The 57,671-nt window shown below is 44.6% G+C and carries 49 protein-coding genes, 1 tRNA gene and 2 pseudogenes (2 of these 52 cut by a window edge); 24 read left to right on the top strand and 28 right to left on the bottom strand.

The genetic code is table 11. From position 1 onward, the window contains the following. Window positions 1-1,947 carry the 3' portion of a S9 family peptidase gene (locus H6F41_RS02400; RefSeq protein ID WP_242022877.1) on the top strand. The gene continues 39 nt to the left of window position 1, outside the view, so the window shows 1,947 of its 1,986 coding nt (coding positions 40-1,986); the start codon falls outside the window, past its left edge; its stop codon occupies window positions 1,945-1,947. Between the two features lie 51 nt (window positions 1,948-1,998). Here the strand turns inward: H6F41_RS02400 and psbO are convergent, their stop codons facing one another. Next, window positions 1,999-2,838, bottom strand: coding sequence for a photosystem II manganese-stabilizing polypeptide (psbO, locus tag H6F41_RS02395; protein ID WP_190401872.1), 840 nt, complete (start codon window positions 2,836-2,838; stop codon window positions 1,999-2,001). 238 nt (window positions 2,839-3,076) lie between these two features. On the opposite strand from psbO, the gene H6F41_RS02390 reads away from it, so the two are divergent. Next, window positions 3,077-3,409 (top strand): hypothetical protein, encoded by a 333-nt coding sequence (locus tag H6F41_RS02390; RefSeq protein WP_190401871.1) that lies wholly within the window; start codon window positions 3,077-3,079, stop codon window positions 3,407-3,409. 223 nt (window positions 3,410-3,632) lie between these two features. Here H6F41_RS02390 and petG read toward each other — a convergent pair whose 3' ends face one another. From petG to H6F41_RS02370, 4 genes are all read right to left on the bottom strand, one after another. Continuing rightward, a complete protein-coding gene (gene petG, locus H6F41_RS02385) occupies window positions 3,633-3,731 on the bottom strand; it encodes a cytochrome b6-f complex subunit V (protein WP_071590170.1) in 99 nt (32 codons plus the stop codon). A gap of 158 nt (window positions 3,732-3,889) precedes the next feature. Beyond that, complete coding sequence (locus H6F41_RS02380; protein WP_190401870.1) at window positions 3,890-5,230, bottom strand: SGNH/GDSL hydrolase family protein; 1,341 nt, start codon at window positions 5,228-5,230, stop codon at window positions 3,890-3,892. 128 nt (window positions 5,231-5,358) lie between these two features. Then, window positions 5,359-5,742 (bottom strand): lactoylglutathione lyase, encoded by a 384-nt coding sequence (gene gloA, locus H6F41_RS02375; RefSeq protein WP_190401869.1) that lies wholly within the window; start codon window positions 5,740-5,742, stop codon window positions 5,359-5,361. A gap of 115 nt (window positions 5,743-5,857) precedes the next feature. Beyond that, on the bottom strand, window positions 5,858-6,307 hold the full coding sequence (locus tag H6F41_RS02370; protein ID WP_190401868.1) for a DUF3531 family protein: 450 nt from the start codon (window positions 6,305-6,307) through the stop codon (window positions 5,858-5,860). A gap of 242 nt (window positions 6,308-6,549) precedes the next feature. Here H6F41_RS02370 and H6F41_RS02365 point away from each other — a divergent pair, with 242 nt between their 5' ends. The 5 genes from H6F41_RS02365 to H6F41_RS02345 all read left to right on the top strand — a co-directional run bounded on the left by H6F41_RS02365 (window position 6,550) and on the right by H6F41_RS02345 (window position 10,575). Further along, entirely contained in the window at window positions 6,550-8,061 is a 1,512-nt protein-coding gene (locus H6F41_RS02365; protein ID WP_199288628.1) for an LCP family protein, read from the top strand. Window positions 8,062-8,133: 72 nt separating this feature from the next. Further along, a complete protein-coding gene (locus tag H6F41_RS02360; protein ID WP_190401867.1) occupies window positions 8,134-8,997 on the top strand; it encodes an alpha/beta hydrolase in 864 nt (287 codons plus the stop codon). Window positions 8,998-9,053: 56 nt separating this feature from the next. Further along, on the top strand, window positions 9,054-9,455 hold the full coding sequence (gene ruvX / locus H6F41_RS02355; protein WP_190401866.1) for a Holliday junction resolvase RuvX: 402 nt from the start codon (window positions 9,054-9,056) through the stop codon (window positions 9,453-9,455). Between the two features lie 153 nt (window positions 9,456-9,608). Continuing rightward, on the top strand, window positions 9,609-10,058 hold the full coding sequence (locus H6F41_RS02350; protein ID WP_190401865.1) for a photosystem I reaction center subunit II PsaD: 450 nt from the start codon (window positions 9,609-9,611) through the stop codon (window positions 10,056-10,058). A gap of 370 nt (window positions 10,059-10,428) precedes the next feature. Beyond that, on the top strand, window positions 10,429-10,575 hold the full coding sequence (locus H6F41_RS02345) for a chlorophyll a/b-binding protein (RefSeq protein ID WP_190401864.1): 147 nt from the start codon (window positions 10,429-10,431) through the stop codon (window positions 10,573-10,575). Window positions 10,576-10,653: 78 nt separating this feature from the next. On the opposite strand, the gene trpC is transcribed toward H6F41_RS02345, so the two are convergent. Continuing rightward, a complete protein-coding gene (gene trpC, locus H6F41_RS02340) occupies window positions 10,654-11,523 on the bottom strand; it encodes an indole-3-glycerol phosphate synthase TrpC (protein ID WP_190401863.1) in 870 nt (289 codons plus the stop codon). Between the two features lie 247 nt (window positions 11,524-11,770). Between trpC and H6F41_RS02335 the strand changes: the two genes are divergently transcribed. Then, entirely contained in the window at window positions 11,771-13,507 is a 1,737-nt protein-coding gene (locus H6F41_RS02335; protein WP_190401862.1) for a hypothetical protein, read from the top strand. Between the two features lie 167 nt (window positions 13,508-13,674). After that, window positions 13,675-14,139: a DUF29 domain-containing protein gene (locus H6F41_RS02330; RefSeq protein ID WP_190401861.1), complete on the top strand. Its 465-nt coding sequence runs from the start codon at window positions 13,675-13,677 to the stop codon at window positions 14,137-14,139. 277 nt (window positions 14,140-14,416) lie between these two features. Here the strand turns inward: H6F41_RS02330 and H6F41_RS19310 are convergent. The 3 genes and pseudogenes from H6F41_RS19310 to H6F41_RS02315 form a co-directional block, all read right to left on the bottom strand. Then, window positions 14,417-14,619 (bottom strand): annotated as a pseudogene (locus tag H6F41_RS19310) (DUF2442 domain-containing protein); the annotation flags it as partial. A gap of 108 nt (window positions 14,620-14,727) precedes the next feature. Further along, the gene (locus tag H6F41_RS02320; protein ID WP_190401860.1) at window positions 14,728-15,492 is read right to left on the bottom strand and encodes a PspA/IM30 family protein; all 765 of its coding nucleotides are present in this window, start codon (window positions 15,490-15,492) and stop codon (window positions 14,728-14,730) included. A 104-nt stretch (window positions 15,493-15,596) separates the two neighbouring features. Continuing rightward, window positions 15,597-15,670: transfer RNA gene (locus tag H6F41_RS02315), tRNA-Met, on the bottom strand. Window positions 15,671-15,890: 220 nt separating this feature from the next. Here H6F41_RS02315 and H6F41_RS02310 point away from each other — a divergent pair. Further along, window positions 15,891-18,101: a phosphoketolase family protein gene (locus tag H6F41_RS02310; protein WP_190401859.1), complete on the top strand. Its 2,211-nt coding sequence runs from the start codon at window positions 15,891-15,893 to the stop codon at window positions 18,099-18,101. Between the two features lie 102 nt (window positions 18,102-18,203). Here the strand turns inward: H6F41_RS02310 and infB are convergent, their stop codons facing one another. Then, on the bottom strand, window positions 18,204-21,593 hold the full coding sequence (infB, locus tag H6F41_RS02305) for a translation initiation factor IF-2 (RefSeq protein ID WP_190401858.1): 3,390 nt from the start codon (window positions 21,591-21,593) through the stop codon (window positions 18,204-18,206). A 466-nt stretch (window positions 21,594-22,059) separates the two neighbouring features. On the opposite strand from infB, the gene lepA reads away from it, so the two are divergent. Beyond that, entirely contained in the window at window positions 22,060-23,871 is a 1,812-nt protein-coding gene (gene lepA, locus H6F41_RS02300) for a translation elongation factor 4 (protein ID WP_190401857.1), read from the top strand. Between the two features lie 76 nt (window positions 23,872-23,947). Here lepA and dprA read toward each other — a convergent pair whose 3' ends face one another. Together dprA and H6F41_RS02290 are read right to left on the bottom strand one after the other, a co-directional pair. After that, window positions 23,948-25,039: a DNA-processing protein DprA gene (gene dprA / locus H6F41_RS02295; protein ID WP_190401856.1), complete on the bottom strand. Its 1,092-nt coding sequence runs from the start codon at window positions 25,037-25,039 to the stop codon at window positions 23,948-23,950. Between the two features lie 21 nt (window positions 25,040-25,060). Beyond that, window positions 25,061-26,311 carry a SufS family cysteine desulfurase gene (locus H6F41_RS02290; protein ID WP_190401855.1) on the bottom strand — a complete coding sequence of 417 codons (1,251 nt, stop codon included), beginning with the start codon at window positions 26,309-26,311 and terminating at the stop codon, window positions 25,061-25,063. Window positions 26,312-26,527: 216 nt separating this feature from the next. On the opposite strand from H6F41_RS02290, the gene H6F41_RS02285 reads away from it, so the two are divergent. The 5 genes from H6F41_RS02285 to obgE all read left to right on the top strand — a co-directional run bounded on the left by H6F41_RS02285 (window position 26,528) and on the right by obgE (window position 30,836). Next, the gene (locus tag H6F41_RS02285; protein WP_190401854.1) at window positions 26,528-26,956 is read left to right on the top strand and encodes a BlaI/MecI/CopY family transcriptional regulator; all 429 of its coding nucleotides are present in this window, start codon (window positions 26,528-26,530) and stop codon (window positions 26,954-26,956) included. Further along, entirely contained in the window at window positions 26,862-27,824 is a 963-nt protein-coding gene (locus tag H6F41_RS02280; RefSeq protein ID WP_242022890.1) for a M56 family metallopeptidase, read from the top strand. The genes H6F41_RS02285 and H6F41_RS02280 overlap by 95 nt, the downstream gene beginning before the upstream one ends. Window positions 27,825-27,916: 92 nt before the next feature. Beyond that, a complete protein-coding gene (locus H6F41_RS02275; protein ID WP_190401853.1) occupies window positions 27,917-29,116 on the top strand; it encodes an ATP phosphoribosyltransferase regulatory subunit in 1,200 nt (399 codons plus the stop codon). Between the two features lie 91 nt (window positions 29,117-29,207). Next, entirely contained in the window at window positions 29,208-29,651 is a 444-nt protein-coding gene (locus H6F41_RS02270; RefSeq protein WP_190401852.1) for an SH3 domain-containing protein, read from the top strand. 189 nt (window positions 29,652-29,840) lie between these two features. After that, window positions 29,841-30,836, top strand: coding sequence for a GTPase ObgE (obgE, locus tag H6F41_RS02265; protein ID WP_190401851.1), 996 nt, complete (start codon window positions 29,841-29,843; stop codon window positions 30,834-30,836). Window positions 30,837-30,880: 44 nt separating this feature from the next. Here the strand turns inward: obgE and H6F41_RS02260 are convergent, their stop codons facing one another. From H6F41_RS02260 to H6F41_RS02250, 3 genes are all read right to left on the bottom strand, one after another. Further along, window positions 30,881-31,207, bottom strand: coding sequence for a DUF4359 domain-containing protein (locus H6F41_RS02260; protein WP_190401850.1), 327 nt, complete (start codon window positions 31,205-31,207; stop codon window positions 30,881-30,883). Window positions 31,208-31,279: 72 nt separating this feature from the next. Beyond that, complete coding sequence (locus H6F41_RS02255; protein ID WP_242022875.1) at window positions 31,280-32,107, bottom strand: 3'(2'),5'-bisphosphate nucleotidase CysQ family protein; 828 nt, start codon at window positions 32,105-32,107, stop codon at window positions 31,280-31,282. Between the two features lie 106 nt (window positions 32,108-32,213). After that, a complete protein-coding gene (locus H6F41_RS02250) occupies window positions 32,214-32,381 on the bottom strand; it encodes a metallothionein (protein WP_190401848.1) in 168 nt (55 codons plus the stop codon). A gap of 95 nt (window positions 32,382-32,476) precedes the next feature. On the opposite strand from H6F41_RS02250, the gene H6F41_RS02245 reads away from it, so the two are divergent. Beyond that, window positions 32,477-32,863, top strand: coding sequence for an ArsR/SmtB family transcription factor (locus tag H6F41_RS02245; protein ID WP_190401847.1), 387 nt, complete (start codon window positions 32,477-32,479; stop codon window positions 32,861-32,863). A 58-nt stretch (window positions 32,864-32,921) separates the two neighbouring features. On the opposite strand, the gene H6F41_RS02240 is transcribed toward H6F41_RS02245, so the two are convergent. Next, window positions 32,922-34,922, bottom strand: a complete 2,001-nt coding sequence (locus H6F41_RS02240; protein WP_190401846.1) for a GAF domain-containing protein — start codon at window positions 34,920-34,922, stop codon at window positions 32,922-32,924. A gap of 371 nt (window positions 34,923-35,293) precedes the next feature. Here H6F41_RS02240 and H6F41_RS02235 point away from each other — a divergent pair. Further along, window positions 35,294-35,764 (top strand): annotated as a pseudogene (locus H6F41_RS02235) (hypothetical protein); the annotation flags it as partial. 231 nt (window positions 35,765-35,995) lie between these two features. Here the strand turns inward: H6F41_RS02235 and H6F41_RS02230 are convergent. The 5 genes from H6F41_RS02230 to H6F41_RS18870 all read right to left on the bottom strand — a co-directional run bounded on the left by H6F41_RS02230 (window position 35,996) and on the right by H6F41_RS18870 (window position 41,450). After that, the gene (locus H6F41_RS02230) at window positions 35,996-37,183 is read right to left on the bottom strand and encodes an LptF/LptG family permease (protein ID WP_190401844.1); all 1,188 of its coding nucleotides are present in this window, start codon (window positions 37,181-37,183) and stop codon (window positions 35,996-35,998) included. 128 nt (window positions 37,184-37,311) lie between these two features. Continuing rightward, complete coding sequence (gene lptB / locus H6F41_RS02225; protein ID WP_190401843.1) at window positions 37,312-38,040, bottom strand: LPS export ABC transporter ATP-binding protein; 729 nt, start codon at window positions 38,038-38,040, stop codon at window positions 37,312-37,314. A gap of 87 nt (window positions 38,041-38,127) precedes the next feature. Further along, window positions 38,128-38,664, bottom strand: a complete 537-nt coding sequence (locus H6F41_RS02220) for an LptA/OstA family protein (protein WP_190401842.1) — start codon at window positions 38,662-38,664, stop codon at window positions 38,128-38,130. After that, complete coding sequence (locus H6F41_RS02215) at window positions 38,661-40,235, bottom strand: bifunctional pantoate--beta-alanine ligase/(d)CMP kinase (protein ID WP_190401841.1); 1,575 nt, start codon at window positions 40,233-40,235, stop codon at window positions 38,661-38,663. Before H6F41_RS02215 ends, H6F41_RS02220 begins: the two co-directional genes overlap by 4 nt. 99 nt (window positions 40,236-40,334) lie before the next feature. Next, on the bottom strand, window positions 40,335-41,450 hold the full coding sequence (locus H6F41_RS18870; protein ID WP_190401840.1) for a septal ring lytic transglycosylase RlpA family protein: 1,116 nt from the start codon (window positions 41,448-41,450) through the stop codon (window positions 40,335-40,337). 990 nt (window positions 41,451-42,440) lie between these two features. Between H6F41_RS18870 and H6F41_RS02205 the strand changes: the two genes are divergently transcribed. Beyond that, window positions 42,441-43,427 (top strand): hypothetical protein, encoded by a 987-nt coding sequence (locus H6F41_RS02205; protein ID WP_190401839.1) that lies wholly within the window; start codon window positions 42,441-42,443, stop codon window positions 43,425-43,427. 20 nt (window positions 43,428-43,447) lie between these two features. On the opposite strand, the gene H6F41_RS02200 is transcribed toward H6F41_RS02205, so the two are convergent. Then, window positions 43,448-45,736, bottom strand: a complete 2,289-nt coding sequence (locus tag H6F41_RS02200; RefSeq protein WP_190401838.1) for a PAS domain S-box protein — start codon at window positions 45,734-45,736, stop codon at window positions 43,448-43,450. A gap of 132 nt (window positions 45,737-45,868) precedes the next feature. Between H6F41_RS02200 and H6F41_RS02195 the strand changes: the two genes are divergently transcribed. Next, window positions 45,869-47,194, top strand: a complete 1,326-nt coding sequence (locus H6F41_RS02195; RefSeq protein WP_190401837.1) for an FAD-dependent oxidoreductase — start codon at window positions 45,869-45,871, stop codon at window positions 47,192-47,194. Between the two features lie 36 nt (window positions 47,195-47,230). On the opposite strand, the gene H6F41_RS02190 is transcribed toward H6F41_RS02195, so the two are convergent. The 3 genes from H6F41_RS02190 to H6F41_RS02180 form a co-directional block, all read right to left on the bottom strand. After that, the gene (locus H6F41_RS02190; RefSeq protein WP_190401836.1) at window positions 47,231-48,400 is read right to left on the bottom strand and encodes an Era-like GTP-binding protein; all 1,170 of its coding nucleotides are present in this window, start codon (window positions 48,398-48,400) and stop codon (window positions 47,231-47,233) included. A 7-nt stretch (window positions 48,401-48,407) separates the two neighbouring features. Continuing rightward, complete coding sequence (locus H6F41_RS02185) at window positions 48,408-48,989, bottom strand: Uma2 family endonuclease (RefSeq protein WP_190401835.1); 582 nt, start codon at window positions 48,987-48,989, stop codon at window positions 48,408-48,410. A gap of 94 nt (window positions 48,990-49,083) precedes the next feature. Next, complete coding sequence (locus H6F41_RS02180) at window positions 49,084-50,685, bottom strand: photosystem II high light acclimation radical SAM protein (protein ID WP_190401834.1); 1,602 nt, start codon at window positions 50,683-50,685, stop codon at window positions 49,084-49,086. A 244-nt stretch (window positions 50,686-50,929) separates the two neighbouring features. On the opposite strand from H6F41_RS02180, the gene H6F41_RS02175 reads away from it, so the two are divergent. The 3 genes from H6F41_RS02175 to H6F41_RS02165 all read left to right on the top strand — a co-directional run bounded on the left by H6F41_RS02175 (window position 50,930) and on the right by H6F41_RS02165 (window position 53,916). After that, entirely contained in the window at window positions 50,930-51,913 is a 984-nt protein-coding gene (locus H6F41_RS02175; protein ID WP_190401833.1) for a methyltransferase domain-containing protein, read from the top strand. Between the two features lie 188 nt (window positions 51,914-52,101). Beyond that, window positions 52,102-52,467 carry a DUF1830 domain-containing protein gene (locus tag H6F41_RS02170; protein WP_199288627.1) on the top strand — a complete coding sequence of 122 codons (366 nt, stop codon included), beginning with the start codon at window positions 52,102-52,104 and terminating at the stop codon, window positions 52,465-52,467. 3 nt (window positions 52,468-52,470) lie between these two features. Then, window positions 52,471-53,916, top strand: a complete 1,446-nt coding sequence (locus H6F41_RS02165) for an MBOAT family O-acyltransferase (RefSeq protein ID WP_190401832.1) — start codon at window positions 52,471-52,473, stop codon at window positions 53,914-53,916. 31 nt (window positions 53,917-53,947) lie between these two features. Here H6F41_RS02165 and H6F41_RS02160 read toward each other — a convergent pair whose 3' ends face one another. Together H6F41_RS02160 and H6F41_RS02155 are read right to left on the bottom strand one after the other, a co-directional pair. Beyond that, window positions 53,948-54,271, bottom strand: a complete 324-nt coding sequence (locus H6F41_RS02160; RefSeq protein ID WP_322095862.1) for a hypothetical protein — start codon at window positions 54,269-54,271, stop codon at window positions 53,948-53,950. Next, a complete protein-coding gene (locus H6F41_RS02155; RefSeq protein WP_190401831.1) occupies window positions 54,246-54,593 on the bottom strand; it encodes a hypothetical protein in 348 nt (115 codons plus the stop codon). Before H6F41_RS02155 ends, H6F41_RS02160 begins: the two co-directional genes overlap by 26 nt. A gap of 186 nt (window positions 54,594-54,779) precedes the next feature. Here H6F41_RS02155 and H6F41_RS02150 point away from each other — a divergent pair, with 186 nt between their 5' ends. After that, the gene (locus H6F41_RS02150) at window positions 54,780-57,251 is read left to right on the top strand and encodes a response regulator (RefSeq protein WP_190401830.1); all 2,472 of its coding nucleotides are present in this window, start codon (window positions 54,780-54,782) and stop codon (window positions 57,249-57,251) included. Window positions 57,252-57,296: 45 nt separating this feature from the next. On the opposite strand, the gene clpX is transcribed toward H6F41_RS02150, so the two are convergent. Then, window positions 57,297-57,671, bottom strand: partial view of an ATP-dependent protease ATP-binding subunit ClpX gene (gene clpX / locus H6F41_RS02145; protein WP_190401829.1) — the final stretch only. It continues 963 nt past the right edge of the window; 375 of the gene's 1,338 nt are visible here — the last part of the coding sequence; the start codon falls outside the window, past its right edge — the gene reads right to left on this strand; it ends in the stop codon at window positions 57,297-57,299.

Genomic DNA, 57,671 nt, shown 5'->3' with positions numbered 1-57,671 from the left:
ACGAGCCTAACTATATCAACTGCCCCTGCCATGGCTCAGTACACAGGGTTAGGTCGCAATAGTGTGTCACCTGAAATACTCCAACGCTATGCCCCACCCGCATTACCCCCCGAAGTTACTCGCCCCATCGAATCAATTTTAGATGTGCGCTCCCCGGGGATGGGTATGGTGACACCCGATGGCAAACGCATGTTTTTTACTTGGAGCATTACAGGCACATCACAAGTGTGGCGACTCGATGGCGCGAAAAAATTTCCCGTCCAAATTACAGGCGGACAAGATGCCACCACGATTGCAGGTATGACTCCCGATGGTAAGCATCTCTTGCTATCTCGCGATCGCCAAGGTGAAGAAGCCCCGGGACTATATTTCCAATCTAGCAATGGCGGCAAATTAGAAGTAATTCAACACTTAGCAGGGGTTCGTACAACGCTGCAATATGTGGGCAATGACTCCCGCACAATTTATTTCAGTGCCAATGATATTAAGCCCGACTCAGTAGTGATCTATCGCTACGACCTCCAAACCAAACAGAAAGTGCAAATATCTGGGGGTGATGGCATATGGTGGATCGCTGATGTATATGTCAATCCCCAAACAGGCAACCGTGAAAAGTTTCTGTTTGGTAAAGCCACAGGCAGTCAATCGCGAGAATATTATGAATATGATGTCAAGACTAGACAGACTACGCCCATGCTCGGACAGGGTGAGCAAGAAGACTATAGCGTTCAATATGGTGTCAGTGCTGACGAATATTTAGTCTTAACACCCAAATTTAGCGAATTTCGTCGTCTTTATCGCTATAAAGACCAAAAATTTACGCCTATCACCCCAGAGTTGCAAGCAGATGTATCAGACTTCAGTATTGATGAGCAACGCCAGCGAATTTTGTACTCAATTAATGATGGCGGCTACACCAAGCTAATTGTGATCGCGGCTAATAATTTCGAGACAATTCAATTACCTGAATTTACAAATGCTGATCATGTATATGCAGGCACGACTACCCGTAATGGACGCTACACCACCATCGGCGTAGAAACTGCTACTGCCCCTAGACTGAGCTATGTTTACGATTGGCAAACCCAAAAGTTGACTCAGTGGGTAGTACCTAGCGCTCCTGAAATTGACACTAGTAAATTTGTGGCGGCAAAGTTAGAAAGCTATCCCACCCGCGATGGTAACGCGAAAATACCCATGTTTGTCTACCGATCGCCACAATGCGAAAATACCCCTCAAAAGCCCCTAGAAAAACCTTGTCCAGTGGTTGTGAATTTCCATGGGGGGCCAGAAGGACAAAGCATTCCTGGCTTTAATCGTTACGCACAGCTATTTGTAAATGCAGGATTTGTATTTGTTGATCCGAATGTGCGCGGTAGTGAAGGCTATGGCAAGACATGGCTCAATGCGGATAATGGTCGCGATCGCTTGAATGTAGTCACCGATATTGAAGATGCCTCCATCTATATCCGTGAAAATTGGCAAATTAATGGCATTATCCCAAAAGTTGGCGTTGTGGGTGGTAGTTATGGTGGCTATGCGGCACTGATGGGGATGTCTAAATTTGCGGGAAGTTATGACGCAGGCGTATCGATTGTGGGTATCAGTAATTTACTCACATTTTTAGAAAATACTGCCCCCTATCGCCGCATTTTACGAATTAGTGAATATGGTGATCCTGTTAAGGATCGTCAAGCTTTGATTGATTTATCTCCTGTCACCTATAGCGATCGCATTAAAGCGCCATTACTAATTATCCAAGGAGCTAACGATCCGCGTGTCCCTGTCGGTGAAGCTCTCCAAATTCAACAAATTCTAGAACAGAAAAAAATCCCTTCACAACTAGTAATCTTCCCCGATGAAGGTCACGGCTCCAGCAAGCGCAGTAACCAAGTTCTAGAAATTGGCTACACCTTGGACTTCTTCAAAAAACACCTGCAAGACTAAAAATTCTCACAAAAAAAGGGTTCCTAAAAGGAACCCTTTTTTTTAACAAAATTAAGAGTTAACCTTGCCGTAAAATACGCCGCGAATTAGCACTTCCTTGGGTTCAACACCACCAAGGTCATTGTCAGAGGTTTGCTCGGTCTCAAAAGTACCAGCAATTTCGCCAGTATCAGCATTGAGTTTGGCAATTTGCAAGGACATCGTACCTTTAGATGTAGAGTCATCCTTAACGCTGCGATTATCAAACTCATTGCGCTTTGCAGGGAGAGCTTCGGCAGAGTCATAACCGATCGCCAGACCACGACCCTTAGGATCGATAAAACCAGAACCGCGATAGGTTGGTACATCAGTAGAACCAATAAAGTCAACTGATGTGGTGATGCCATTCACTCCAGGAGCTGTTTTAGCGTTGTAACCCTTGATGGTGAACAAAATTGCGACTAGTTCGCCACCAGGCATTTTAACGGTGATGGGTTGATAGTCAAGGCCATCAGTTTCAACCAAGCTGAGACTGCCATCGCTATTACCAGTTACAGTTGCTTTAACAAAGTCAAGGCTAGAGGTTGAGCGAGTCACCAACTTGCTGGCAACAAACTCAGGCTTTTTACGCTTGTTGCTAGACTCTTCCTTAACGAAAAATGAAGTTGGCTCTAGGCAAAGCTCGGAAATTTGTGCAGTTTCGCCAGCACCTATGGGAATAAAATTGCGTCCGCCGCGAGAAGAGCCAAGAATATCAGGACATTTATTGGCTAGACCCGTATTTCTGATTTGGTCATAGGTCAGACCTTGAGTACCTGCGATCGCAGTGCTAGCAAATACGCCGCTTGCGACTAACATACATAAACTGATACACAATGTAAAAATTGCTTTCGTAAAACTACGAAATTTCATAAATAACCTCTTCTTAATTTAACGGATATTTTAACGGGTAGTATTGTTAGAGTTATCTTAGACTGTGACTTGCACGCTCTAAAACTAACACTATAAAAATACGATCTGATTTGGGATTTTAAATTGAGATCGCTAGGGAGTTTATGGTGCTTTAGACTAGCCATAGAGGTAAGCTCGCTAAAGACACTTAATTCGTAAAATTCCAATCACCATATTATCGCGCACGAGGGTACTTAGCTTGGCACAAACAGAAATCCAATCACAGAACCAACCACAACATAGACAAACCAATGATTTATCCGAGCTTGAGGGGATCAGCGACCGCCTTTGGGAAATTGCTCAAGAGCAGCAGGGGGAGCCTGATCGTCTTTTGCAAATTTTGCGTGTCCTAGAAGCAACACATAAACGCATTCGCGACGATTTGTTTCAACCTGCATTACCAACCAGTCGGCATGAGCTATTTAATCTCCTACGCGATATTGAAACCAATGGCGGCTGGCCACATATCTATCGCATGAAAATTAATGAAATTTGTCGATATTTAGAGCAACCAGAAGAATCAGAGGAATAAAATTCACTTTATTATTTGGGTTAAGTAGCTAGGTGCAATTCAATATAAAATCCTAAACCCTGTGGCGCACGCGCAGCGTGCGCCACAGGGTTTAGGTTTCAAATCCAAAAATTAGAGTTGCGACGCAAAGCTAATCTTTTACTGGGAAGGGATCATTATCAAAAAGCAGAAGGGCTGCTTGGCTACCCTTCTGCTTTTTGATGTTATGTCCTGATTAGACGCATTAGACGCGGCGGTATTGCTGATAAGCAGCGAAAAATAGTCCACCGAGGGTAATGAAAATAAGACCGAGGCAAATGCCTGACAAAATTGGTTCTACCATAAATATTTATTAAACTCCACTGACCTAATAGTTTACTTTACAGCGCAAAGTGCTGAGATGAAAAACAGAGAAATTTTCTAAAAGATCTATTCTCAAGCTTTATGGGGTAATACCTAGAAATATAAAAAGGCAACGCTTTGCGTTGCCTTTTTATATTTCTAGGCAGGATTTTGAGTATTGGGAGCAGGCTGCACCAAGAATAAACGTTCGATATTTTCGTATAACTTTTGGGCTAGTAAGTCATTAGCTGCTTCCGTAAGATGGATCGGATCGATGAAAGACTGTTGATTTGTGCCTTGAAATAGCTGATAGAAATTAACAAATTTGGGCTTGACGGCACTTTCATTCAGGGTTTGTTCGGCAACCTTATAGGCATTAGAAATGCGATCGCGATATTCTTTACCCAATGACTTGAGGATTTCCTCTTCTTCCTTCGTTAAGTTCTGTTTACCAGTAATTTCTGGCTGAAGCACAATTAAAGAAGGTATGCCAGAGGCTAAGCGCGTCATTTGCTGAGTGTTATAGAGATAGCGATCAACCCGCTTTTTCAACTCTTGCGGATCTTTGCTAAATTGCTCAGTGTTGAAAATTTGATAGTCAGAGTTAAAGTTAGCTGCACTGACGGGAACTACCCACTTTTGCCAAGCTTTGACTAAATAGAATGAGCTTAACCAGTTACTAAATAGCTGACTCTGATGCTGGCGATATTGGGCGATGGGATCGCGTAACATCTGCTCAATGTTGCCAATTTCGCGCGCATTCTGATCACTTGGTGATCGCAAATCTTCATAGCCATCAAGAACAACTAGAGCATTTGGGTTATAGGCCATTACCCTATGGGCTAGTAATGCTAACTCATTGCCAGAGCTATAGCCTGGTACAGCCGCCGCAATTACCCGATAACTACCATCTTGAATCCTTGCAGGAAGTGCTTGCATCGCCTCAACTTGATCAGCAAAGAAAGGAGTTTCTTTAGGCTTAAACTTTTCAGGGTTAGCATTTTGAGCGCGTACTCGATCATTCAAGAGCTTTTCCATCTTGAAAGCTAAAGCCTTTTGATTTTTTTCCGCCATATCGGTGAAAGCCGTAGAGCCTCCCACCAAAAATACTCGAATTTCATTGGCAGGCTTGATGATTGGAACAGACGAGTCTTGACGAAATCCTTGGTCATTAATCTGCCAATATTCGCTACTCTGACTAGGCATCAATTCATAGCCCAGCAGAGGGCTGCGTTTTACTTGCAGTAGTCCTGAATCTGAGAGTCCAGGATAAGCATTACCATTAGAGTCCTGTAATTTAAAGGCATAAGACTGTGCGATCGCAACATTTTTATTGGGAACGAGTGCATTATTGCTACCTGTTGCCAAAATTGCCCCTCTCGCAATCAGTTCAGCCAAAATTAGTAATAATGGCAAACCAATCAGGATCAGAAGTAAGGTATTTCGCAACCAAGATTTGCGCTTGGATTGCCAAGAAGATGAATATCGGGGTCTACGCATGACTAGGCTACTGGTGTGCGGCTTTACAGCTTATAACAATTTTTAAATCAAAACTAAAAAATGGCGTAGCCATTTTTAGTTTTGGTATGACTATGGATTTTTGAAGATCACCTAAACAATAGCCTGATCTACTTAAGTTGGATTAGCTCGATTTTATAGCCATCGGGATCTTCAACAAAGGCAATTTCGGTTGTACCATGCTTCATCGGACCTGGTTCACGGGTAATTTTGCCACCTTTTTGACGAATTGCCTCACAGGCTGTATAGATATTTTCCATGCCAAGGGCAATATGACCGTAGCCAGTGCCGATTTCATATGCCTCGGTGTCCCAATTATGGGTTAGCTCAATGACAGCATTGCTGGACTCGTCACCATAGCCCACAAAGGCTAATGTAAAACGACCTGTGGGGTAATCTTTACGGCGCAAGATTTTCATGCCAAGAACATTGCTATAAAAATCGAGAGATCGCTCTAAATTTCCAACTCGTATCATTGTGTGTAAAACGCGCATATTGCCTCTATAAAAATCTCCTACTATTCATCTTGCTACATATAGCGTTTTACGGTCTAGTGAAGTACGGGGTTATTTCCCCGCCCAAGGCGGGGAAATAACCTTATCAAAAGGATTAACGATCATAATCTTCGTCGTCTAAACTTCTCTGCTCCACCATCCAGTCTGAGTTCTGCCCGCCAATGATTACTTCCTCGATCGCAACATATTCTTTATCAAACTGACGTAGCGCATTGACCAAAATATCAATTGCGATCGCATCGGTTGTACCCAAATCAACCCAACAACGCGCCCAATCATTTTCATACTCTATATCAGTCATGTTGTGCATGAGAGACATCATTTCGTCATCGGCGGCTTGGTTGTCATAGTCGAAATAACTAACATCCACGCCAGTTTCTTGTACCTGCATATTGCAAGCATTAAAGCCACCCAACTTACCCAATAGAAACCAAGAATTAAATACTTCGTCTAACAGTTGCTTTTCCGACTGCGATGGGACTTCGCTAAATTTGATCCAAATCCATAGGTCAAACCAATCACATTCTCGAAATCTAACTTCCATAAATCAACAGTAGGTATTTGACAGATCTGTAGTATTATCCATGCCAATAACTGCCTGAGACATGAAATCACATGTAATTTTGGCTATTACTGCCTATAGCTTGGTAATCGATTTAGCAGTTTGTAACGATTAGTTACGATAGAGTGCTAAAGTTAAAGGCAAATTGGTCTAAATTTTCAAGAACCCTGTCTTAAATTCTTGAAGCCAAACAAGTATCTTAAAAAATGTGTTGAGTCCCATCTTTGCTCATAGATGGACTATCGCTGAAGCAAATATTCAGTCGTGAGGAGTATCCTTTACCTGTGGCAACAAATCCCATCAATCTAGGTAAATCAGGTTTGTCAAACAAGTCACCGCAGCCCAAAAAAGCTTCGATCAGTCATTCGATCAGTCAAAAGTGGACACTGTTTGTGGTGTTATTTGTGGCGCTGCTGTCGGGGGGACTGGGCGCAGGGCTTGCTTTTGTATTAAGTAGTAGACCCTTCCAGCAAAGTCAACTATCGGCTGACGAATCGTCGGTCTTTAATAAAAATGCTGATGATATGACTTCTGCGATCGCAGGTATACCCACCCTCACCCGTCCCGTCAATATCCTCTTGCTAGGAACCATCGTTCTGACCTCTGACTTGCCCAATGCTCAGCCTGCCGAGAGAGGTGTAGCGTTGGATCAGGTTGAAGGTAACCTCAATGGCATGAGCGACGCGATGCTGCTGATTCGCTTTGACCCTGAAACTCAAAAGGTTGCCGTACTCTCTATCCCTCGTGATAGCCGTGTTGATATTAAGGGTGTGGGCAGAACCAAAATTAATTTTGCCAACTATGCAGGTGGTGCAGCGTTGTCTGCTCAAACCGTGAGCGAAGTATTGGGTGACATTCCCATCGATCGCTATATCCGCTTCAACGTTGGTGGATTTGGGCAGTTAGTAGATGCGCTTGGTGGCGTGGAGCTATATGTGCCAAAGCGAATGAAATATCAAGATGATAGCCAACGTCTATATATTAACCTCAATGCAGGCACGCAATTTTTGGATGGTAATAAATCCATTCAATACATGAGGTTTCGCCATGACGATCTAGGCGATATTGGTCGTGTTCAGCGTCAGCAAGCTTTTTTCCGTGCTTTTATTGAACAGAAACTCAAGCCTGAGACAATTGCTAAATTGCCTCAGGTGATGAGTATCCTCAAAGACAATATTGACACTAACCTGTCAGTCGAGGAAATCCTTGCCCTTGCAGGCTATGCGTCAAAAGTTGATCGCAAAAATGTGCAGATGCATATGGCTCCCGGACGCTTCAGTAACCCTGGCGAATTTGATAATCTCAGTTACTGGATTTTGGATAATCGTCGCCTTGCCACGATCATGAGCCAAAGTTTTGGGGTGATGAAACAAGCATCTGGAAATACTCTCGATAATTCGCCAGAATACTTACGAGTGGCAATTCAAGACAGCATGTCTCAACCTGAAGGCTCGCGCAGAGCAACCACTGTGCTGTCTAAAGCAGGATATGGTCAAGTATTTGCCGCTAGTGAACGCTGGTCGAAGCCTCTTGCCAAGACTCAAATTATTGCTCAGGGTGGTGATCTTGAAAGTGCTCAGAAATTGCGCGATACCCTAGGCGTTGGCGAAGTATTAATTGAGTCTACAGGAGAATTAGAGTCTGATATTACAGTCAGAGTTGGTAAGGACTGGCTACAGGCAAATCGGATTCCCCTCAAACCTGCGACCAAAGCTAACCCAAGCAGACCACAATAAACAAGTGACAGCGCGAAGCACTGTCACTTGTTTATTAGCTATGATCTTGGAGTCATAGCTGCGCCAAATCCCATGACCTCTTTTTTGACATTTTTACTTCAAAAAATTTTACTGCCACTCATACGCATTCTGGTCTTTGCCTATATTGGCTTAGCAGTTGTGTTGTATATTGGTCAGTCAAACTTGGTATTTATGCCCAGTAAAGATGTTGTTGAGACTCCCGCAATACTGGGGATACCCTTTGAAGATATTTCGCTAGTTACTAAGGATAATGTCAATTTATCAGCTTGGTTTGTGCCAGCTAGAGATAAGGACTTAATTGGCAAGGGCGTAATTTTGTTTTGCCATGGTAATGGCGGCAATATCAGTAATCGGATTAGCTATTTACCAATCTTTAGAGAGTTAGGTCTATCTACTTTTGTCTTCGATTATCGCGGCTATGGCAAAAGTGAAGGCAACCCGACAGAAGAAGGGACTTATCTTGATGTTGAAGCGGCTTGGCAATATCTGACACAGGAGAAGCAAATTCCCCCACAAAAAATTATTATCTATGGCGAGTCCTTAGGTGGAGCGATTGCCTCGTATTTAGCACAGAAAATCTCGCAGGAAAATATTAAAGCAAGGGGTTTAGTGCTTGCCTCAACGTTTACATCTATTAGCGATCGCGCTTCTGAACTATATCCATTTTTGCCAATACGACTTTTATGTAAATTTACCTATAACTCGATTGAGCGTTTAACGAAGATTAAAATGCCTGTTCTAGTCATCCATAGTCGCGATGATGAGATTATTCCCTTTGCCCATGGCGATCGCAATTTTCAAGTAGCCAATCAGCCTAAAACTATGGTTATCCTCAAAGGCGATCATAATTCTGGTTTTCTCGATTCTCTTGCAACCTACCGCAAAGGGCTTGATGAATTTATGCAAGCGATATAATTTTAGCCAGCGCTTGCATAACTGCAAAATCACCAATTACTAATTCAGGAACATCTGTGCTTTTAGGTTTCGATCCCGGAAAACAAAAATGTGGTGTTGCGGTCATGGGTCTAGATCGTAAGCTTTATTTTCAGGCAGTTATCCCCAGTGCTGCTGCGATCGCAAAAGTTGGTGATTTATTAAAGAGTTATCCGATTTCGTTGATGGTAATGGGTGATCAGACCGCATCTAAGCAATGGAAAGCGGAAGTACAGTCCAACTTCCCAGATTTAAGAATTATTACGGTAGATGAAAGATTTAGCAGTGAAGAGGCTCGTAAGCGATTCTGGGAAATTTATCCTGCGACGGGTTTGATGAAGTTAGTGCCGATGGGGATGCGATCGCCCGATCGCCCCATTGATGATATCGTTGCGGCAATTTTGATCGAGCGCTATTTGAGCCGATTGATTAGCTCATAAACCTAAAAAAGTGACGTTTGCGCCCATGATTTCTCTAAAAGTTTTGTCAAGCTTCGTGAAGTAACGTTAAGTAAGCTTGAAGCAGGGGTGTATAGAAATGATATCTTTGCACTTGATATCAAAAGCGTATACGCAATTTGGGAGAACATCTCAATGTCAGAAGAACAAGCAACAGAAACCTTTACTGCTCCTGCTCCCACTGGCAAAACCCCAATCTGGGGCGGTAGCACAGGTGGTTTGCTCAACGCAGCCTTCACCGAAGAAAAGTACCTGATCTCTTGGAATAGCCCTAAAGAACAAGTATTTGAAATGCCTACAGGCGGCGCTGCAACCATGGTCAAAGGCGACAACTTGCTTTACTTAGCTAAGAAAGAGCAAGCTCTCGCACTGGGTACACAGTTGCGTAAATTTAAGATCACCAATTACAAAATTTGGCGCGAATTTCCTAATGGCGACCAAGTGTATCTCCATCCTCTAGATGGTGTATTCCCTGAGAAGGTGAATGCTGGTCGTGTTGCCGCTAATAGCGTCAGCCGCAAGATTGGTGATAATCCTAATCCTGTAAGCGTTAAGTTTACTGGTAAGGCAACTTACGATGTTTAATTAATAGCCTGTCTATTAATATCGCTCTCATTTATTTTTTCATTTTTATAAAAGCCACTGCGATCGCAGTGGCTTTTGTATTTTGAGAGGTAACTGGCTGTAGCTATATAGCAAAAAAGTTTTGCTGAGGACATAAACCCAAGAATCGGGTGGCGGCGCAGTGTGCCGCCACCCGATTCTTGGGTTTTGATTTGTACTAACTAACTCTCGCTTTGCTATACCTCAGAATCTATAGGTTTTTCTAATCACTCTGATAGCCTGCTTGAATCTACCTTTAGCGGTATAGTATATTAAAAAATATGAAGTAATATTAAGTCAATGAAAGACTTTTAACTTTACTTAACAGTTAAACCCCAAGGAGATTATTGCAATGGAAAACACCACAGAGCCTAAATTCGGTTTTAACAACTTCGCAGAAACTTGGAACGGTCGTCTTGCAATGCTTGGCTTCGTTATCGGTTTAGCGACAGAACTAATCACTGGACAAGGTATTCTTTCTCAAATCGGCTTGATCTAATCGATCTCATCGTCATCATTATTTGAATAAACAAAAAAGTGCGCCAAAAGCGCACTTTTTTGTTGGAACTAATTGCGCCTAGCTACCCAGTAAATTTTGAGTAGCAGTTTCGACATTTTGCTTCTTAATTAACGACTCTCCGACCAAAACTGCACTTGCGCCACAATTTTGGACAAAATCCAAATCTTGACGGGTGTAAATGCTAGATTCACTCACCCAGAGATATTTTGCTCTTGTGGCAGCATCTAAACGTTCCATCAAGACTTGGGTTTGAGCTAAATCAACCACAAAGGTTTCTAAATTGCGATTATTAATGCCAATGAGGCGCACATCAGGAATCTGTAATACGCGATCAAGCTCAAATTGGGTATGTACCTCGACTAGTGCGGTCATGTTGAGTTGGTGAATTATGGCTTGCAACTCAGTTAAATCAGCATCAGTAAGAACTGCGGCAATTAATAGCACGGCATCTGCGCCATACAATCGACCTAGATAGATTTGGTAGGGATCAATAATAAATTCTTTGCACAATAGCGGTAAGTCAACGGCTTGACGGACTAGGCTCAGGTTCTCGAAGCTGCCTTGAAAAAACTGAGAGTCTGTCAAAACTGAGAGACAGCTTGCACCGCCACCTTGGTATGCCTTTGCGATCGCAATTGGATCAAAATCTTCGCGAAATACGCCTTTGCTAGGAGATGCTTTCTTGACTTCGGCAATTAGTGCGGGTTGGATGCTAGCATTTTGCAAGCTACCATAAAAATCTTTAGGTGTGGGTAACTTTTCGACTCTCGCTTTGATTGACTCAAGGGATTCATTTGCATACATCTGAGCAACTTCACGCTCCTTGTGCCAAACAATCTTTTCTAAAATATTTTGTGGCGTATCGGTGGATTTTGCGATCGCATAGCCTTGGTCACGAGCGGTTTCAGATTGGCGGCGTACTTGCATTACAGAAAACAATTTCGAGCATGGAGAGAACAACTTTTAGCATAGAACAATTTTTCAATTAGAAACTCAAAAAACTTGTTGTCAAAAATCAAATTATGCCTTCGCCGCAATCAAGCCAAGCCATAATTAATTGATCACTCAGTATCAATTAATTGCATTGATTTACAAAGTTATGGGGTTTCTTTACATGTAAAGCGCTCATTTTTCGGTATATTTGCGTGTGTAATGTGAGTTGAGCATAGTTTTTATGAGCGCGATCGCAAACTCTAACCACCCCGAAGACAAGCCAAAGACTTCGCGAGTTCAATCCTATTGGCGTACTATCAATTTTCCTTGGAAAAAGTTATCCAGCTTAGTGATGGCGATCGCCCTGTGCTTCTCCCTGACAGCTTGCGGCGGCGATAAGAAGCCAGTAACTAAAGCCCCTGTCAGTAAATTTGAATCGGTCAACATTACCGAAGTTTCACCTCCCGCCGAAATTCAACGATTGAACAGCCTACTTGAGCGCTATGAACCTCAGGTGAATATCGTTAGCCCCAAACTTGACGAGGTACTCAGCAACGATCAAGTATCAGTCAAATTTGATGTCAAGAACTTACCAATTTTTAAAAATGCTGAATTTGGACTTGGCCCCCATGTCCATGTGACCTTGGACAACCAAGAATATAAAGCGCTTTACGATCTCAACCAGACTGTTACCTTTGATCATCTCAGTGCAGGTACACACACAATTCGCGCCTTTGCCTCGCGCCCTTGGCATGAAAGCTTTAAAAATCAGGGAGCCTATGCTCAGACAACTTTCCATGTCTTGACTAAGACTGGCGAAAATACACCCGAACCTAAAGTACCCCTGCTCACCTATAGCCGTCCTGTGGGAACCTATGGTGCAGAGCCAATCATGCTCGATTTTTATCTGCAAAATACTCCACCGCATGTTTTAGGAAAGGATGATGAGTTTGTTGATGATTGGCAAGTTCGCGCCACCGTTGACGGACAAAGCTTTACCTTCGATCGCTGGGAGCCAATCTATCTCAAAGGTTTCAAAACTGGTCAGAACTGGGTAAAACTCGAATTGCTAGAACCCGATGGCGATGCGATCGCAAATGTATTTAACAGCACTGCCCATGTGATTAACTATCAACCCAATGGCAGTGATACCCTAGCGCGTCTAGTCAGTGGCGAAAAAATTGCCAATATCGATGCGATCGTCGATCCTAATTACGTGCCGCCAACTCCTGAGCCAACTCCCACCCCTGAGGAGTCAGTTGCTCCAGTAGTTGCACCAGTGGAACAGCCCGTCACAACGCCTAAGCCTGAATCCACTACTGCTGCACCAACCGCTGCACCTAAGCAAGAAGAAACCAAGCCCGTTGCCAAGGAATCGCCAGTAATTCCTGTAGTGCCAGTGGTTCCCGTTGCGCCTGTTGCTCCTGCACCTATCACTACTAAAATTGTCCCGATTGCACCGATCAAGGCTCCTGAACCAATCAAGGTTGCCCCAAAAATTAAAACTGAGCCTGTGAAAGCTGAGCCTATTGTGGAGCCAGTTAATCTCGTCGTAACACCAGTCCCCGTCAAGATTGCACCTAAAGCTGCTGAACCAGTTAAGCCCGCACCTTTTAGACTCAGGACAACACCTACCACTGAACCTAATAAATCGATCGCACCAAAAGTTGAGCCGATAGCTAAGCCCGAAGCAACAACTCCAAATGCTGCAAAGTCTGAGCCTGCCAAGGATAAAGATGTGGTAGAAACCGTTCAAAAGACTGCACCCGCAACTAGTTCACCGCGCAACTATCTCAAAAATTACTTTGAGTCCCGTAAAGCCAACACGCCAGTGCCTCAGACTGAATCTAAACCAGATGCTAAAGCAACTGAGTCCAAACCAGCCGAGAAGACTGATGTTAAATCAACGGTTATTCCCTCTGTGCCTAGTGATCTATCTGCAACTAAGTCAACACCAATTAAAGTTTTAGCTAACTAACCCTTAACAAAAAGCCAGTGGTGGCGCTTTGCGCCGCCACTGGCTTTTTGTTTGGTTTATAAGTTTGCGCTAAATCGCTATTTGCAGTAAGTGCAGTAAAGGCGATCGCTTATAGTTAATCTTACGATTAAAATAAATTGAGATGAGTGATCACAGGAGTGAGCCTAATGACTCAGGCAATTGCACGAAAGATATCGCTGTATGACTCCGATCTCAATTTGTGGTTAGAAACTGCGATCGCACAATTGAAAACTGGCAATTTACAAGATCTTGATATTGAAAATCTAATAGAGGAGTTAGAAGGTTTGGCTGGCAGAGATAGGCGTGAGCTAAAAAACAGTCTGACCACACTTATCGAACATCTTCTAAAACGCTGTTATGTTAAGAGTGAGTATGACTACGCTGGTTGGCAAACTACGATCGCAAGAACACGCATCAGAATTAGGGATATTCTCAGACAGTCGCCTAGTTTAAAAAATTATGTGAATAGTCCTGAACTGTTTCAGCAATCATTTGAGGACGCTTTATTTATCGTGAGATCGGAAGTTGTTTATAAGTCTGTTGATTTTCCTGATAGCTGGGAATTTAATCAAGATATTGAATCAATGCTTAGTGTGAATTTTTGGAAATAAAGGGCTATCTCTATTTAATAAATCATTACAAAGTGATCGCTATTTGCTAAAGGTAAAATCGCGATCGCTTGAAATGATGTCAAACAAATGCTTGGTTTATGAGGTTGGGCATTGGTCAGCTAATCAGCGATGGGTGCTGAAATGCTTATTTCGTAGTGACAAAAAAGGCGCAAATACGTCGATCACGCTTTAACTGACCAGCGCCAAATCTAAGCGATCGCCTTTAGCTTGCATATAGATTAAAGAGATGATCGCCTCAACTAATTGCTCTTGAATTTCATGGTGCAGGCGCACCATGAAACATACCTTCCGTACTCAAATCCTCATCAAGATCTTCCCAGTGAATACCATAACCATCACCGCAAATTTCCCACCTAGCAAGCTGCTCAATAGTTACATTCAATAACCTCGAATACCACACCACACTAATGGGGCTACAATTGTCCGCCCATCCATCAAATCAACGCTGATCGTAGACTTTTCGTCTTAAAGCAAAAAGCATGAAAATCGGCACTAAGTGCCGATTTTCATGCTTTTTGGGTTTATGTTCTAATCTGCAAAGCTTTACAGAAAATCCACTTAGCGTAATTAACCCATTTGACGACGTAGAGCTTCTAGTTCAGCATCAATAGCCTGACCAACGCTGGGCTTCACTGAATCAGAGGGAGGCAAAGCGCCTTGAGATGCAGGGCTACCTGTCATCATTTTGGCTTTGAGGGCTGCCAACTCATCATCAACCCCACTGCCAGCCTCTAGCTGAGCAAACTGAGACTCTAGATTGTCCATACCCAACTCAGCACTAGCACTTGCCTTAGCTTCTGCCATCAAGACACGCTCTTCCATGCGTTCAAAGGTAGCCGCCGCCGAGGTTGTATTCACCTTGCCCAACATATTGTTGAGGTTTTCTTGGGCTTTTGCCGACTGCATCCGCGCCTTGAGCATTTCCTTCTTGGTTTTCGCCTCAGAAATTTTGCCTTCGATCGCAATTAAATTTTTCTTGAGCAGTTCCACCTGCCCTGATTGCTGATCCAAACCAGCCTTTAAGGTTGCCGCCGAGTCAGCATGGGTTTTCTTGCGATTTAGGGCTTCTCTAGCTAGGTTTTCATCCCCCTTTTGGAGAGCTAGCATAGCCCGCTTTTCCCACTCTTGGGCTTGAGTGGCACTTTGATTATATTGTTGCTCTTGGCGCTTGAGGGCAGCCATTGACTGCGCTACAGCTTGGCGCAATTGCACCAAATCTTCCTGCATATCAATGATTGATTGCTCCAGAATTTTTTCTGGATCTTCAGCAGCCGAAACCATTGCATTTACATTGGACTTGACCACCATACCAATGCGATCGAGTAATCCCATAATCTTGTCCTTTGCGTTAGGGAGTAAATTGTTTACATACTATCATGAACAAAAAACATCGGCGGCACTATGCACCACCGATGTTTTTTATAGATATTCTGATATAGCAGCTCCGGGATTTGAACCCGGGACCTACGGATTATGAGACCGTCGCTCTAACCACCTGAGCCAAGCTGCCGTGCATTTCTTACTATAACATAACTGATGTAAATTTTTAGCAACATTGTTTGGGAATTGTTGAAGAATTTTATTGCGATCGCAGCAGCCACGATAAAGGCGCAATCGCGTCCCCGCAACGTACTAAAATGGCTCGTAGAGAAAGTTTCAACATCTCTGAATCTCTATCTATTGCATAGTTAAATTTCTAGTCTGTACAAATCCAAGGTCAAAAAAAATCTATGGTCGCAACCCCTAACACCACGAACGCAGCCACTCCCGCTTTTTGTGAAGGCATTCAGTATTTTGGCGAACCGTTGGAGGGGTTCGACGAGCTAGGGCGCGTGCCAGTGCTTAGTCCAGATAAGTCTGGCGTGAGCGATCCCAATGATCGCGCTGCGGTATTCCAAACCTTACTTGCCGCCGATGCCCTGCGTTATCTCACCTTGCAAGTTACCGCTAGTAAGGCATCGGGACATCCTGGTGGCTTTGCCAGTAGTGCCGAAGCTGTCGCCGCATTTTACATGCTCGGTCACAAAAATATGCCTACCGAAGTGGGACACCATGCCCCTGGTTACTACAGCGCCATGTTCCTCGATCGCTCCCTTGAAGACATGGGCATTAGCACCGTAGCGCAAATGCGTGAACGATATCGCGAAAAACACGGCTTACTGGGTCACTTGTCTGGCTTCATCCCTGGCATTCTTGCCCCTGCTGGCCCCCTCGGACAGGGACAACATTTTGCGATGGCAGCAGCATTGTTGCACCGTAACAAACTTTTCCCCGTAACCATGGGTGATGGTGGCATGGGTGAACCCTACCCCATTAGTTCAATTGCCCATTTCCACACGGCCTATCCTGAAGTTACCAACTTTGTGCCAATTCTGGTGTGGAATGGCTTCAGCCAAGAGCATCACAGCATGGTTTCGACCAAGACCAATGCCGAAATGATTGCATTTTGGAAAGGTAATGGCTTTGATGAAGTAATTCTGGTTGATGCTAAGGATTTTGATGATCAAAATCAAGAGGGCGCTTATGTTGATAGCACCGTGTTCTCCCTAAAGCAACGCTTAGCCTTCACCGAAGCAGTGTTGGTGGGCGCAGATAAGGCCGCAAAACTTGCTTTTGGCGGCAAGTTGACCGTATTTATCATCAAGCAACTCAAAGGTGCTGGAGTCCACGCACGCGGCGCAAAATCCCATAACCTCTATGCTCACCATACCCTTGAAAACCCCGATGTCGTCGCTGGATTAGTATCCCGTGCGCTCAATCCTGAAGCATGGCAAACCGTTCGCACCAACTTGGAATGGGCTGGTGGCGGCTCTTCTTCTAAAACGGCGGTGACAGAATCTGTCCTCGCTTTAACCGATTTAGGTACTTTGCCCTTAGAAGAATATGCGGCTGGAGAAGCAAAAATTTCGACCACAGCCATGGGTCGCTTAGTGGGCTATGTCGGACAAACTGATAAAAGCTATGTGGTCACTAATGCCGATGGTAATGAGGCTTCGGGCATTGCCAATATTAACCAAGCTCTGAAAATCAATCACCCCACCACCGATGCTCTCTACAATCAACAACCAGGCGGACAGGTCTATGAACCTCTCAACGAAGATGCCTGTGCAGGTTTAGCCGTTGGTTTGTCCTTGTTTGGCAGCCGATCTCTGTGGTGTTCCTATGAGTCCTTCGCGATTAATGGTCTACCGATTTGGCAGACAGTCACGCAGGCGATGGCAGAGTTGCGCCGTTCTACTCCTGCAACGGTTTGCCTCTTCACCGCAGGTGCTTTAGAGCAAGGTCGCAACGGTTGGACACACCAACGCCCTGAAATTGAAGGTTACTTCGCCGCCATGATGCGTAATGGCAACGTGTTCCCTCTGTTCCCACCTGATGCTAATAGTATTCAAGTTTGCTATGACTGGGCGTTGAATGCTCGCAACAAAGGTATAGTGATCACGGCTAGCAAGTCACCTTTACCAATCCGCACCACCTTTGAGCAGACCCGTAAAGCTCTTGAAGACGGTGCAATTACTTTGCAAGAAACTGCGGGTAATAAGAAAGTAGTCTTCGCAGTCATTGGAGACATGATGCTTCAGCCAGTCTATGAAGCTGCCCAACAGCTTGCTGAGCAAGGAATTGGTTCTAAGATTGTTTCCATTGTCAGCCCTCGCCGCATCTATCGCGCTTCCGATGTGGCTTGGGATACTTGCTCAGAGCCAGATGGCAAGTTCCTAACCGATGCTGAGTTTGAGTCTTTCTTTGGTGGTGATGCTTTACTCGGTGTCATTGGCGGCGCTTCGTCGATGCTAGAACCAGTCATGCTTCGCAGTAATAGCAAGCGCGATGTCTTTTCATGGAAGCGTGGTGAAACCACAGCATCCGCAGGTCAGTTGTTTGACTTCAATGGTATGAATGCATCTGCGATCGCGACTCGTGCCAAGCAGTTGATTGCTTAATTTGAACTGTAGCTAAAAAAATCCTCACTCGTTTATGACGAGTGAGGATTTTTTTATAGCTAATCAAGGAAACATAAGTGCTGCCTTGATTTTGAGGAAAAGTTAGGAAGTAGCTAAAGTCCGACGCTTGGTGACCATACGGAATGCTTCGATAACATCGCCTTCCTTCCATGACGAGAACTTAGCAAGAGAGATACCGCACTCAAATCCAGAGGCAACTTCCTTCGCATCATCCTTAACCCGTCGAAGTGAGTCAAGCACAGCCGTATGCACAACTTCATTACCGCGCTTAACACGGACATTACAGTTGCGGATCAACTTGCCATTCTGGACATAGCAACCAGCCACAGCACCCTTACCGATGGTAAAGATCGCGCGGACTTCTGCCTGACCAAGATACTCCTCGACCATTTCAGGATCGAGTAAGCCTTCCATCGCATCTTGAATATCTTCCAAGAGCTTATAGATGACGTTGTAATCGCGGAAATCGACACCCATCTCATCGGCAGCCTGTCTTGCTCCAGGAGCCATGGTGGTATTGAAGCCAAGCACAACTGCTGAACTCGCTGCCGCCAAACTAATATCGTTTTCGGTGATTTCCCCAGGCGCAGATAGCAAGATCCGTAGTTGTACTTCACGCTGAGGTAGTTGCGCTAATGAGCCAAGAATTGCTTCGAGAGAGCCTTGTACGTCTGCCTTGAGGATAATATTGAGTTCCTTGAGATCGCCTTCCTTGACCTTTTCGGACAAAGTTCCGAGGGTGACACGACGGGATGCCATCGCTTGAATCAAGCGGGCTTGGCGTTGATCCATCGTGCGTTGATCGGCAATCGCACGGGCTTGTTTTTCATCAAGATAGACCTCAAACTCATCACCTGCCGCAGGTACATCGCCCAAACCAAGGACTTCCACCGCGAAGGATGGAGACGCTTTATCGACCCGCGCACCGCGATCATCGACCATGGCACGCACCTTACCAAAGGCTGCACCCGCCACAAAGATGTCACCAACGCGCAATGTACCGTTTTGGACGAGTAAAGTGGCAACAGGTCCCTTCGCCTTATCAAGGTGGGCTTCAATGACTGTACCCTTCGCAGTACGGTTGGGGTTGGCTTGCAGATCTTCAACTTCGGCAACCAATAAGATCATTTCCAACAGGGTATCGAGATTTTCTCCACGAATTGCACTGACTGGAACCATGATCGTATCGCCGCCCCATTCTTCAGCTACAAGGGCATATTCAGTCAATTCTTGACGAATGCGATCGGGTTGCGCCTCAATCTTGTCCACCTTGTTAATAGCGACCACAATTGGCACTTTAGCTGCACGGGCATGGCTAATTGCTTCAATAGTTTGCGGTTGCACACCATCATCGGCAGCAACCACTAGCACCGCAATGTCAGTAACCTTAGTTCCTCTTGCCCGCATTGCCGTAAAGGCTTCGTGTCCAGGGGTATCAAGGAAGACGATCTGTTGATCTTGACCATTATGCTCAACATCAACGTGGTAAGCACCGATATGCTGCGTAATCCCACCTGCTTCTCCTTGGGCGACCTTACTCTTGCGAATCGCATCCAATAAAGTGGTTTTACCATGGTCAACGTGACCCATGATCGTGACAACAGGGGGACGACGTTGCAACTTATCAAGGTCGTCAACTTCAATCATCTCGGTCTTCAGCGCCAGCTCAACCACTTCAGGGGCATGGACTTCATAGCCCAATTCCGTTGCTACCATCTTGGCAGTACCCACATCAAGGGTCTGGTTAATATTCGCCATGATCCCCTTCATAAATAGGGTGCGAATTACTTCAGTTTCCGAAAGTACCAAGCGCTTAGCCAGTACCGCCACGGTCATACCTTCTTCAATTTCTACAGAAGTTGGCTTTTCGGGAACGACTTCAACTTGATGATGGCGACGATCACGACTTGGTGCAGATTTCTTGCCCTTTTGAGTTGGCTTAATGTCAGCCGCCATGGTGGGCTTCGCTGGGACAGTTATTGCCTTGGGTCTAGCCGTTGGACGCGCTAGGGATAGACTGATCTGTGCTAGCTCATTGGCAGCATCAGTCGCATCATCATCATCGTCATCATCAAAATCACGCAGATATCGCTTGGGTTTGTTCAAGCGATTCTTTTCCTTCAGTTCTAGTAAATCCTTTTCTTCCTCTTCCTTAGATTTACCCTTGCGCTTATTAGCTTTATTTGGCAAGGTGGGTTTCTCTAAAAGCTCAGGTAGAGTTGGCGGACTAAAACCGCCAGCACTTTCAGGCTTCTTGCCTGTTTTATCGGCGATGACAGGCTTTTCTGGCGCACGCATCAAAGTTGGCATCGGTGGACGCAAATTATGGGGTGGCTCAGTGGGTGCAGTGATTCCCCTCTCGATCAGTACCGAATCTTTGACTAGTTTAGGCCCACGGGTTTGGGGTCTACCCGCCGCAGGAGCCGCCGCCGCAGGAGCTTCCACAGGACGATTTAGTTTAGGGCGCTCAGGCTTGTTGATTCTTATTGCTTCAGTTGGGCTATTAGCTTCATTCTTATCCTCGTCAACGCGAGCTTTTGCCGCAACCTTTGGCTCATCATTAGGTCTAGCCACAGGAGGTTTAGGTGCAATCACTGCCTTCGGTGTAACGGCAACAGGAGTTTTGGGACGCTCTGGCGCAACGGGTTTGTTTAGCTTTACCTGTGGTGGTGACACACTTACTAATGCTTGCTTGGGAGGAACACGTTCAGACTTGTCCGACTGTGGCGATCGCTCACCCCTTGTCATGTCTTTGCGGGGTGTTTGATCCTTGGCTACAGCTCCTTGCTTGACAGGTGCTTCCTTGGGTATAGATACAACTTTGGGAGGTACAGGAACCGCTACAACTTTTTCAGGAGGCTTAGGTAGTGATGGAGGAGGAGTCAACTCTGCCCTAGGTTCTGATGGCGATGCGGGCTGAGAGTCTTTGCTTGCTTTAGGGGTGATTGGTGTGGTCAATGCAGGTTCTGAAGTCAATTCGATTTTAGGTGCAGATGTGATTTCGGACTGTTCCCCTTCTGAAGAAGGACGACTGGGAGGCTTAACTAACGAAGGAGCATGAGGCATGGGCGAAGAAGAATTATTAGTGGCAGTTTGGGCAGGAGATACAGAGCTAGGCTCGGCAATTGGACTGGGTGAGTTAAGGGGTGGCTGAGCTTCTACATTGTCAGAGCCTGTGCTTAGCCTAATCGTGGGCTTGGTGACCGCCAAAATTTGTTGTTTGGCAGTGCGAGCTTCAGATTCTTTGGGTTTGGCTGTCGCGGTTGTCTTCTTATCAGAAGCTTTGGGCTCAGCTTTGGGATGGTCTTGAGGGGCTTTGATGCGAACCAATTCCGCCTCGGATTCTGTAATTGTACTACTATGACTTTTGACAACTATATTTAGTTGTTCGCACACTGCCATGACATCTTTGGTGTCAAGGTCTAGCTCTCGTGAGAGTTCATATAGTCGAACTCGATTGCTTATACTCATTGCTTACTCTGCCCTGCGAAACTGTTTTAGGTAACGAAATTGAATTTACATAGAAGTTGCTTCCTATCTTTTGCTAGGTTGAATTACATTGACTGAATTACATTGACCATAGTTAATCTTAGAAGCGCCTAGCTATTCCTGCTTGAACAGGTTTAGCCTGAATTTAGGTGTCAAGTTGGTTTCAACTTGGAGCTGAAACTACTATAGCTATTATTACCCATGCAACCTAGTAATAAGAGCATTTAGCAAACTTGACTCATAAATTTTGGCAAAATCCCACTTAGTCTACTAGCTCTTGTACATTAACCTTAAATACACCCCAAATACAATTTTTGGGTATTGGTTTTAGCGAGATCGCGCCTATGGAAACTGTTACAGTTATTTACATTAATTTACTTTGATGTAGGATCGAGTAGTCGCGAAATGTTTTGCCCCTGATTGTTTTGCCCCCTATTGTTTTGACTTTATGACCAACGTACCCGTCTCTCGTATTCGTAACTTCTCGATCATTGCCCATATCGACCATGGTAAGTCAACGCTTGCCGATCGCTTGTTGCAATTTACAGGCACGGTGGCAGACCGAGATATGAAAGCCCAATTTCTCGACAATATGGACTTAGAGCGAGAGCGCGGTATTACCATCAAACTACAAGCGGCAAGAATGAAGTACCAAGCCCTTGATGGTGAGGAATATACAATTAATTTAATTGATACCCCAGGGCATGTGGACTTTTCCTATGAGGTGTCTCGTAGTTTGGCGGCTTGTGAGGGGGCTTTGTTGGTAGTGGATGCGTCACAGGGGGTAGAAGCGCAAACTCTGGCTAATGTCTACTTAGCCTTAGAGAATAATTTGGAAATTGTGCCTGTTCTTAATAAAATTGATTTGCCCGGGGCAGATCCCGATCGCATTGCCCATGAAATTGAGGAGCTAATTGGCTTAGATTGTGTGGATGCCATCCATGCCTCGGCAAAGCAAGGGATCGGGATTCGCGAGATTTTGGAATCAATCGTTTCTAAAGTGCCAGCACCAAAAGATACCGTTGATCAGCCTTTACGGGCTTTGATTTTTGATAGTTATTATGATGCCTATCGTGGTGTCATCGTCTATTTCCGTGTTATGGATGGCACGGTCAAAAAAGGTGATCGCATTAAATTTATGGCATCGGGTCAGGAATATGTAATTGATGAGTTAGGCGTACTTGCCCCTAGCCAAATCCAAGTCGATGAATTACATGCAGGTGAGGTGGGTTATCTTGCTGCGGCAATTAAAACCGTAGCCCATGCGCGGGTTGGTGACACGATTACTTCGGCGGTTGACTCTGCACCTGAGCCATTTCCGGGCTATGAAGAAGCAAAACCGATGGTATTTTGCGGCATGTTTCCCACTGATGCCGATCAGTTTGAGGAGTTGCGTGAAGCCTTAACTAAACTCAAGCTCAATGATGCGGCTTTAAATTATGAGCCAGAAACCTCTAACGCGATGGGCTTTGGCTTCCGTTGCGGATTTTTGGGGATGCTGCATATGGAGATTGTGCAGGAAAGGTTGGAGCGTGAATATAACCTCGATTTGATTGTGACTGCGCCATCGGTGGTTTATCAAGTGACGACCAATAACGACGAGATCTTGATGATTGATAACCCTAGTGAATTGCCTCCGCCTAATTCACGGAAATTGATTGAAGAGCCATACGTCAAGCTAGAGATTATGACTCCTCAAACTTACATTGGGACATTAATGGATCTCTGTGTGGCGAGACGCGGCGTATTTGTTGATACTAAGTACATCACCACTGAGCGGGCAACTTTAATCTATGAACTGCCTTTGGCGGAAATGGTGACGGATTTCTTTGATCAGATGAAGTCGCGTACTAAGGGCTATGCCAGCATGGAGTATCAAGTCATTGGCTATCGTCCGAATGATTTGGTGTTGGTGGATATTCTGGTTAATGAAGAACCCGTCGATGCTTTAGCCTGTATTGTCCATCGTGACAAGTCCTATAATGTTGGTCGCGCTTTGGTTTCTAAACTGAGGGAACTGATTCCTAAGCAACAATTTCAAATTCCAATTCAGGCGGCGATCGGCTCTAAGATTTTGGCGCGGGAAAATATTTCGGCATTGCGTAAAAATGTGTTGAGCAAGTGTTACGGCGGTGATATTTCTCGTAAGAAGAAATTGCTAGAGAAGCAGAAGAAAGGTAAAAAGCGGATGAAGTCGATTGGTACGGTGGAAGTACCACAAGCCGCCTTTATGGCAATTTTGCAATTGAATGGTGATTGATACAGCGCTTTGTGCTGAATTAAAAAACAGGCTGCAAAAGAAAAAAGACGGCTGATGCCGTCTTTTTTCTTTTCCGTTAAGTGAGTCGTTGATAGCGCATTCCAGGGTATGGGGCGATTGCCCCCATCAGTTCTAAATGGGTTAGTGCGCCTAAAACCTCACCAGAGGGGGCTTTGACCTGTTCCACAATCCAATCAAGACCAACGGGATCGCCAAAACCAATTGATTGGAGGATGCTCTGTTGCAGTGGGGCAAGATGATCAATTGCGATCGCAGTGGTAGTTTGATCTAAATGCGGCAGCATTCCCAAGGATTCCAGCAACTCATCTACACCTAAAATCGCCTGTGCGCCTTTACCCAAAAGCTTTAAACAGCCCTTAGCTTCACTCACATCAAGGGAATTGGGCAGAGCATAGACATCTCGTCCATATTCATTGGCTTGATAAGCCGTGATCAAAGCTCCTGAACGATCGGGAGCTTCGATCACCAATGTGACGCGGCTGAGTCCTGCAATAATCCGATTACGGGCAGGGAAATGTGCTTTTTGAGGCGTTGTACCCTGCGGATATTCACTCAGGACTAAGCCTGAGTTGAGAATTTGGTTATATAAATCCTTGTGCCGATGGGGATAAATTTGATCGACTCCTGTGCCTACGACTGCCACAGTTTGTCCACCAACATCTAAACAGGCTTTGTGGGCTTCGCCATCGATGCCCTCTGCCATGCCTGAAATAATCGTAAAACCACGCTCCGCTAAAGCCGTTACCAGCTTTTTAGTCCACCTGCGACCATAGGGGGTGGCGCGGCGCGTACCAACGATCGCTACGGTATTCCGTTCATTCCAACTGGTGAGATGACCGCGATAGTACAAAATTGGCGGCGGATCGGGGATCTCCCACAGTAATTGCGGATATTCGCGATCGCAAGGAGTCCAAAAATTGAGGTTGTCATGCTCATGGACTGCCAAGAGTGACAAAGGTTCAACTTCTTGCTGGGCTTGACGGATGGACTCAAGGGTTTGCCCGCCAATGCCCTCGACCTGTTGCAGCTCCTTTGGTAATGCTTGCCATGCCTCCGCCATAGAGTCGAAGGTTTGGTAAATGCGTTTTAGTAAAACGGGACCAAGCCCCCGTACCTGTGACCATGCTAACCAGTAGGCTCTTTCCATTAGTTAAGGGTTTTAAGGCGTTTAAGCCATGACATTTTTAAAAAATGCGATCGCATCTTTGAGCGCTGTAATAAATGTATCAATTTCTGCTTTGGTGTTGTAAAAGTAAACACTGGCACGAGCCGTACCACTGATGCCTAAAAAACGATGTAAAGGCTGTGTGCAATGATGCCCAGACCGAATCGCGATCCCATCTTGGTCAAGCATTGCCGATAGATCGTTGGCATGAATGCCATGGGCAATCGTGAAGGCAGCTAAACCTGCGCGATTGTGCCTTGGCCCATAGACCTTGATATCAGGAATTTGTTCGAGTTGTGCCATCAGGTAATTAATTAATTCCTGCTCATAGTCATGGATCTTGTCCATGCCGATTGCCATCAAATAATCAACCGCAGCACCGAGGGCAATTGCCTCACCGATCGCAGGTGTACCTGCCTCAAACTTATGGGGCAAACCTGCATAGGTCGAATGATCAAGGAAGACATCAGCGATCATTTCCCCACCACCCATAAAGGGAGGCATTTCTAGCAATAGCTCCCGCTTACCATAGAGAAATCCAATGCCCGTTGGGGCGCACATTTTATGTCCCGAAGCTACCAGCCAATCACAATCTAGGGCTTGGACATCAATCGGCATATGGGGGACACTCTGACAGGCATCGAGCAGCACCTTTGCACCCTGAGCATGGGCTAGGGGAATAATCTCCTCGACGGGGTTGACGCAACCGAGGGTATTGGAAACATGGACGATGGAAACTAGTTTGGTCTTAGGACTTAGCAAAGACCGAAACTGCTCAACGCTCAACAGCCCTTCGCTGGTGGGTTCGAGAAACTTCAGCACTGCACCTGTGCGCTGAGCAATTAATTGCCAAGGGACGATATTACTGTGATGCTCCATCACTGAGAGGATCACCTCATCTCCTTCCTTGAGATTAGCCCAACCCCAAGTATAGGCAACTAGATTAATTGCTTCACTGGCATTGCGGGTATAGATAATTTCTTCTGATGACTTGGCATTGACAAATTTAGCGACCTTTTCCCTTGCGCCTTCGTAGGCATCGGTTGCTCTAGCGCTGAGGGTATGTGCGCCGCGATGGACATTGGCATTGTCATGCTCGTAATAGTATTTCCAAGCCTCAATTACTGACTTAGGCTTTTGCGAACTGGCAGCATTGTCAAAATAGATAAGGGGTTTGCCGTTAACTTCTTGATTCAAAATCTCGAAATCTGCTCTGACCCGATCTGCCAAAGTCTTCTCGTAGGTTAGTGTCATGGGGCTTGCTATGGTGCTGTCTTGAATATTAGCTATCTTAAATATTTAGATGTGGTGGCGGCGACGGTCTGAAATGCCGAATGCGTTTCACATTTTTCTGGCATTTTGTCTACTTAATTTTAGCAGTCTATGCTGAATCAGGTGGGGGCTAGAAGCGTTATAGTGTGATAGACAATGCTGCCTTAAAGCCTTCTTATTCATAGCCTGTTTAGTATTATGACCCCGCTACCCAAATATCGCCCCAAACATCTGTCATTGGGCCCGCTAGAGTCAGAAATTCTAAATATTATCTGGAACAGCACCAGATTAGGTGCGACCGATATTCACGATCGCATTTTGAATGATCCCGATCGCGAATTAGCCTATGGCTCGGTGATGACGGTACTCCGTCGCCTCGAACAAAAGGGCTGGATTCATTGTGAGAAGGAAGGTAGAACACTCTATTGGCAAGCGCGAATATCTCGTGCCGAAGCACAGGCTTTGCAAGCCTATCACCAACTGAATCGCTTTCTAGAATTGGGTGATGCCGATATTGTGGCTGCCTTTGCCGATGATCTTGACAGGGCAAGCATGGACAAACTCGAAGCGATTGCCGATCGTCTCACCAAACTCCGTCAATCAAGATCCCCATCACAGGAGGGCTAAGCCAATGCATTTTGTCATGATTTTGGGATCGCTCTGCCTTGCTTGGGCAATGCGTTATGGTTGGAAAAACCTTATCGAGTCTGGTGGTCATAACTGGCTAAGTCGCTGGCAAACTGCCCTGATCTGTTTTGTGTTGCCGCCACTGCTGGTCGTGATGACGGCGATCGCCGTTATTTGGATGGGGGCAGAGGGACAGATGATTGGTTTACAGGCTGGTCAACTCAGCTATGCGATCGCAATTCTATTTCTGATCTACAGCATTTTGCGATCAGCTCAACTTGCTTGGAGCGGTTGGCAATCTTTACAAAAATTACAAAATCTGGTGATCGAGACTGAAAATGCTGAGTCTGAGGAATCCATGCAAATCTTAGATATGCCGATGCTATTCGCCGCCCAAATCGGCTTTTGGCGATCGCAACTTTTTATCAGCCAAGGTTTGCTCAATAAACTGGATGCTGAACACCTTGAAGCTGTGCTATTGCATGAACGCGCCCATGCCTATTACCGTGATACCTTTTGGTTTTTCTGGCTCGGTTGTCTCCGTCAAGTCATGCCTTGGCTGCCCAATACCCAAGCTCTCTGGGAAGAATTATTACTACTGCGTGAACTTCGCGCCGATCGTTGGGCGGCTCAATATGCTGATGGCTTATTGCTAGCCGAGTCATTACTGCTGATGGTCACTAGCAATTCAACCCCCAACACCACCTTTGCCGCAGCTTTTGGGGCAACCAATACCTGCGATCGCCTCGAAGAACGCATCAATTTTTTGTTGGCAACCCCTGAACCTTTGCCACAATTCTCTTTGCGATCGCTATTTTGGCTCAGCTTTGCTTTACTGCCTCTAACCGTTTTGCCATTGCACTACTAAACAAAAAAATTGAAAGCTCTGCAAAGCGGAGCTTTCAATTTTTTTGTGCAAGAATTCACGGTACGATGGAACGCGAAGACTGAGAGAATTGTATGGTGCATCAACTGCCGACTGGCGCAAAAGATTTACTTCCCCTAGACGTTGCTCAAAAGCGTTGGATCGAGAGTCGTATTCAACAAGTTTTTCAGTCATGGGGCTATCAACGCATCATTACCCCCACCGTTGAACATTTGCGATCGCTAACCGCAGGGGGCGCTGTCGATCCTGAATCCGTAATTCAACTCCATAGCAACAGCATCGATATTTTGGGCTTACGTCCCGAATTTACTGCCTCAATTGCCCGTGCCTATGCGGCGCGACTTGGCGGCAATGTGGCGACCTGTCCGCAGCGACTCTATTACAACGCCAATGTATTTCGGCGTAGATCCAACAACACCTCAGAAGAATCTTTTCAAGCAGGTGTAGAGCTATTGGGCGCATCGGGTTTACTTGCCGATGGCGAAATCTTGATGCTGCTTGCCGAAAGCCTCGATCGCGTAGAACTAGAAAATTGGCAAATTATTCTTGGTGATGCTCGACTCACGGGGGCATTGCTAGAGCTTTTCCCAGAGCAATATCGCGATAAAGTTCGACAATGCCTAGCTAGTCTTGATCGCATTTCTCTACAGGAAATGGACTTACCCACAGATGTCAAAGGTTATGCCCTCGAATTAATCGATCTCCGCGGCAAGCCCAAGGATGTACTTAGCCGACTATCCAACAGTGCATGGACATCGAGCCTGACAGGGGAAATTAATTATCTCAAGTCCCTGATCGAACTTTGGGAAAGTACAGGTACTACTTCAGTCGATCGGCTAATTCTCGATCTCAGCTTTATGCAGACCTTTGACTATTACACAGGCATTGTCTTTGAAGTTGCCTGTAACAACTATGTAGTTGCTCAAGGAGGACGCTACGATCATCTTCTCGGCGTTTATCATCCTCAAAACATCAGCTATCCCAGCATTGGTTTTTGCATTAATCTCGAAGATCTGCAACAAGCTTTGCAATCACGCTTACCCCAAACCCTCGTGACATCTAAATGCTTAGTTGTTGCCCAAAGTCCCAAGGCGATGCAATCCGCCTTTGCCTATGCTGCCAAGCTACGCCAAGATCTAGCAAGTGATGCAATTGAGTTAGAGTTAGAATTTCGGGCTGAAACAGAAGTGCGAAACCATGCGCGATTGCGAGGTATTACTCAGATTGCATGGATTAGCAATGACGGTGCGGCAAGCCTAGAAAGTGTCAGCTAAAAAATCTCTATTCAATTTGGATAACTTAAGGTAATCTATTCAACCAATCATCAATACAGCAATTGATTTGATCTTGATTAGGTATTTTTGAATGAGATTTCCAGAAACTGCAAAATCGAGTGTTAGCTTAGCCTTTAGTTTGGGGCTAATTGCCTCAATCGTGGCAATCGGCTGGTACTACGTCATTTTGCCCTATAGACAGAGTCCTCAAAGACCTGTTTTTGCCAATGACCTCAAAGCTGTACCTGCACCCAAGTCGCCGATCGCCGCGATCAAGGTGCAGCCAGTCCCAAAACCAACGGTCACCGCGAAACCCAAATCTAACGATGCCAAATATCAGGGTAAAGTTAATGCTGGTATTGGGTTAGTATTTCGTGCTGAACCTAGTCAATCGGCAAATAATGTTGGCGGTGCAGACTTTAATGCCAAGGTTGCCGTTATTAAAGAAACCCCTGATCGCGAATGGGTATTTGTCAGGAATGAAAGCACCAAAGAAGAAGGTTGGGTAAGGGCTGGCAATATTACTAAGGAATAGTTAAGCGTAAAAGAGATGTGCGGCGCGAAGCGCCGCACATCTCTTTGGGTTTTAGTGTTGCTACAGCGATACTTTTTTATTTATTGATAGCGATAGGCTGAATCACTGCATAATAGGAATAAAGCCGATAGAGACAATCCTGCAAGTTAATTGGATTGTCGCGGTATAGAGCAAGTAATTGAGTTAGCGATGCATTTTATTGATCGAGTTACGATACATGTCAAGTCTGGCGATGGTGGCGATGGGCTGGTCGCATTTCGCCGCGAGAAGTATGTGCCTGCGGGCGGGCCTGCGGGTGGCAATGGTGGCAATGGCGGTTCTGTGATTTTGGAAGCCACAACCGATCTACAAACATTGTTAGACTTTCGCTTCGAGAATATTTTTAAAGCGGAAAATGGTGAACGCGGCGGCCCCAGTAATATGACGGGGCGTAAAGGCAATGATCGCATTATCAAAGTGCCGATTGGTACGGTGGTGATGAATGAAGAGACAGGTGAAGTGTTAGGAGATCTAACCGAGGCTGGACAAACTTTGTTTGTGGCAAAGGGGGGCAAGGGTGGCTTGGGGAATAAATATTTCTTGAGCAATCAAAATCGCGCCCCTGACTATGCCCTACCCGGATTACCGGGAGAAGAGTTAAATCTCTATCTGGAATTAAAGTTAATTGCGGAAGTGGGTATCATTGGCTTGCCGAATGCGGGTAAATCAACCCTAATTTCGGTGGTGTCGGCAGCCCGTCCCAAAATTGCGGATTATCCCTTTACTACCCTTGTTCCAAATTTGGGTGTGGTGTCTAAGCCTTCAGGTGATGGCATTGTGTTTGCGGATATTCCCGGCTTAATCGAAGGGGCTTCTGAGGGAATTGGTTTAGGGCATGACTTTTTGCGTCATGTGGAACGCACGAAGCTATTGATTCATCTGATTGATGTGACACAGGACGATCCCCTTGCTGCCTATCACACGATTCAAGAAGAATTAGAAGCCTATGGTCATGGTTTATCGGATAAGCCGCAAATTTTGGCTTTGAATAAGATTGATGCAATGTTGCCTGAAGATGTGGAGGAAATTGCCGCTCAATTTGATCAACCGATTTTAGCTATTTCCGCAGCATCGAAAAAAGGGCTAGATATACTTTTGCGCTCGGTTTGGAAAAAGTTGGAAAAATTTGATCAACAAAACCCATAAAAAAAGCGGTGCTTAGCACCGCTTTTTTTATGGGGAGATGGCGATTATTTAAGCATATAGAAATTTCCAAGAGCCGCGATCGTCGTAATTTTTTTGTCAGGCATATCAGTTTCGTAGAGACTAAACAATATGAAGTTTTGCTGTTTTGTTGAGTTCTCAACGATGCCTGTAATCACTCCTTTCCCTTGTGAGATCAGAAATTTACAGGACTGTTGGGCGGCGATCGGCATATCGCCAGCACAGAGTGAATTTTTGCCTGTTTCTGAAAACTCGGTGGCAGCATATTCAACGTAACGTTCTTTGCTGGGATTGCTGATAGCCATGCCCACAGCAACGATCGCAATGCCAATTAAAGTTACTTGTAATTTCATAATCAAAATAGACAGGGGGCTTAAGTCCCTTGTTCCTTAAGTTTCTAGATGTTTTAAATGTACTGACAACTGCTACTTTTTAATTGGTGCGATCGCAATTTGGCTAATGTCACAAATTTGTTGATGACAATGACCATTACTAGCCACGATCGTTCCCCATTGGCGTAGTTCGAGATTGTTGTACGACAACTCGGTTAAATCCGCATGGGTAAGCTTGCCGCCCGCCTCGGTCAAGATAATTTCAGGAGCGCAGTAGTCCCAATCTTTGGGGGCAGATTTGCCAGAGACAGAGATATATACGTCTGCATGACCTGATGCGATCGCCGCGAATTTACCGCCAATGCTACCAACAGCAATTTCCGCAGCTTTGGGTAACTCATGGAGGATGCTTTCTAGTTGGGCATTGCGATGGCTACGACTAGCAACGACCACCATTTGATCGAGTTTAGCTTTGTCAGAAACATGGATGCGTTGCTTTTGACCGTCTCTGGTTTCCACATATGCCCCTTTACCGAGTATGGCTTGAAATAGACGATCTTGGGCAGGTGTGGCAACTAGCCCCAATACAGGTCGTTGGCGATAGGCTAAGCCAATATGTACCGCAAATTCATTAGTACGGCGAATAAAGTCACTGGTTCCATCCATCGGATCGATGATCCAGACCCATTCACAATCAAGACGATTGATATTATCTTCAGTTTCTTCACTGAGATAGGCAAATTCTTCAGTGCCAAAAGCCTCTTTTAGCTGTTGCAAAATAAATTCATTGGCAGCTAAATCGGCGGCAGTTACATTTCCATCTTCACCACCCTTCGACCTGATATCTAAGTCTTGAGGATCTTGATAATACTTCATCAAAATGTCACCCGCTCCCCAAGCGATTGGGCGAGCAAGTGACATGATTTCGTCTAAATTTAGCATCTTTGATTTTGGTGAAGCTGATGATTTGTACTATAGCGTAACCAAACATCAAAGCAAAAGAGGAGGTAATCACCTCCTCTTTTGCTTAACCACAGCCACAGCCAGATTTTTTGCAACCTGTCGAGCCTGCGGGATGTCCATCAGCGCAGGCTTTGCTGCAATAGGGCTTGCCATTTGCCATGATTGCTGTATCGAGGGAGACGATGCAAGAGCATTTAGGACAAGCACATTTAGTTTCAGTAATAGTGGTCATGAATTTAATCCTATGCGATTGAGCTTATTATATATGAATATATATTCATAAGTCAAGAATAAACTAATGCGATCACTTTTTCGTAAAATGGATACATGTTAAATTCCTCTCCAATTTCCGATCGCAGTGTGCAAGAGATACCAAATTGCGATCACTGTGAAGCTGAACCTGCAGTATTGCAAAATTTAACCGATGACATTTTGTCAGTGGAAAAGGCACAGATCATGGCAGAATTTTTTGCGATGTTGGGAGATCCCAATCGCCTCAGAATTTTGTCGATCCTATCGCGGCAGGAGTTATGCGTGCATGATCTGGCAGAATTAGTCGGTATGAGTGAGTCAGCAGTATCTCACCAGCTTAGGGTGTTAAGAACGATGCGTTTAGTTAGTTACCGTAAAAGTAAGCGTCGCGTCTATTACCAATTGCTGGATCACCATGTTCTAGAGCTATATCAGTCGGTTTCTGAGCATTTAGACGAGTAATCCACCCAAAAACAGGTAAGGAAAAGGCTTAGCCTTTTCCTTACCTGTTTTTGGGGCTTTAGGTGTATTGCGATCGCAATATGCGTAGTGACTCTATTGCCTTCTGTGACTCAATGGCAACCCTCGCCAAACAAGCGTAGATCAGAACAACATAATTTGCTTTGATGGAAGACTCAAGCTGGCGGCATTGATAGACAAGGGTCAATGCACCAACCTTACCGCTACTGGAGCGCAATTTATTTAACAATTCCCAGAGCTGAGTGTGATTATTTGTCGCTAGGGCTTGATCGATGGCTTGAACTAAGAGCGGGGTTTCTTGTAGGTAAGTATCGATTACTTCTAAGGCGAGATTGCGATCGCAATTGGTGAGAGTTTCTAAAAACTGCAAGTCAATTACAGGGTTAGTCTCTTGCTCTAAAAATGCACAGAGATCAATCGGTAACCGATGCACCTGTTCTATTGTTGGCTCAGTCACTGGAAGATCATACTGTTGCTCCTGTTGGCATGACTCAGTTGTATCCAAACCATGCTGAAGCTCCACTAAATTAAAATGATCGATAGATATTTCTAGAGCAGCTTCTTTTGATGAATCCTCTACCAGCACACCTTCTACATCAGTCAACGACTGAATTTCTGCGGTGGGAATTGTTCTGGTAGCAGGTGCATCTGCCTGTTCAAAATTCATTGCCAAGTCAACGGATGTAATGTTCTCATCAGCAGCGACAGGCATGACTGAGGTTGTATCTACATCTATCGTTCTACTTGATAAAGTTAAATCCTCATCTACTAATGGAATAGATGTTTTCTCAATGTCGGCAACTGCTAAAACTAATGAACTTGTTTCCGTTGGTAAAGCCGCTAAAGCTTCATGGAAATCAGAGTCAATATTGGCAAGGGGATGGGTTTCCTGCTGGTGACTATCTATTTCCAATGGAGACTCTTCTGGAACTTCTTGCTCGTGATTGAACTCTGTGATTTGAGACTCTATTAACACAGTTTCCTGATCAGGATGGCTCACCTCTATTGGTACTTCTATAACAACATTCTCTATATCTTGAGGTGCAATTTCTGGCTCAGGTACTTGGGAGATACTAGAAACCTTTGCAGATTCTTCTGCTTCTGTTTCTTGCTCAATATCATGTATAGAGATAGTTTCTGGAGCTTCTATAGAAGTTATAGTTTCTACAGTCGGTTCTTGCAGAATAGTTGGCTCATCGGCATCAATATCTTGATTGACAACTAGATTTTGTACAGATTGATTGTCACTGGCGGCGATTTCGGCAACGGCTCGGTGCAAATGATCTAGCTCATTTTTGAGGACTTGTAGATCCTCGGTGAGATCGTGGGATTGCTGACGTAAATTGGTGAGGGAAATTGCAATGCCAATTTGAGCGGCAATGAGGGATAGGGAAGTGCGATCACTCTCGGAACAACTCTGATGATTGTTGCCATAAAAGGCTACTAGAGTCCCCCAAACTTCTTGTCCTGCATGGATCTTATTGGAAGCGTAAGCAGAAATTCCGATTTCCTCTAGTAAATTACTGATGTGATTAGAGATACTAGAACTACGAATATTGGCGACAATTTGCTCCTCTTGTTCTGCAATGTGACCTTCAGATTCTGCTTGGATCGACTCAGCCAGATGCCGTGCCAAGGAAAGCTGTCTTTCAGGCATATTTGCAAAGGACTCCACACCGCTTGCGATCGCATCGGTGGCAAATTCTCCTCGTCCGTCATCGTGAAACCGAAAAATAGCAACACGATCGACTTGTAGTAATTTTTGGGCCACCTGTACGGCAACTTGTAAAACTAGCTCTAGAGATGGTGAGCGCTGAATTGTATCGGCAAGTTGGGCGAGGGCTTTTTCTCTAGCGATGATATTGCTAAGTAAATTCGATGCAGGTGAATCTGATGACTGGCTAGCTAGAAGCTTTTCGTAATGCTCTTCCCAGCTAAGTTGATGGACACGCTCTTGCTGAACCAAGATGGCTTTGAGGTGTTCATAGGCAGCGCGATCGCGGCAGAGATGGCGAATTTGGTCTAGGAGATGAGAATCCATGGGTACGATTTGCTTCCCCGAATGTGTTCTAGCTTTTGTTTAAGTGGCTAGGCATAATTAAAACCTAGAGGTAAAACCTGTAGCACGCGCAGCGTGTGCTACAGGTTTCAGGGTTTTATATTTAATTGCGCCTAGTTCCATAGAAAAACAATAAACTTGGAAAACTTTGATTTATCTGGAAATTGAATTTTAGCTGATCTGCTTTGGCGATCGCATGAGACACAAAGCGTAACTTTGGTATTTGCGCTAATAAAAAAGTAGGAATAGTTGATGATATATCACTATTTTTTGTTAGTTTCTATAATGTTTTGCGGTGCTTTGCACTGTAATATCGTTACTCATTGTCTAGATGTCAAAAGATATTTAAAGCTATGGTGCGCTATACCCTTGCCCAAAGTCCCGAAGTTGTCTTAAGCGTGAGTGGCAAAGATTCGCCAAAAGCACGGGAAAAGGCAATGGCAGAACTGATGGAATTGATGGACTCAGGTAAACTCGATACTGACCTTGCTGATGGCTTTAGTCCTGACCAATTTATTGAAGTGAGAGAACTTTCTATGTCTGAAGATCGCGAAGATCCGATTACTCAAGCTGTGCAAGTCTTAAATAACCTTGCAACCTTAAAAATTAAAATTCAAGAATTACGATCTGATGCGATGCAGGTGCGATCGCAAATCGATATCCTGTTCAGCGATGAGATTGTCTCTGAGGAGCAAATCAACAGCATTAAGGAAGGTTTTAAGACGCTCAAGAGTTTTGCTCAGTTGAATATGAAGTTTTTAGATGCGCGATCGCAGGCTGAACATGCTCGTCAAGTTCTGGATGAAGCGCTCAAGTCGCCCAATGCTGAGGTAAAAATCTCTGCTGATAGTAGTGCGGCAAGTTCTTCCCCCTTTGAAATTGAGAACGATGAGGATGAAACAGACAATAACGAGTCAACCACGCAAGTTGAAAATGCGATTGTTGAAGTGCCTGTGAATAAATCGAAGAAAAAATAATAGCAAAGCTAAAAATGCCTTTGCTTGAGTACAAATACATTTTAAAAGTGGGGCTTTGCCCCACTTTTAAAAATGTATTTAGGTAACACGGGTCAAAATCACTACGCCTGCAGTAAGCCCAATTAAATTAGGCATCCAAGCGGCGGCGATCGGTGAGAGAAACTCGACTTGTCCCAAAGCCCCGCAGATAAATAGCAATAGATAATAGCCAAAAATAATCAGCACGCTTAATCCAAATCCGATCGCAGCGCCAGTTCTTTGGGGACGCATCCCCAAGGAAGCACCCACAATCGCAAATACCACACAGATAAAGGGGAGTGCATATTTCTGTTCTAACCTGACCTCTAGCTTACGGATCTCTTTGGTATTGCCAGATTGCTTGAGTAGCTCAATATTGCGGCGAATATCGGCAATATTCATTTCCTCAGCGCTACGCTGCTCCTGTGCTAAATCAAGTGGGGCGCGGGGTAATTGCAGATTTTGATCATCAAAGCGGAGAATACTCCGGTAATTGCCATCTGGCCCCACCAAATAAGTTGTTCCCTTGGTGAATCTCCAAACATTTTGATCGGGTAGCCAAATTGCCGACTCAGCAGCAAGGATTTGTTGGAGTTGTCCCTGAGAAAAATCGAGAACGGTTAACCCGCGCATCTCTTTGCCATCAAAGCTACGGGCATAAAAACTGCGGACTAGTCCCTGCTTTTTACTGCCATCCTCTTGTGGCACTTCGCCATATTGTTGATAGAAAATATCTTGACTTTTAAACTGAACATTTTCCTGATTTAGAGCTGCTCTGAGGGTACTGCGAGACTGCCAGTTTGCTGCGGGGACAATTGCCTCATTAAAGACATAGGTCAGCCCTGTGACAAATAAACTCAGCACCAAAGCAGGTAAAACTAAACGGTAGGCACTCACCCCACAACTGCGGAGGGCGGTTGTTTCTCCGTCGCCTGACATGCGGCTATAGGACAGCAATGTCGCTAGTAACATTGACATCGGGAAGGAATAGACCATGAAGCCCGGAACTTGATAGCCAAAAATTTGCAGAGCTACTAAAACACTCAAGCCTGCATCAGTGATCAGCCGAATTAGCTCAAATAGGGAACCGATCGCTAAAATCACCGAGGAAAATGCGCCCACTCCAAATAAGAAGGGAACTAGCATCTGGATGATCAAATAGCGATCCATGATCGATAGTCTTGGCAGCCATCCTAGCGACACGTTAGTAGATTTTTTCCTCGTATGCGTTGTTGGTGAGGTTGTCATTTCCTTTATCGAGATTACAGGTTCTTGGAAACAGTTGTGTATTTTTTTATGCCATTGCCATTCAAAAATAGAAAATGGGCGCAAAAATCAAAAATTCAATCAGAAATCAAAATCAAATTAAATCAAAATTAAAAGTGAAACTTTTCACCCAAATAGTATTTGCGAACATCAGGATCGTCGGCTAATTCTCGACTAGAGCCATCGGCAAATACTTCACCTTCACGCATGATGTAGGCGCGATCGGTAATTGTGAGGGTTTCACGGACATTGTGGTCAGTAATTAACACGCCCATATTGCGATCGCGTAAATTACTAATAATCGTCTGAATCTCACTCACGGCGATCGGGTCAATTCCCGCAAAGGGTTCATCTAGCAAAATAAATTTAGGTCCATCGACACCCACTGCCAAGGCTCTGGCGATTTCGGTGCGGCGACGTTCTCCCCCTGAAACTTGGATTCCCAATGTGTCAGCAATCTTGGTCAGTCGAAATTCTTCTAACAAGGTGCGGAGGCGATGAATCCGCAAATGCTGGGGGACATTGGTTTGTTGCATCACCAGCAATAGATTGTCACGCACCGATAGCTGCCGAAAAATCGTGGCTTCTTGGGCAAGGTATGCCATACCCATGCGGGCGCGTTTATGGATAGGTAAGCGGGTGATATCTTGCTTGTCTAGCCAAACACTGCCGCTATCGGGCTGCACTAGCCCTGTTGCCATATAAAACGAGGTCGTCTTACCAGCACCGTTGGGACCCAATAACCCCACAATTTCTCCCTGCTTGACAGTGAGACTTACTTGCTGGACGACCTGTCTACCGCTGTAATTTTTACTAACGTTGTCGAGGGTGATTTGCATTACTGATGCTCGGAATTATGCTCGGATGGGGAAATGTGACATTCTCTGCACTCTCGGTGACGGGGATTCCTAACTTAGCAAGATAACTTAATTAGACGGTTTTTGAGAACTATCCGAGTTAATGGTGGTTGGTGGACTGACCCGTTGTTTTTTGAATGCAGGTTTAATTTGCTCGACGGAGGTGGCAGATGTGGCAGGCGTGGTTGCTAGGTCACGATCGGGGACGACATAGATAGTCTCTACCTGTTGATTGTTCGCTGGGGATGCGACAAATTTACCTTCAGTAACAAGATAGGTAATGGTCTCTGCTTTGATACTATTTACGCCCTCTTGGGTCACTGTGACATCCCCCGTCAAAACGACTTTTTGTTCCTTGGAGAAATATTGTGCTTGTGCTGCCACCGCATCAATCTGTCTGGCAGGATAGGTCATCCGCACATTGCCCGTAGCAGTGACTACGCCTGTAATTGAGTTTGCCTCTTGCACATCCGCACGAATCGTTAACGAAGTGTTTTGCGCTTGAGTGGGTGGTAATGCACTGGCTGCGATCGCAAAGGGGATGGCAACAAGCAATAATTTAGAGATCGCGGTGGGAAAAGCGAACTTAGAAAATGAAAAGGTCATAGGGTTTGTACCTTGGCTTCATACAAATTTACAATGGCTGCGACCACTTCTTCTATGGTTAGACCATCTGTATTGACTAAAGTTGCATCTTTAGCTTGGGTTAGAGGGGCATGGTCGCGGGTAGAGTCTTTGCGATCGCGTTCTTGAATTTCTTGCTCAAGGGTAGCTAAATCGGGTGCGACCTGTCCCTGCGCGATCAGGTCAGCTTGCCGACGCTTCGCCCGTTCTTGTGCTGAGGCAGTCAAAAATATTTTTACTTCAGCTTCAGGAAAAACATGGGTGCCAATGTCCCGCCCTTCCATCACCACGCCGCCAGCTTGACCGATTAATTGTTGTTGCTTGACCAAAATTTTGCGAACCGCAGGTTGTGCGGCGATGGTCGAAACATTGGCAGTGACTTCAGGCGTACGAATATCAGTGGTGATGTCTTCGCCATTGAGTAGCACCTGCATCGGCTGCCCTGCGATCGGATTGGCAAACAATTGAATTTTGGACTTAGCCGCGATCGCTTTTACTTTGTCTTGATCTTGCAGATCTAGCCCCTCGCGCAACGCCGCTAAAGTTACACTGCGGTACATCGCACCAGTATCAAGGAATAATAAACCTAACTGGTTTGCCACCTGCTTGGTGACAGTAGATTTGCCCGCCCCTGCGGGGCCATCGATCGCAATGATCGGTTTTCGGGGTGTAACGGTAGGACTCAGCAAAATATTATCAATCAAGCGTGTATTTCCGATTCGAGCAGCGATTGCCAACATTAACTCTGCATCAGGTGTAATTTGCTGACAGGGTTGTAAGGTCTTGGCATCGACTAACTCAATATACTCTAGGTCAATTGCTGACAGCTTCGCTAGATAATCGCGGACAACTTGCAAAATTGGCTCTGATGAGCTAGTTGTCCCTCCCCTAAAAAATTGTTGCTTAGCCCTTTGCAAACTTTGATAGATCTGCGCCGCTAAAATGCGATCGCAATCCGATAAATACTGATTACGGGAGCTATGGGCTAATCCACTCGGTTCGCGCAAGGTCGGACAGCCGATAATCTCCACAGGTATATTTAAGTCATTAACTAAGCGGCGAATGATTGCTAATTGTTGACCATCCTTATTACCAAAATAGGCGCGATCAGGCTGCACAACATTCAAGAGCTTGGTGACGATCGTGGCAACCCCTTGAAAATGTCCAATCCGCGATCGTCCACACAAAATATCGGTCATTGCCGAGGGGGGAATAACTTGCGTAACGGTATGACTAGTGACACCCATCTCTGAGGCATTGGGCGCAAAAATGGCATCAACCCCAGCTTGCTCACAAATTTGTTGATCGCTAGCTAAGGTACGCGGATATTTGTCAAAATCTTCGCCTGCACCAAACTGTAAGGGATTGACAAAAATACTGACCACAACGCAAGTGTTTTCATCTCTAGCACGATCGATCAAACTCAAATGCCCTATGTGCAGAGCGCCCATTGTCGGCACAAACCCCACCGATAATTGTCCATGAGGTTGTGAAAATTTTTGAGACTTTAAGTAAGCACGCAGAGCTGCGATCGTCGTAAATAGCTGTGTCAAGCAATCAACCTCAATAAAATCAAGATCAAAAGCATAGCTGTTTCCCGTCTAAATAAAATGAGTTGCGGCACGAAGCGCCGCAACTCATTTTATTTAGATTTATTTCGATAAAACTTCTAACCTGACTGGTGCAACCCCAGAGGAGATCAGACCAATGACACTCGCAGCACCCGCAGAGATATCAATGACCCGCCCATGGGCATAGGGGCCACGGTCATTGATGCGGACGACTACGGACTGTCCATTGTCCATATTCACAACCCGCACCATAGAGCCGAAGGGCAAGCTAGGGTGTGCAGCAGTCAAGTCACTCGCTCTAAAAACTTCACCACTGGCGCTATAGTTGCCATCAAATCCGGGCCCGTACCAAGAAGCCATCCCCGACATCACACCCACAATGCGATCGCTTAGTGCGGGATTCGCAACAACAACTTTTGGCTTGGGGGCATTAGCTACTTCTGAGAGGGGAGAAGCACCACCGAGCAAGCGACGCAATAGGTTGGCGGACTCTAATACATCCTCGGCATTATTTTCTAGGGATGCAGGAGAAAGAGCTTGCTCGTCAAACTTGATGGTGGCGCGATCGCCAAGCTTGATCACAAAGTCGCCATTTTTCCAAGCGGGGATAATCTGACTGGCATCGAGACCATCGCGATTTAGTTGATTGATTAGTGCTGCTGCTGCGGTAGCGCGCTCGATGGGATTAGCAGAAAGTAGCAGACTTTCGGAGGTGTCTTCACTAGCTTTAGCTAGGTTTGTTTCACTATTAATTGTCGTTGATGGGGACTTAAGTGAGTCTGAATTCTTTTTGGTTTCCCCCTTAACTTCGCTCTTGGTTAGACCTTTAGTTTTTTCAGAGCTATTGGAATTGGTCTTAGTAGTTGCGCTTAATTTTTCGGTTACTTCGTCAGATTCGATGTAAGTAACTACAGGAATACCACGGACATATACCGTAGCGGCCTTCTTACCATCTACTTGGTGACTATATATGCGGGCAATAGATTCATCTTTGCCTTTGCTAAGTGCCTGTGATCTCGTTTCCCCGACCTTTAGGTTAGATGTGGCTTCAGGAGTTGCTAGAGAGGTAGATGTGTGGGTAGATTTGATTTCCGAAGATACTGTTTGAGCCTGTGCGCTATGGCTGGCAAGACTTGAGACGATTGCAAGAGACACAACTGAGGTGGATATAGTGTGGCTCCAGTTCCAATTAAGCATAGGTGTTAAGACAGAAATGATTAGTATTTATGGATGAAAGCTCGACTGAGAATGGCTTACAAGCAAAATCACTAACAAGTAATTTAGCGGGTTAGGAATAAAAAACTAGGTGTTTTTATTCATGAACTTCAGATTAACATGGTTATTTAGAATGGCAATACTTTAGGCTTCAAAAGCTTACAGGGAAAGGGTTTTAAAGCTTCTTATTTGCCGAAAATCGATATTTATCTTCTTTCCCATTAGGATTCTTTATAAAAATGGAACTTGGTAAGATTAATCACAAAAAATATGCTGCAAAAGTATGCCTTTAGAGGTAGGTATTTTTGCAGACAAAAAGTGTTTATGTGCCTCAGACCTCAATACACAAGAAATTTTCGGCTTTGGTTACAATTGAGATGTCTGAAGGTATTGATACAAGCCTGACGAAGACATGATTTCAGAAATAAAGTGCCACAAATGGCAACAAATCATCCCTTTGATAGATATCAAAACTAAATTTATAGAAACTATTTAGGATTGATTTGATAAATATGTTTGCAATGAGCTAAATTCAGATTTTTATGTTTAAAAATTTCATGACTGTATACAAATCAATAAAAAGATAAGCAAAACATTTACAGTCAAGATATAAGAATTACTAATCATTCGCGATAAAGTTTTTTGCGAAATCTTAAAAAATTCAGCAGCTTTGATGCGTTATAGCTGTATTCTGTCAGTCAAAACCCAACAAGCCAGTGGCGGTGCTTCGCGCCGCCACTGGCTTGTTGGGTTTTATATCCTCCAAAATAGTCGATAGATATATCGATATTTTAGGACTGTGATTAGCGAGAACTTAGATTGCAAATTTTAATAGCGGCTACTTGGCTAACTGCGATCGCAATAATAGGCTGGGAACAAATTTGAGGCAATTCAAAAAAATATTGCAAACTTAGTAAAGTCTGCTAATGTTTGTCATGTAAAAATCCCTCGGTATTGTGGGTGAGGTCATTTGTGAATAGATTGAAGCGTGACACAGCACTACAAGAAGTAGAAATTGAAGCGGTAACTGTTAGTGATGATGAAGAGCTAGATGCGATTTTGGGGGTTGATAGTGCCGAAAGAAAGGCGATCGCCGAAATCACTAACATGGTACTAGACGGGGACTTAGATATTTTTGCGGAAAATTGGGCGCTGGGTGATGGTGATGCAGATGGTATTAATGATAATGAGACTAATGACCAGACTGCGACATTAACTGCCGATCGCAATCGTTTGCAGGAGGAACTAGATAAATTGCGATCGCAGTATGAGTTTGAATGTGAGTATGTGGATCAATTAGAAAAAGAGATCATGAGTGTTAGTGATGATCGTGATCGCCAAGTTAAGGAATTAACCACGCAAATAGAGCAATTGCAATGTCAAAATACAGCTCTTGATATTTCCCAACAGACCTTAACCGCAGAGTTAGAGGCAACTCAAGCCTTGCTCAAGGAATCAACCAAGACCCTTGAGCTAGCCCAAACCAAACTCTCGGAAGTCACGACCCAACGCGATCAATTTGAAGAAGAACTAATTAAGCACCTCTCGAACCAAGCGCAACTGCATCAATCGTTACGGGGACTAGAGAATGAATATGTTAGCGATTTGACCAAGGTGCAGGAACTAGAGCAGCAGATTGAGGAATTGCAAAATCAAGTTTTGCAGCAAGCCTCGCGAGCCTCGGAATATGAGGCCGCCATCCAGCATTGGAAAGAACAATCGGTGCGCCATCAGCATCATGCTTTACAACTGAGTGGCGCTCTTGATCGTTTATTAGAGGAAAAACCCGTTAGACATTTAGTATCACCGTTAGAAGCGCTGACTACTACTGATCATGGCTTTGGGCAATCACTGATGGTAAATGAGCCAAGAAATGATGCAAGAAATGAAGTGCCGTTGCGATCGCAACGAAATAGCGCCAAAGTCGATTTGCCTGCTTTTTTGGTCAGACATCGCTAGTCCTGTGATTGTGATTCTCGTTAGGACTCGCTCTTGGTGTGAGGCAGCGTTACAGTAAAACAACTGCCCTCACCGACTTTGCTGCTCACACTGACCTGTCCACCGTGCATTTCTGCCATTTTTTTGACCAAGTTTAAACCTAGCCCAGTACCTGCATATTGACGGCTGAGGTTGCTATCAATTTGGACAAAGGGTTGAAATAGCTTGCCGATATCGCTGTCAGCGATACCGATGCCCGTGTCTGATACCAAAAAATGTAATTCGTTGACCGAAGAGGAATCATCACTGCTTACAACCTTTGCTTCTAGTGTGACTTTGCCATGTCGGGGGGTGAACTTGACGGCATTACTCAAGAGATTAATGAGTAGCTGTCTGATGCGGCGCTCGTCTACGATGATCGTTTTGGGGAGAGATTCGTCAATAACTAAACTTACTTGAAGATTTTTTTGAGTGGCGAGGGGCTTGATGAAAGCGAGACTGCTATCACAGAGATATCGTACCGACACTGAGCTGAGATCGAGGGTAAACATGCCTGATTCAATCTTGGCGACATCAAGAATATCGTTGATCAGGGCTAAAAGATGTTGACCACTGCTGTGAATTGTTTTTAACGAGCCCCGTTGGCGCTGATTAATTTCCCCAAATACCTGATCGATTAATCCCTCAGAAATACCCAAGATCGCATTTAGGGGAGTTCGCAATTCATGGCTCATAGTTGCGAGAAATTCATCCTTGAGTCGGGTGACTCTTTCTAGCTCTTGATTCATGGTGAGTAGACGTTCATTGCTAAGCTGAAGGTCTGCCTCCGCCTGTTTGCGATCGCTAATGTCTCTTACTAGTACCAATACCTCATTGTCGCTACAAGGACTAATTCTGACCTCTTCATAGATTGATTTGCCAAATTTTTGGAGCTGGTGTTCATAGATTTGGACTTCTCCTGTGGCGATCGCAAGTCTTGAGGCGGCAAGATGGGATTCTAAAATGGTGGGTTCTAAAACTTCGGAGACATGCTCCTTAATCGGTATAAAGGCTTCCTTGTCAGGGATGCGCGGTAATATGCAGTCAATGCAATCGCCTTGAAGGTTGAGCCGAAGTAGTAAGTCGGGAATAGCGTTAAGAATTTCCTGTTTACGAGTTTCACTTTTTACCAACTCCTCAGTTCTTTGCTGAATTTTAATTTCTAGATCTTGATTCAGTAGTGAAAGTTGTTGTTGGGTCTTTTTTAGTTCATTGATATTCTGAATGAGGGCAATGTCATACATTGGTCGATTTTGAGAATCACGCACAATGGAAACACTTAATAAGCCCCAAATAAAGTCTCCATTTTTATGGCGAAACCGCTTCTCGATATGAAAGCTATCGATCTCATTATTCAGGAGTTTGCGATAGTTATGGAGATCCCTTTCTAGATCGTCAGGGTGGGTAATCTCTTGAAAGGTGAGGATTTGCATCTCTGATGCTGTATATCCCAACATTTGGCAGAGCGCAGAGTTGACCGATAGATGTGTACCATCGGGGGCAGCGACGGAAATCCCTACAGCAGCACCATCGAATACACTTCTAAACCGCATTTCTGATTCTCGGAGTGATTCTTCGGCTCGTTTGCGATCGCTAATATTCGAGATAATGGTCAAGGCTTCTTGATCGCTGACCCTGACAATTTGCACCTCCTCATACTGCACTACGTCATTGATTTGCCATTGTTGCTCAAAGGTTTGTATTTGATCTGTGGCGATTGCTTGGCGAATTGCGGTGAGTTTGCGCGATGACAATTCAGGAGTGAGGATATCGGAGAGCTTTTTGCCTACTATGTCAAAGTCTGATGGCAGGAGATCTGTGACATAGTTACTCGCAAAACATTCTAAATAGACTCCATCGGCGCTGACACGATAGATTAAATCGGGAATTGCGGTGAGGACTGCTTTCTTTTGGGCATCAATATTGGTTAAGGTATCTGCGGTTAACTTGTTTTTAGCAAAGAGAATGCTTTCTTGGGTGGCAATGCCGATTACTTGATCACTCTCATCGACTATGACTAGATGGCGACATAGTGACTGCTGCAAGAGATTGAACATGATTTCAAAGTCTTTAATTTGCGATCGCTTAACGAGGATCGGTGTTGCCATAATCACTTCGTTCATCGGCGTTTGGTAGAGATCTACCTGTTCTTCAACTAAACGTAATACATCCCATTTAGAAAAGACTCCTAATAGTTGCTGCCCATTCATTACTAGTACGCAGCTAGCTCTAGACTCTAACAATCGGCGATCGCAATGTTCTATTTCCGCAGCATGTAGGGACTGATTCATGAGTCTAATTGCGGCAATAATGGTCACATCAGACTTGATGGTAAGGGGCTCACCTACAATCGCCAGATCAAGATAAATGCTGTTTTGTACTAGCATTGGTTTAGTCGTTAAGTTATTGAGAGCTTATTTAGCATGTCGGTCGATTATGACCTCGTTGTCATTGGTATGGGCGCTCATGCTCACAAATTGGTGGGCTTTGCCGCACAGAGTGGAGCTAGAGTTGCGTGGATCGGTGAGGGAAATCGTAATTTGGATAATCTCTTTGGTAATTTATATGATGTGACAAAGATTGGTCAGAGTGTGAGTGCTTCATACTTATTCAAACAATTAGCAAATAAACATTGTGCCTCTCCCCCCTTGTCGCAATTCACACTTTTAAAAAAGCAAATTAATTTAATTCTAAAGGGTATTTGCTCAGATGAATCGCTCGAAACCTTACAAAGTTTAGGGGTTGATGTAATTTGGGGAGAGGTAAAATTTTTAAGTCAGAGACGCGGGGCGCAGATTCTTACCGTAGATGAGCATCATGCCGATAAATTTAGAAACTATACCCCAAAACAAATAAGCTCCCGTGCCTTTGCGATCGCAACGTCACAAGTCCCATCCCCCCGCCAGATTTTTGGACTAACGGATCAGCATTTCTTAACCGTCAATCAGTTATTTAATCTAGAAAAGCCACCCCAATCCATGGTGATTTTAGGCGATGATTCGCTGAGTTGTGTGATTGCTCAACTCTTGAATTTGGTTGGCATTCCGATCAAATTGATTACCGATCGCAGCCATATTTTGCCTGATATTGATGTGACGACAGCGCGAACTTTGCAAGCACAGCTCGAAGTTGAAGGCATTGAGATTTATACTCGTACTCAAGTCACCGCAGTTACAGAGCTTGAGCATGATCACGTCAAACTTTGGCTCAATGGCAGCACCCTTGACTGCGATCGTCTATTAATTCCTGAGTCAACTCCGCATCTTGATATTCATTGCGATCGGCATATTTATCCCTGCGGCAATGATCGCGACATTGACTTTATTCGGCAACGGGTCTTACAAACGAATTTATTGGAGCTATTCAGATCTTCGCCATTGCCAATTCCTGTTCCCACATTTGTACCGACATCGCCACCACTTGCTCAAATTGGCATGACTGAGGCTTTGGCAGCCAAGCAATATCGAGCAAAGTTGGTGGTTCTAGAAAGCTATGTGGAACAAATGGGACTGTGCAAAATTGTTTGTAATCAGCATGGTCAAATTTTGGGGGCAAGCATGGTCGGTGAGCAAGCAAAAGTGGTTGTCGATGCGATCGCCATGGCGATGCAATCAAAGATCAAGATTCAAGATCTGAGGGGTTTGCCAGAGTTGGGATTAGTTGAGCAATGGCAACAACTCCATCGCAGCCAGCAGCAACAAATTAAACTTAAAGATTGGTTTACTTGGCGACGAGATTGGAATTTTTAATTTTGCCCCGCTAGTTTATTAGCGAGCGGTACAAAGTTAGATAAATCTTTTTAAGATCGAGTTTGCGGGTACAGAGCTAACAATCTCAGCAATTAAGTTTTTTGCGCCCAATCTACCAGAAGCGCGACTTTGATTGAGATCGATGATGATGCCTTTAAATAGTAACCATATACTCAAGCCCGCACCGAGGATTTGCAAATAGCGCATTACTTGGTAATTGAACCCTAGTTTGCCAAGGCTAACTGCGATCACAAAAATTATGAATAACCATCGGTACTTTTGCTGACTGGGATATTTACCAATTGCCCAAATCACGAAAATACTGCTGCAACTGCCACTAATCAACGCATCTAACCATTGTGAAGGTGATAGCAATAGACCCATTGCCTCGGTGAGGAAGGCTAGAGCCACCAGTGCCGTTGAGGTTTGTAACTTCTGGACATGTCTCTCTGCCACAGCATTTTGAATTTCCAATAGGGATCGCAATCCATTGATTGCTATTAGTTCTTTACCTTCCCTATTCAGTAAATCCACAATTCGCTGTTGCAGAGATTGGATATCGGGTTGGGGTTGTTCCCAAATTTCTTGACTAGTTCCATCACTATATTGAAGGCGAACCTTAACGGGTTTGGGCTGAGCAGAAGTTAAGATAATTTCTTGGGGTGAGATGAATTTACGAACTTCTGCATTTTGTAAAGCTTGATGGATGATATTGCGATCGCAATCGGGATAGAGATCGGTTTTATTGAAAACTAGCAAAATAGGCTTATAGAATTGCTGGAGATTTGCGATCGCTTCCTGCTCTATCCTTAGCATATCCCCTGCAATCACAAACAAAATCAGATCCGCCTGCTGCGCTGCTTCTATGGCTTTTTGTCCTCGAATGTCGCCACCCACCTCATCAATGCCCTGTGTATCAATCAAGCTTAATTGAAGTTTATCACCAGCTTCCCATTCATAAATAGTGACATCCTTCGTAATGCCATGCACTGCCCCAGTCTCGCTCAGTTTTTGACCAAGCAAAGCATTAATGAGTGATGATTTCCCCCGTGACACCATGCCGAATACAGCAATTGCGATCGCAGTTTTAGCCAGCTTCTGCTCATTCGCAAATATTTGTGCTAGTTCTAATTCTGTTAATTCTTTCTTAAATGAATTAACGTAATTCTTGAGAAGATAGCGCACCCGTTGAAGATAGTCTTGCATGGAAAAGCTAACCCAGAATATCGCTCAGATTAATCTCAATTTCTGGAATTACGATACTTTTGATTACGGCATCACCAGTATAAATCGTCTCGTCATAAAAACCTTCAACCCAAGATAGCAAGGTAATCTGGCTACGCACAGGATCAACAATCCAATACTCCGCAATTCCTCGCGCCGCATACTCCGATCGCTTAAACCGATAGTCCCTTGCTTCATTTTCATGTCCAGCCGATACCACCTCAATTACCAACAATGGTGGTGGCATATCGTGGGTAATTGTTCCTCTTGTTGTTGTTTCTAGTGCCGCTCGACATTCTTCGCCCAAGACAATCAAATCAGGAATTCTCACTCTAGCTCGACGACCACTTACCTCAATCGAGACTTCTTTATAGGCTAGCAAGTGAGGGGAGATAAATTTACCCAAAGCAAAAAGTAACCGTCTTGATACATCAGAGTTGAAAATTGATTCGGGGGGCATTGCAATTAATTCTCCATCCTCTAACTCATAGCAAATGTCACTGCCGTCATCGTAGGCATAGTATTCTTCGTAGGATAGATACTTGACTTGGGGAATCGCGGCTTGAACCATAGATGTTATTCCATTCGCTGATTACATATTACAACTTATAGCAATCACCTTTCTGATCAAAACAAAGAAGAGTCGCATTGCGACTCTTCTTTGTTTATGCCTTGACTAACTCCTTCATCGGAGCAGCAAGGGCTTCTTCCAATGGCGCACGTCCTAGACGTTCTTCGAGAATATCCATCACAGTACGACCAAAGTCATCTTCATTACGGTTCCATGCCTCCAAACATACTTCCCCAAAGAAAGACCCCATTGGCTCAGGATTCCAAAGTAGTTTTTTGGCAGTCCAAGGCATCATGCTCATGGGATTATATCCTTCTTTTAGGAAGTTATTTTTGAGCGCATATTCTTCTAAATGGGTATGGGGTTGTAAACCAATAAAGAAGATCGCAGGTTCCACTTTGTCCGCCCCGAAAATTGCTTCCAATTCGCGATGATAGGCAATGGTTTGGCGAACCGTTTCTAAGGTCTCATCGATCACATTAAAGGAATAGTTCACCGACACCAAGTCATTAAAGCCTGCCGCCTTGAGGTCTCGACAATTTTGTAAGACCGACTTGAGGTTATAGCCCATTCGCATTTTGCGAACCAATTCTTGAGAACCGCTCGTAATGCCGATCTCAAAATAGCTCATCCCTGTTTCCACCATCAGTTGACAGAGGTAAGGAGTCAGGTTGTCAGCACGGATATAGGCTGCCCAATGGATATCAGTCATGCCTGAAGCTTTAATTTTCTCCAATAGTTCCACCGCATCATCGATGAATTTTTTGGCAGGAATAAACTGAGCATCGGTAAACCAAAAATTGCGAACGCCGCGATCGTATAGTTGGCGCATTTCCTTAATTACTTCATCGGTGGGATTGATGCGAACCTGCTTCCCTTCGATGACGGTATAAATGCAGTAGCAACAGTTATGGGGACAGCCGCGCTTGGTTTGTACGCCAATATAAAAATCGCGATCGCAAAAATAGTAATTAAAGTCTTCCCAAATTGATTCGATATATTCGTAATCGCAAGCACTTTTCTCAATCGGTGCAGGTTGTTCATGAATCAATCGCTCGCGAGGCTTAGTTTCACCAACCACATAGCAGCGATCGCCATCGATTTCTCGCCCCTGCACTAAGCTTTCTAGCAAAGCCTCACCTTCGCCCACCGAAACAATCGTGCCTTTGGGTAAAATATTTGCCAACTGCTCATAAAAGACGCTGACCGCGCCGCCACCAATAACCGCCTTTGCCTCTGGATGGTAGCGCCGCGCTCGACTTAAACCGCGTCTAATTAACTGCGAGTTGCGCCATAGCTCCGTGTAATAGGCGGTGAATAGCCGTAACCCATTCACCGCGCCCCGCAATTTCTTGACAGGATTTTTGGCGTAGTAAAACTCAAAGGCATTTTGGAGAGGATTGCCGCCACGGCCGCCCACAGGTGCATAAATCTGAATGTCACGCCATGAAAAAACGAGCAAATTGGGCTGAAACTTATCAATGGCGCGATCTAACGCCGCATAAAAATCGAGGGGTGGCACTGTCCCCAAGTCAAAGATATTTTGCTGCACATGGGGCGCAACCTTATGAATGTGATCGGATAAATACACCACCCCAATCGGGAAAATTGGGTTGCATGGAAGCCGAATATATAAAATGCGATCGCTAGCAGGACTAGTCACAGCATGATCACTGTTCGAGTGGAGAGCTTGCATAGGATTTTAGGTATTAGTTTGGAATCGAGTTAAGAAAAAATAGCTATAAATTATAAAAATGGCGAAATAAAGTTTTACAGGTACGGTTAATAAATACTCATCGATCAGGGCTTCATATATCTTAACTTTAGTTCAACTCAGACAGAGGCAAAGATTGCCTCAATCCTTAAAAGCTCCCTTGCCGATTCCATGTAAACTTATGTAAATAAGATCACCAATTTAAAACTCCAACTTAAAAGTGCCGATGAATCCCCTAATTGCTCTGGAAATCACCCTAGGTCTGTCATTACTAGGTGTCATTATTTATGTACTCACCACTCGTCCCTACCAGTCCTCCGATTCCGTAGCACGCTCCTATGACGAATGGACACAAGATGGCATCCTAGAGTTTTATTGGGGCGATCATATTCATCTGGGGCATTACGGCTCACCTACACATTCCAAAGATTTTCGGGAAGCTAAGGTGGATTTTGTACGCGAGATGGTGCAATGGGGAGGACTAGACAAGCTAGCCAAGGGTAGCACTTTGCTTGATGTTGGTTGTGGCATCGGTGGCAGTAGCCGCATTTTGGCAAGGGACTACGGCTTTGCAGTTACTGGTGTCACTATCAGTCCACAGCAAGTCCAGAGAGCAACCGAACTCACAGATCCTGACGTGAATGCAAAATTTCAGGTTGATGATGCCATGGCGCTATCTTTTCCTGATGCCAGTTTTGACGTGGTTTGGTGTATCGAAGCGGGCCCCCACATGCCCGACAAAGCGATCTTTGCTAAGGAATTAATGCGTGTACTCAAGCCTGATGGCATTCTTGTCGTTGCCGATTGGAATCAGCGTGATGATCGCCAAATACCCCTTAATTTTATCGAAAATTTGATTATGCGGCAACTTCTCGATCAATGGTCACATCCTGCCTTTGCGAGCATCGAAGGCTTTGCCGAAGTATTGGCTGAGACCAACCTTGTTAAAGGTGAAGTGACTACTGCAGACTGGACTCAAGAGACTTTACCTTCTTGGCTAGACTCAATTTGGCAGGGGATCATTCGCCCAGATGGTTTATTTAAGTTTGGGATCACAGGATTTATTAAGTCATTTCGTGAAGTTCCTACCCTAATATTGATGCGAATTGCTTTTGGTACGGGCATTTGCCGCTTTGGTATGTTTCGAGCTGTCAGGGCAATTTCTCAGAATCCTGAATTACTAGTTGGTAGTAGTATTTACAATCGCTAGTCCTCTATGGGTGTTAGCTTTATGTACGAGCGAAGGGACAAGATAAATATTCTTGTTAATTCCAAGCATATCGGCAGGGTTTACTTGGGTTAACTAGGAATATTTTTGGATTTACGACAAACTTAAGTTAGTTTGCCATATAAGAAACTTGTTAATCTCTGCTTACGTAAATTTATATAAAAAATATTATGTCTCTACTTGATCCGTTACCTGCTGATTTACACGACAAAAAAATAGTTTGCTCGTATGTCAATGCCACTAGCAAAATTCAAATTGCGCGGATCACCGATGTTCCTCAGTGGTATTTTGAGCGGGTTGTGTTCCCCGGACAAAATCTTATATTTGAAGCAATTAATATTGCCCATCTAGAGATTCATACAGGCATGATGGCAAGTTCCATACTTTCGGATACAATTCCCTGTGTCCAATTACAGGTAGAAGAAGCTAGCTCCACCTTGCCTAGTTGGGTTCCCGTCAAGCCCATTGAGGATGTCGAAGGTTTAGAGGATCTAGCGGAGGTGCTCTCCATGCCTGCTCCTAAAGTAATCTCCTAAATAATGGATTTTTTATCCCTCCAATACGCCCAATTCCTGATCGGTATTGCCCTTGTTTATTGGCTATTGCCAAATATCCAAGCCCGTCTATTGCTCATTTTGACGGCAAGTCTAGCCTTCTATTCATTCATTCAAGTGCAGTATGTCTGGTTGTTAATTGTGATGTTGACAATTAATTACTGGTTAGGCAAGGAAATTCGTAAAGGAGATCGATTTCTCAAACAGTGGCTTTTATTTGTGGGGATATTTTTTAATGTACTGCTGCTGTTTGGATTTAAGTACATTCCTTTTGTGGCGACGGCGATCGGCAATATTACGGGCTTGCCTGTAGGTAGTTCACTCGCAATTTGGGCGAAGGCAAATATCGTACCGCCGATCACCCTTAGTTTTTTTGTGTTTGAGTTAATTGCTTATTTAGTCGATACCTATCGCGGTAATACTCCTGCTAGGGATTTCCTGAACTTTGCTGCTTACAAGTTATTTTTTGCAAAGTTATTATCGGGGCCAATTACCCGTTATCAAGAATTTGCACCACAGCTATTGACGCGATCGCGACCGATGTTACCTGATATGGTCGAGGGAATTTGGCTGTTTGCCTGTGGTGCAATCAAAAAAGGACTCGTTGCTGACAATATGGCGCGACTGGTCGATCTCACCTTTCGGAATACGGAACGAGCTGGCAGCATTGATTTATGGTTAGCTCTATTCGCTTACGGGATTCAGATTTATTGTGACTTTAGTGGCTACATTGATATGGCAAGGGGTAGCGCTTTGCTATTAGGTTTCAAATTGCCACAAAATTTCGATTTCCCCTATTTCTCAAGCAGCATTTCTGACTTTTGGCGACGTTGGCATATGACCCTTGGCGCATGGATGCGGAACTATCTCTATATTCCCCTTGGCGGTTCACGCGGTGGTTTATGGCGCACTTGTCTGAACTTGATGATCATTATGGTGGTGGTAGGAATTTGGCATGGTGCAAATTGGGGATTTATTATTTGGGGGGTATGGCATGGGGCGGCGTTGGTACTGCATCGTCTCTGGATGGAAATTTGTGCTGTCTTTGAGGGTTTACAAAAGCTCTGGAAAACTTTGCCGATGCAAATTTTGGCGATCGCAATTACGCAGTTAGTGGTTTTTTTCGGTTGGATTCCCTTCCGCTTACCAAATTTGATGGATACAAATCGGTTTGTGCAAAGACTATGGGGCTATGAGAGTGATCCTCAGTTTGGCTTAAAAATCTATGTGGAATCCCTTGGGATTACGGTCGGGCAAATTGCACTACTAATGTTTGGTTTGGTAATGGTGTCGCTGATTGCCTATCTTTGCGATCGCAAAAAGTGGCAGTTAAATTGGCAAGTCAAATTATTTCTAGTCCCCGTTAGTCTATTTCTAGTCAGTATCCTCAGCCCTGAGAAGAAGCTACCCTTTATCTACTTTGACTTTTAGATTTCATACCTAGCTTAGACATCCGTACTCATTAAACTCTCTCTTTGGCTTTTTCATAAGCCAAATCATGCTCAGCAAAACTAGTCACCTGCACCCGTTTTGGTGTAGGTGAATCATACACCCGATAAACCAACCGATAGCAAACACCGTTATAGTCAATCTCCAAAGCCCGATAATTCCTCAAATCACCACGCAAATTATGGCTAGGCACTCCCTGCGTTTGGACTGGATTGATCGCTAAAACAAACTGATATTTAGCCAGATCATCCTGTAGAAACTCAGGTAACAGAGGTAAGTCGTCAGCGATCACTAGCGGATGCAATGTAACTCTATACTTCTGCTTTTTTGTAACCACGCTTCACCAACCATTCATTTAAAGCCTCTTCATCGATCTCATCATCTTCATGGACAACTGTAATCCACATAGACTCGTCATCCTCATCGGCTAAACGGGCAACCGCCTTCGCCTCCGCCGACTGGGGCGCAAGCTCTACCCCCAACGTTTGATAAACCTGCCATTTTTGCTCTTTAGGCAGAGTTTGAATCAGCGCCAGCAAATTAGCAAATGATACTTGGGCAGTAATCGGCAAAAAAGCTAAATCATGGGACTGCTCAATTACTTGAGAATTCACTTGATCAGTTTGCTCAGCACTAAAAGGCTTTTCAGTTAATTGCATAGGTTCTTATCCTAGATATTATGAGATTGGCAATCGTCTAACTCGATACTTTCTTTAACCCTTGCACCTTAGCCGCTATAAAAGATTCTAGCTTGAGCAATCAATAACGTTATATTTTGGTTTGCGATCGCAAAAACTCGCACGGTATTAAGATGCTTTAAAGCTTAAATTCAACAGCTAATCAAAATGGTCGAAGTTGGGGCAAGTAACAATCTCAAGGTCTTGAGTATAGGTAACTCAGAGGGTGACGCACTTTTGATTGAGCAAGCGCTCAAGCGTGGTGGGTTCACCGTTGATTTAGAGAGGGTGTCTAGTCTTGAGGCACTGAGGCAAGCTTTGGCGAATCAAACTTGGGATGTGGTTATATCTGATGACTCGCTGCCGCAGTGTGAGGTGATGACGATTCTGGAAATCGTGCAAAAAAGTCCGAACGATTTGCCATTCATCATTGTGGCGAGGAAAGTTGGCGAGACTTCGGCTGTGGAACTCATGAAAGCTGGCGCTCATGACTATCTCATGAAAGATAATCTCGCCCGACTACCTGAAGTTGTGAAACGCGAACTGCGAGATGTGCAACTGCGGGCAGAGCGTCAGCGTTCTCAATTGGAACTAGACTTTACGAAGGAACGGTTACAACTTGCCATCGAAGGTTCGGGAATAGGGCTATGGGACTGGTCAATTCAGACGGGAGAAATCACAATCAATGATCAATGGGCTGAGATGATTGGCTATCGCCTTAGTGAATTAGAACCAATTTGTTTTGAAACTTGGTCTGAGCATCTTCATCCCGATGATTTTCAGAAAGCTACTGTCATGCTCAAAAAACATCTGCAAGGGGAAATATCTGCCTATGAGTGTGAATTGCGAATGCGACACAAATCGGGCGATTGGGTTTGGGTACTGTGTAAGGGAAGAATTGTTGCTTGGGATCAGGATGCTAGACCGTTACGGATGATTGGTACGCATTTGGACATCAACGAACGCAAACAGGCAAACCAAGCTCTAGAGCAGCTCAATCGGGAACTAGAAGATCGGGTAGAACGACGTACTAAGGCATTGCAACAGAGTGAAACCCAGTTGCAAAGTAGCGAAGAGCGTTCCCATGCGATGCTTGTGGCAATACCTGATCTCGTGTTTCGGGTGAGCCGCCACGGCAATTATTTAGATTTTAAGCAGCCTATTCAAGAGGAGTATTGTGTTGATCCGCAGTTGGTGATTGGTAAAAATATTTATGATCCCTATCCCATAGATATTTCCGAAGAACATGCCGCTCTCAAACATGCCGCTATCGAAAAAGCTCTCAGTACAAAGAATGTACAGATCTATGAGCAGTATATTCGGCTTGGAGGGAAGTTCCGTTATGAAGAAGTGCGGGTGTCTCCCTGCGGCAATGATGAAGTGGTCTTTTTTGTGCGTGATATTAGCGATCGCAAACTGGCTGAGGCACAACTGCAACAAACAAACCAAGAGTTAGCCCGTGCTACCCGACTCAAGGATGAATTTCTCGCCAACATGAGCCACGAACTCCGCACTCCTCTCAATGCAATTTTGGGAATGGCGGAAGGTTTGCAAGATCAAGTATTCGGTACAGTGAATGAACGGCAAATCAAAGCGATTCAGACGATTCGTTCCAGTGGTACACATCTATTGGAACTGATTAACGATATTCTGGATGTTTCTAAAATTGTGGCTGGACAAATTGAAATCAACCGCATTCCCACTGCCATTCCCCAGCTTTGCCAATCGAGCCTTGGCTTTGTCAAACAACAAGCCTTGCGAAAGCAAATTCAGATCTATACAAAAATGCCTCTCGATTTGCCAGATATTTGGATCGATGAGCGGCGAATTCGGCAAGTTTTAATTAATCTCTTAAATAATGCCGTTAAGTTCACACCAGCAGGAGGGAGTGTAACTTTAGATGTTACCTATTGCCCTGCTGATAGGTCAGGGCAGAGTCAAGGTAATAATGCGATCGCAAATTTGCAAATATCCGTAATTGATACAGGAATTGGCATTGCCGCCGAAAACATCCCCAAACTATTCAAACCCTTTGTCCAGATCGATAGCGCTCTCAATCGTCAATATGCAGGCACAGGGTTAGGACTCACCCTCGTCAAGCAGATGATAGAAATTCATGGTGGTAATGTCAGCCTCACCAGTGAGCTAGGCAAAGGCAGTTGCTTTACAATTACACTCCCCTACATCTCTGGCGTTGAACAGCCCACGTCAAGCCATCATTCCATCACCCCTGTAGAATCACCACCCCAATTTACCGATATCGATCGTCTCAATGCTCCTGTAATTTTGCTAGTCGAAGATAACGAAGCTAATGTCTTGACTGTTTCTAGTTACCTTACGGAAAGGGGCTACCAGATTTTAATTGCCAAAAATGGACAGGAGGCGATTGCAATGGCTCAGGCAATGCAACCGCATTTAATTGTGATGGATGTGCAGATGCCAATCATGGATGGATTAGAAGCGACTAAACAGATCCGTCAAATCCCCCATTTGATCAATATTCCGATTATTGCGCTGACTGCACTTGCTATGCCAGAAGATCATGAGCGTTGTATTCAAGCAGGGGCAAATAGTTATCTCGTTAAGCCTGTGAGTCTGAGTCAATTAATTAACACTATGCGACAGTTATTAAGTAGGTAGGCGCAATATAAACAAAAAAGACTCGCCTCGCGAGTCCTTTTTTGTTTATGCTGATTCAGGTTTAGGCATTGAGGCGGGATGTTGCAAAATTTCCGCAGTGGATAGTTTTTCTACCATGTCGCGGGTAATTAGACATTTGGTGACATCCTTGCGAGATGGCAACTCATACATCATGTCGAGCATTAACTGCTCGACAATTCCTCGCAAAGCTCTTGCCCCTGTTTTGCGACGATAAGCTTCTTTTGCGATCGCATGGACAGCATCAGTCTGAAACTCAAGCTGCACATTGTCCATTTTTAAGAGCTTCTGATATTGCTTGATCAACGCACTGCGAGGCTCAGTTAAAATTGCCATCAGTGCTTTTTCATCAAGCGGATCAAGGACTGCGGTCACAGGTACGCGACCAATAAACTCAGGAAT

The sequence above is a fragment of the Pseudanabaena mucicola FACHB-723 genome (assembly GCF_014696385.1).
GTDB lineage: Bacteria > Cyanobacteriota > Cyanobacteriia > Pseudanabaenales > Pseudanabaenaceae > Pseudanabaena.
This window is presented reverse-complemented; position numbering and strand designations above follow the sequence as displayed.

What these genes read in the sequence shown, in the direction of transcription:
- H6F41_RS02310 (WP_190401859.1), top strand. Translation starts at nt 15,891, where the DNA reads ATGGTCGCAACCCCTAACACCACGAACGCAGCCACTCCCGCTTTTTGT.
- H6F41_RS02380 (WP_190401870.1), bottom strand. Translation starts at nt 5,230, where the DNA reads ATGCGTAGACCCCGATATTCATCTTCTTGGCAATCCAAGCGCAAATCT.
- H6F41_RS02320 (WP_190401860.1), bottom strand. Translation starts at nt 15,492, where the DNA reads ATGGGATTACTCGATCGCATTGGTATGGTGGTCAAGTCCAATGTAAAT.
- H6F41_RS02165 (WP_190401832.1), top strand. Translation starts at nt 52,471, where the DNA reads ATGGATTTTTTATCCCTCCAATACGCCCAATTCCTGATCGGTATTGCC.
- H6F41_RS02250 (WP_190401848.1), bottom strand. Translation starts at nt 32,381, where the DNA reads ATGACCACTATTACTGAAACTAAATGTGCTTGTCCTAAATGCTCTTGC.
- H6F41_RS02155 (WP_190401831.1), bottom strand. Translation starts at nt 54,593, where the DNA reads ATGCAATTAACTGAAAAGCCTTTTAGTGCTGAGCAAACTGATCAAGTG.
- gloA (WP_190401869.1), bottom strand. Translation starts at nt 5,742, where the DNA reads ATGCGCGTTTTACACACAATGATACGAGTTGGAAATTTAGAGCGATCT.
- H6F41_RS02275 (WP_190401853.1), top strand. Translation starts at nt 27,917, where the DNA reads ATGGTGCATCAACTGCCGACTGGCGCAAAAGATTTACTTCCCCTAGAC.
- H6F41_RS02220 (WP_190401842.1), bottom strand. Translation starts at nt 38,664, where the DNA reads ATGACCTTTTCATTTTCTAAGTTCGCTTTTCCCACCGCGATCTCTAAA.
- H6F41_RS02240 (WP_190401846.1), bottom strand. Translation starts at nt 34,922, where the DNA reads ATGGATTCTCATCTCCTAGACCAAATTCGCCATCTCTGCCGCGATCGC.
- H6F41_RS02150 (WP_190401830.1), top strand. Translation starts at nt 54,780, where the DNA reads ATGGTCGAAGTTGGGGCAAGTAACAATCTCAAGGTCTTGAGTATAGGT.
- H6F41_RS02175 (WP_190401833.1), top strand. Translation starts at nt 50,930, where the DNA reads ATGAATCCCCTAATTGCTCTGGAAATCACCCTAGGTCTGTCATTACTA.
- H6F41_RS02370 (WP_190401868.1), bottom strand. Translation starts at nt 6,307, where the DNA reads ATGGAAGTTAGATTTCGAGAATGTGATTGGTTTGACCTATGGATTTGG.
- H6F41_RS02270 (WP_190401852.1), top strand. Translation starts at nt 29,208, where the DNA reads ATGAGATTTCCAGAAACTGCAAAATCGAGTGTTAGCTTAGCCTTTAGT.
- H6F41_RS02335 (WP_190401862.1), top strand. Translation starts at nt 11,771, where the DNA reads ATGAGCGCGATCGCAAACTCTAACCACCCCGAAGACAAGCCAAAGACT.
- H6F41_RS02345 (WP_190401864.1), top strand. Translation starts at nt 10,429, where the DNA reads ATGGAAAACACCACAGAGCCTAAATTCGGTTTTAACAACTTCGCAGAA.
- H6F41_RS02330 (WP_190401861.1), top strand. Translation starts at nt 13,675, where the DNA reads ATGACTCAGGCAATTGCACGAAAGATATCGCTGTATGACTCCGATCTC.
- H6F41_RS02170 (WP_199288627.1), top strand. Translation starts at nt 52,102, where the DNA reads ATGTCTCTACTTGATCCGTTACCTGCTGATTTACACGACAAAAAAATA.
- lptB (WP_190401843.1), bottom strand. Translation starts at nt 38,040, where the DNA reads ATGCAAATCACCCTCGACAACGTTAGTAAAAATTACAGCGGTAGACAG.
- H6F41_RS02180 (WP_190401834.1), bottom strand. Translation starts at nt 50,685, where the DNA reads ATGCAAGCTCTCCACTCGAACAGTGATCATGCTGTGACTAGTCCTGCT.
- H6F41_RS02245 (WP_190401847.1), top strand. Translation starts at nt 32,477, where the DNA reads ATGTTAAATTCCTCTCCAATTTCCGATCGCAGTGTGCAAGAGATACCA.
- H6F41_RS02255 (WP_242022875.1), bottom strand. Translation starts at nt 32,107, where the DNA reads ATGTCACTTGCTCGCCCAATCGCTTGGGGAGCGGGTGACATTTTGATG.
- H6F41_RS02360 (WP_190401867.1), top strand. Translation starts at nt 8,134, where the DNA reads ATGACCTCTTTTTTGACATTTTTACTTCAAAAAATTTTACTGCCACTC.
- obgE (WP_190401851.1), top strand. Translation starts at nt 29,841, where the DNA reads ATGCATTTTATTGATCGAGTTACGATACATGTCAAGTCTGGCGATGGT.
- psbO (WP_190401872.1), bottom strand. Translation starts at nt 2,838, where the DNA reads ATGAAATTTCGTAGTTTTACGAAAGCAATTTTTACATTGTGTATCAGT.
- H6F41_RS02260 (WP_190401850.1), bottom strand. Translation starts at nt 31,207, where the DNA reads ATGAAATTACAAGTAACTTTAATTGGCATTGCGATCGTTGCTGTGGGC.
- H6F41_RS02200 (WP_190401838.1), bottom strand. Translation starts at nt 45,736, where the DNA reads ATGAATCAGTCCCTACATGCTGCGGAAATAGAACATTGCGATCGCCGA.
- lepA (WP_190401857.1), top strand. Translation starts at nt 22,060, where the DNA reads ATGACCAACGTACCCGTCTCTCGTATTCGTAACTTCTCGATCATTGCC.
- infB (WP_190401858.1), bottom strand. Translation starts at nt 21,593, where the DNA reads ATGAGTATAAGCAATCGAGTTCGACTATATGAACTCTCACGAGAGCTA.
- H6F41_RS02290 (WP_190401855.1), bottom strand. Translation starts at nt 26,311, where the DNA reads ATGACACTAACCTACGAGAAGACTTTGGCAGATCGGGTCAGAGCAGAT.
- H6F41_RS02280 (WP_242022890.1), top strand. Translation starts at nt 26,862, where the DNA reads ATGATCTTGACAGGGCAAGCATGGACAAACTCGAAGCGATTGCCGATC.
- trpC (WP_190401863.1), bottom strand. Translation starts at nt 11,523, where the DNA reads ATGCAAGTACGCCGCCAATCTGAAACCGCTCGTGACCAAGGCTATGCG.
- H6F41_RS18870 (WP_190401840.1), bottom strand. Translation starts at nt 41,450, where the DNA reads ATGCTTAATTGGAACTGGAGCCACACTATATCCACCTCAGTTGTGTCT.
- H6F41_RS02190 (WP_190401836.1), bottom strand. Translation starts at nt 48,400, where the DNA reads ATGCAAGACTATCTTCAACGGGTGCGCTATCTTCTCAAGAATTACGTT.
- petG (WP_071590170.1), bottom strand. Translation starts at nt 3,731, where the DNA reads ATGGTAGAACCAATTTTGTCAGGCATTTGCCTCGGTCTTATTTTCATT.
- dprA (WP_190401856.1), bottom strand. Translation starts at nt 25,039, where the DNA reads ATGGAAAGAGCCTACTGGTTAGCATGGTCACAGGTACGGGGGCTTGGT.
- H6F41_RS02230 (WP_190401844.1), bottom strand. Translation starts at nt 37,183, where the DNA reads ATGACAACCTCACCAACAACGCATACGAGGAAAAAATCTACTAACGTG.
- H6F41_RS02185 (WP_190401835.1), bottom strand. Translation starts at nt 48,989, where the DNA reads ATGGTTCAAGCCGCGATTCCCCAAGTCAAGTATCTATCCTACGAAGAA.
- H6F41_RS02285 (WP_190401854.1), top strand. Translation starts at nt 26,528, where the DNA reads ATGACCCCGCTACCCAAATATCGCCCCAAACATCTGTCATTGGGCCCG.
- H6F41_RS02350 (WP_190401865.1), top strand. Translation starts at nt 9,609, where the DNA reads ATGTCAGAAGAACAAGCAACAGAAACCTTTACTGCTCCTGCTCCCACT.
- H6F41_RS02195 (WP_190401837.1), top strand. Translation starts at nt 45,869, where the DNA reads ATGTCGGTCGATTATGACCTCGTTGTCATTGGTATGGGCGCTCATGCT.